Source organism: Gammaproteobacteria bacterium (assembly GCA_019911805.1).
In the GTDB taxonomy this organism is placed as follows: domain Bacteria; phylum Pseudomonadota; class Gammaproteobacteria; order Thiohalobacterales; family Thiohalobacteraceae; genus JAHJQQ01.
This window is the reverse complement of sequence record JAIOJV010000051.1, coordinates 1-43,505: the sequence shown is the minus strand read 5'-3', so window position 1 is coordinate 43,505 and position 43,505 is coordinate 1. Positions and strand designations below refer to the sequence as shown.

The following is a 43,505-nucleotide window of genomic DNA, read 5'->3' as shown; positions in this document are numbered from 1 at the left end:
ACGCCCTGCTGCTGATCGCCAACGGCTGTCCACATTGCCCCACGGTGCTGGCCGGCTTGAGCGAGCTGATCAAACAGGGCCGGCTCGGTCGTCTGGAGGTGGTCAATATCAACCAGCGCCCCGATGTCGCCCAGGCCCATGGGGTGCGCAGCGTGCCCTGGCTGCGGCTGGGACCGTTCGAACTGACCGGTCTGCGCTCGCCGGCCGAACTCGCCCGTTGGGTGGAGCGCAGCGCCTCACCGCAAGGCATGACGGACTATTTCAGCGAGTTGTTCGATGAGGGCCGGTTGGCGGACATCGCCGCGCTGGTGGAGCGCGAGCCACGGCATGCCGCCGTGCTGGTCGCGCTGCTCGGCGATCCGGAGGCCACACTGCAGGTACGCCTTGGTGCCGCGGCCACCCTCGAGCATCTGGAGGGCAGCGCGGCGTTGCGCGCCATGACGGAACCTCTCGCCACCCTGACACGGCATGCGGACGCACGTGTGCGCGCCGACGCCTGTCACGCCCTGGCACTCGGCCACGACCCGGCGGCGCGCCCGCACATCGAGGCGCTGCTGCAGGACCCGGACGCCGTTGTGCGCGAGGTCGCCGCAGACAGCCTGGCGACGCTCTAGGCACCTGTCGGACTTGAGACTGATCTACTGCGTCGGCAATTCACACCTGCACACGCCACAGACAGCCCCGGCGATCGTCGATCTGATCGTATCGTTGCGGGTGACGGGGGGATAGGCTGGGCTGCGGGCAGTGACCCGGGAGGTCACGCAAGGGACGGGTTTGATGCGGGTCGGATGTGGTTGTCAAAGCCTGAAACGGGTCATCAGCTGCCGCACCTGCGCCGCCAGATCCGCAACATCACCACTCGCCGTATCGGCCTGCTGTACGGTCGCCGCCGCCTGTTCCATGGCGTCGTGGATAAAGCTGATGTTGGTGTTGATTTCCACCGCCACCGCACTCTGTTCTTCGGCTGCCGTCGCGATCTGACTGTTCATGTCGTTGATGTTGGATATTGCGTCCGCGATGCCCGCCAGCGACTGTGCGGCCTTCCCGACCTGCTCCGAGCACTGCCCCGCCGCCACGTTGGCCTGATTCATGGAGCCGGCCACATCGCCGGCCCCCGATTGCAACCGCTCGATCATCGCACGGATGTCCTGGGTCGCGATCTGGGTACGCCTTGCCAATGCCCGTACCTCATCGGCCACCACCGCGAAGCCACGCCCCTGTTCTCCGGCACGTGCCGCTTCGATGGCCGCGTTCAGTGCCAGTAGATTGGTCTGCTCGGCGATCCCCCTGATCGTCTCGGTGACCACACCGATGCCGGCGGATTCCCCCTGCAATATCTCGATCGCGCCCGCGGTTTCGCTCATTTCGCCCACCAGCGTCTCGATGCTGTGCAATGCGTCAGCCGCGACCCGCCGCCCACTGGCGGCTTCCGTATCGACCTGCCTGGCGGCGGCCGCCGCCAGCTCGGCATTGCGCGACACCTCATGGACGGTGGCGGCCATCTCGTTCATGGCAGTCGCGACATGTTCGACTTCGACCTGCTGTCTCTCCACACCCTGCCGGGTCTCGTCGGTAATGGTGGAAAGCCGCTCGGCGGACCTCGCGGTCTGCGTCGTGGCCCGGTCGATCTCGGCGATCACTTCGCGCAGGCTGGCGCTCATCCGATTGAGGCTGGCGATGATATCGCCGACCACATCCTGGCTCTGCAGGTCGTAATGCTGCGAGATATCGCCCTGACTGATGGCATCTGCAAACCGTGAGATATGCCGTAGACGGCGGATCAGGATGGCGTTCACCAGCCAGTAGTTGGCGATGCCCAGTATCACACCGGCAACCAGACAACTGGCGACGAACCAGCCGAGCATGCCCGGCTTGAAGTCGACGAACAGCCGCGCAAAGAGCGGGAATGAACCGCCCATGGCAAGGCCGAATACGAGGCTGGCAGCCAACAGATTGCGAAGAATACTGGGCTTCATGTGAGGGATACCTGGGTGTGTACCGGCTATAGTAGCGGTACCAGTCCCAAGATCCTGAGGGCGTGCGCCGTGCGCATACCGCCCCCGCGGCAGTGAAACTGCCATGCGGCGTTTGCATCGGGGTTGGGTATCCACCCTCGCCTGCGGCCGATTGACGCGATCCACGCCTGTATCGGAGTTCCCACCACGCCGGGAAGGGTGTTCTGCGAACGGATCCACAGTAAAATGGTTCCATTGAATTCGGGGCAGGAGAGTCCGATGAAGGCCTTGCAAGACGATCCGCGCGTTCCGGCACCGCGCACCCAGGTATTTCCACTGCCCGGCAGCACGCCGGCGCCCGACTATGCCCCGGGCGAGCGTGAGGAATTGTGGGCCCGCATCCAGCGGCTGCTCAAGGAGCAGGACGCGGTGCTGGTCGCGCACTACTACACTGACGAAGATATCCAGCGGATCGCCGAGGAAACCGGTGGCTACGTCTCCGATTCCCTCGACATGGCGCGCTTTGGCAACGAACACCCCGCCTCGACCCTGATCGTCGCCGGGGTGCGCTTCATGGGCGAGACGGCCAAGATCCTCAACCCGGAAAAACGTGTACTCATGCCGACGCTGGAGGCGGAGTGCTCACTGGACCTGGGCTGCCCGGCCGAGGATTTCGTGCCCTTCTGCGACGCCCACCCCGACCGTACCGTGGTCGTGTACGCCAACACCAGTGCCACGGTGAAGGCGCGTGCGGACTGGGTGGTGACCTCGAGCATCGCCGTGGATGTCGCCAAGTATCTGGCTGCACGCGGTGAGAAGCTGATCTGGGCGCCGGACCGTCATCTCGGCCACTACGTGCAGCGGGTCTCGGGTGCCGACATGCTGCTGTGGCAGGGTGCCTGCGTGGTGCACGAGGCGTTCAAGGCCAGCGCGCTGCAGGCATTGATGCGGCAGCACCCCCAGGCGGCGGTGCTGGTACATCCGGAATCACCCGAGAACATCATCGCGCTGGCCGACGTGGTGGGCTCGACCACACAGCTCATCCGGGCCGCGCACGATCTCCCCAATGACCTGTTCATCGTGGCGACCGACAGCGGCATCCTCTACAAGATGCGCCAGGCGGCACCGGGCAAGAAATTCCTGGAGGCCCCGACCGTCGGCGCGGGTGCGACCTGCGTGTCCTGTGCGCACTGCCCATGGATGGCCATGAACGACCTGCGCAATCTCGCCGAGGTGCTGGAAACGGGCCGCAATGAGATCCGGGTCGATGAGGCGATCCGTGTGCAGGCCCTGCGCTCCACCCAACGCATGCTTGATTTCGCACGCGAGCAGACGGTGGCCCGCAAGGTCTCGGGAGACTGAGGCCTACAGCCAGCGTTGCAGGTAGTAGATGAACTGCCCTTCGGAGGACTTGGAGGGACCGATCACCGATGCCGGATAGCGGTTCTCCGCGGGGTCGGCACCGGCCTGCGCCGCCGCCTCCGAGTCCACGACCTCGACGTTCCCCGCCGGGAAGCGCGTGCGGTTCAGGCGCAGCGTGTAGATCACCGCAAACCGCACGTCCGAGACCCCGGTCTCGGGATCCGGTGGTACGAATCCGCGCATGCATCACCTCATCTGATGGTTATCGTGTCGGGCGACCTTGAGCGCGGCCGGCCGATTCCAACCCCGATCCGCCCCCGCGGTCACCTCGCGACCTGCCCGGCACACACTCCGGACAGCCCTTGTCAGCTGTGTTTCCCGCGGACCTTGTTCTTGCGCTCAAGAAATTTGACCACCACCTCACCGCCGGCATGCTGATTGGCGATGAGATCCGACACAGTATAGTTGTTCAACGTCTCCAGAAAACTCGCGCGCGCCACCATGAGCGCGGCCTGCAACGCGCACTCGGGCAGCATCGGGCAATCGCGATTGCGCGGGTTGAAACACTCGGCGAGATCCATGTTCTCTTCGGTATCGCTGACCAGCTCACCGATGTGGATCTCCTCCGCCGGCCGTGCGAGCCGCATACCACCCCCCTTGCCACGCACCGTCTCGATATAGCCGTACTGGCCGAGGCGGTGGACGATCTTCATGAGGTGGTTCTCCGAGACCCGGTACATCTCCGCGATCTCGGCAATGGTCACCAGGCGCTCGTCGTTCAGCCCCAGGTACATCAGGGTGCGCAGTGAGTAGTCGGTGAATCGTGTCAGTTGCATCGTCTTCTCCACCCGCTGACCGGTCAGCGCGGTCGCCACGTGCTTGCGACTCATGCTGCCGGTTCGAATTCCATTATACAAGCGGTGTATTCAGGGCCGTCGGCGGCCAGTCCTTCAAGAGACAGTGTAGTCGCTAGCGCGTTCAAGAACTCTTGACAGACAATCTTTAAGATGTATCTTACATGCACCTTTAAGACTGGACCGATCGGAGGCCGGAGTGAACACGACACCTGCGACAAGAATTCACCATTGCCGTTCCGCCATGCTGACGTCCCTAGCCCTGGCGTGCGCCGCGCCGACTCTGGGCTGGGCGGAGGCGCACACGTTCGAAATGAACATCGAGGACACCAAGATAACCCTCGTGGGCAAGCAGGATTTCCATACCTTCGCCTTCAACGGGCAGGTCCCCGGTCCCCTGATCCACGTGAAGGAAGGTGACGAGGTCACCGTCAACGTCAACAACCTCACCACCCTGCCACACACCATCCACTGGCATGGACTGCTGCAGCGCGGTACCTGGCAGATGGACGGTGTACCCGATGTCACCCAGCCGGCCATCAAACCCGGGGACACCTTCACCTACACGTTCACCGCCGAACCCTCGGGCACCATGTGGTATCACTGTCACGTCAACGTCAACGAGCATGTCACGATGCGCGGCATGTGGGGCCCCTTCATCATCGACCCGAAGGAACCCACACCGATCGAGAAGGAGGTCACCAAGGACTTCATCCTGATGTTGTCCGACTGGGCCTCCGCCTGGGCCTTCAAGCCCGGCTACGGTGGCGTACCGGGTGATGTCTTCGATTTCTTCACCATCAACGGCAAGGCCTATCCGGATTCACAACCACTCCGCGTCAGCCGCGGCGACGTGGTTCGCCTGCGGCTGATCGGTGCCGGTGATCTCGCCCATGCCATCCACATCCATGGACACGTCTTCGAGGTGGCCTTCAAGGATGGCCGTCCACTGCCGGCCCCTTACGAGGCCGATACGATCGTGGTCCATCCGGGTGAACGCTACGACCTCATCCTGCGGGCCGACAACCCCGGTCGCTGGATGGTCCACGACCACGTCGATACACACACCCTGAACGGCGACAAACCCATGGGCGGCATGATGACGGTGATCGAGTACACCGAGATCAGCGCCAAGGACGACTTCTACGCCTGGAAGGACAAGCAGTTCGCACCGGATTTCTACTATGAAGAATCCCTGAAGAAGCCGCATGGCATGTATGACGCAGCGGTCTTCCAGGGACAGGCCATCGAGTAACAAAGGAGTCGCACATGAAACGAATAACCTTCATTGCCGCGGCGGTAGGGCTGGTCGCGTCCGCCTCTGCCCAGGCCCAGAACGGCCAGACCATCGTCGAATCCCAATGCATCGCCTGTCATGCGGTGGTGAAGCCGGAGAAACCCGGCCTCACCCATCTGTGGGAGCGCAAGGGTCCGGATCTGCATTACGCCGGCAGCAAGTTCAACCAGGCCTGGCTGGAGTCCTGGCTGCAGGAGCCGACGCGCATCCGCTCAGCCGGCGAGTTCTACACCAAGCACATCAAGGCGACCGATGCGGAGGATGCGGTGGATGAAACGACGCTGAAGCCGCACCTGCAGCTATCGGCCGCCGACGCCAAGGCTGCGGCTGAGTATCTGATGACACTGACGGCCCCGGATGGCCTGGTGCAGCCCGACGCCTACAAGGGCGGCAAGGTCAACGCCAGGATGGGTGCCATGTTCTTCAATAAACTGCGCGGCTGTGGGGCCTGTCACAGTGCCGAGCCCGATGCCGGCGCAGCGAGCGGTGCGGAACTGTATACGGCGGCAGAGCGCCTGCAGCCGGATTACATCTACGCCTACATCAAAGACCCGCAGGCGTTCGATCCGGGGATCTGGATGCCCACGCTGGATCTGTCCGAGCCGGATCTGCAGCGGCTCACGGGCTACATCGTCCAACTCAACAGCAAGGGGGCCACGCCATGAATCCCATCCGATCGCTATCGATACGCATCTCCACAGCCGTCTCCGTGGCCTGTCTGATGCTGCTCGCGGCACCTGCCGGCGCGGCATCCGATGTGCACGCACGTGCCACACGCAATTACGACACCTATTGTGTGCAGTGCCACGGCATCGAGCGCAATGGCAACGGCATCAACAGCCAGCATATGTCCGTACAGCCGCGCGACCACAGCGACGCCAAGGGCATGACCGACATCCCCGACGAGGAGCTCCTCCATGCCATCCGGGATGGTGGCCTGGCGGTGAACAAATCGGTATTGATGCCGGCCTGGGGCAACGTCCTGTCGGCGGAAGAGATCGAGGAAATGGTGGCATATCTGCGCCATGTCTGTAACTGCGGTAGCAACCAATAACGAGGAATGAACATGTCGATACATAACCACGCTGGCCACGCGATCGCACTGGCGGCGGCACTGACTGTACTGTCCGCACCGGTCCTTGCCGAGGTCGTCAAGGTCACCATTCATGTCGAAGAGGTCGATCTGCCGATTGACAACAAGGGTACGATGTACAAGACCTGGACCTTCGACGGCACGGTGCCGGGTCCGCTCGTGCGGGTCACCGAAGGGGATACGGTGGAGTTCACCCTGGTCAACGACAAGGAAAACAAGAACTCTCACTCGATGGATTTCCATGCCGCGCGGGTGGACGTGGTGGAGGACTTCGGCTCCATCAAGCCGGGCGAGACCAAGACCTTCACCTACACGGCGGATTATCCCGGTATATTCTTCTATCACTGCGGCTCCGATCCGATGATCCAGCACATCGCCCGCGGCATGTTCGGCGCCATCATCGTGGACCCCAAGGATCCAAACGCCATGCCCAAGGCGGATCGCGAGTATGTGCTCATCCAGTCCGAGTTGTATCCGAACCCGGATGCCAAGGAAGCGATGATGCGCAACGAGTGGAGCAACGTCATGTTCAACGGCGGCATCTTCAAATATGACCCGGTACACGACCCGGCCGCCACCCGCTGGCTGCAGGCCAAGCCTGGCGAACGCGTACGCATCTATTTCGTGAACGCCGGTCCCAACGAGTTCTCGTCCTTCCATCCCATCGCCGGTATCTGGGACCGTGTCTATGCCAGCGGCAACCCTCAGAACGTCACGGTGGGCATGCAGAGCCTCGTGGTCGGTCCCGGCGATGCCGCCACCTTCGACCTGATCTCGCCGGTCGAGGGCGCCAACGCCATCGTCACCCATTCGATGAAGAGTGCGCTGACCGGCGCGATCGCCGTACTGATGTTCTCCGATGACGCCGACCCCGAAATGGGTCGTGGTGATCAGATCCTGGTGCGCTGACCGCCTACGGGGTGGCGGGTCCCCGCCACCCCGTCTCCACCATCACATTGACTACCGTTGCAACCCGGGAGATTCCGTATGCACCGCTTTCACTGGTACACCGTCCGCAGCCTCATCGCCGCGCTCGCCGTCGCCACCTGCGCCCTGATGGTCGCACCTGCAGGGGCGGCCGAGGCTACGACGCATCCGCCGGCCCAACAGATGGCGGCCGTCGGCCAGATCGTCGACGACCTCGAGGCCGACGGCGATGACCTCTGGTACTGCCCGATGCACCCCGAGGTCGAAAGTCACGAGCCGGGCCGTTGTCCGGAATGCAAGATGAGGCTGGTCCGCGACGCGACGGACCCCCACTAGGGGCCTGCATCCACCTGTACCGGCCGGTCTTCCACCGGTGCCCCCTGGCACAGCCCCTATCCCCGCGACCGTGCATGATTATGCGACGCATCCTGCCGATCTCCATCGTCCTTCTGGCCTCGCTGCTCGGTGGCTATGCCTATTACACCGACCCCGCGGCCGGCGCCCGCCCGCGCATGTCGGCCAACGGGACGCCGGCAGACACCGCGCTGCCCGCCATCGCGATCGCGCCCGAGGTGACGGAGGCCTGGGTGTGTCCCATGCACCCGCAGATCGTCCAGGACCACCCCGGCGACTGCCCCATCTGCGGCATGGACCTGGTGAAGGCCGAACACGACCATGCGCATGCCACGACAGGCGTAACCATCGACACCGCCACCCGTCAGCGCATGGGCGTGCGTCTGGCGACGGCCACGGAGCGCGAACTGAGTCGTGACATCCGCACCTATGGCGAGATCGTTCTCGATCAGTCCACCAGCCTGAACATCACGCCCAAGACCGACGGCTGGGTGAAACGCCTGCACGTGAATGCCGTCGGTCAGACCGTGCAGGCCGGTGCCCCTCTGTATGCCATCTATTCACCGGCGCTGGTGAAACGCCAGCGCGAATACATCGAGTTGCTGCAGCGGCGCGACCAGTTGCTGGCCGGCATAACCAACCTCGTCGGGCAGAGTGCCCGGGTGGCCGCCAGCCTGGCGCGTGAGCGCATCCGGCTGCGCGAGCAGTTCGCCTATACGGACATCGACCGCGACACCCTCACCGCACTCGACGAAAAGCGCCGTACCGTGGACATCGTGACGGTGCGTGCCCCGCGCACGGGTTTCGTCACGCGGCTCGACGTGCGCGAAGGCGACTATGTGACGCCTGCGAAGACCCTGCTGTCGCTGGCCGATGCCGCAGCGCTGTGGATCGACTTCGAGCTCTATCCTGATCAGCTCGCCTGGGTGCGGGAAGGCGATCCGGTGGCGGTACGGGCGCAGGACAGCGGACGGCTGCGGGTGCGCGGCACGTTGCAATTCGCCAGCCCGGTGGTCGAAGGCCTCGCCCGCACCCGCAAGGCGCGCCTGGCCGTGCGCGACCCGCAACAGCGGCTGGTCCCCGGCAGCTTCGTCGATGTCGTCGTCAGCGGTGCGGCCCGCACGGTACTGGCCATACCGCGCTCGGCGATCATCCGCACCGGCAGTGGCGCACGCGTCATGCTGAGCCGCGGTGATGGCCATTTTCTGCCCGTGCCGGTGGAGACCGGTATGGAGACCGAGGCGTTCGTCGAGATCGCCGCCGGTCTGGAGTCGGGTGCCGAGGTCGCGGTGAACGGCCAGTTCCTGCTGGATGCCGCCGCCTCCCTGAACGACAGCATCCAGCGGCTGCGAAGCGGGCCGTAGGCATGCTGCAGCGCATCATCGAGTGGTCGCTGGACAACCGTCTGCTGGTGGTGCTCGGGGCACTGGTCCTGACGGTCTGGGGCGTGCAGTCCGCCCGCCACATGCCGCTCGATGCCATCCCCGATCTGTCCGACATCCAGGTCATCGTCAAGACTGGCTATCCCGGACAGGCGCCGCGCCTGGTCGAGGATCAGATCACCTATCCGCTGGCCAGCGCCCTGCTGGCGGTGCCGGGGTCGACGGCCGTACGCGGCTTCTCGATGTTCGGCGAGTCCTATGTGTACGTCATCTTCGCCGACGGCACCGAGCCCTACTGGGCGCGCAACCGCGTGACCGAACAGCTCTCCCAGCTCGGCACACGCCTGCCCGACGGTGTCGCACCGGCGCTCGGCCCGGATGCCTCGGGCGTCGGCTGGATCTTCGAATACGCCCTGGTGGATCGTGACAACCGCTACGATGCCGGCGAGCTGCGTGCGCTGCAGGATTTCTTCCTGAAGTACGAACTGCAGAGCCTGCCGGGCGTGGCCGAGGTCGCCAGCGTCGGCGGCATGGTCCGGCAGTTCCAGATCGAGGTCGACCCTGACCGTCTGGCACGCTACCGCCTCGACCTCGACCGGGTCGGCCGGGCAGTGCGCGATAGCAACGTCGCCGGCGGCGGCTCCGTGGTGGAGATGGGTCACGCCGAATATATGATCACCACCGACGGCTACCTGCGCACGCTGGACGATTTCCGTGACATCCCCCTCGGGCTCGATACGCGTGGTCTGCCGCTGCGCCTGCGCGACGTCGCGGATGTGCAGACCGGCCCGGCGCCGCGCCGCGGCGTGGCGGATCTCGACGGTGAGGGCGAGGTCACCGGCGGCATCGTCGTCATGCGCCATGGACACAATGCCCTGGAGACCGCGGCGCGGGTAAAGACGCGTCTGGAGGAACTGAAGAACGGCCTGCCGCCGGGTGTCGAGATCGTCGTCACCTACGATCGTTCCGGGCTGATCACGCGCGCGGTGGACAATCTGCGCGCCAAGCTGGTCGAGGAATCCATCGCCGTCGCGCTGGTGTGCCTGCTGTTCCTGTTCCACCTGCGCTCGTCGCTGGTGGCAGTCATCACCCTGCCGATCGGCATCCTGACGGCCTTCATCGTCATGCAGCAGCAGGGGGTGTCGGCGAACATCATGTCGCTGGGCGGCATCGCCATCGCCATCGGTGCCATGGTCGATGCGGCCATCGTCATGATCGAGAACATGCACAAGCACCTGGAGCGCGCCGGCCCCGCCCCCGACCCTTGGGCCGTGGCCCGCGCCAGCGCGGTCGAGGTCGGGCCGGCGCTGTTCGTGTCGCTGCTGATCATCACCGTGTCCTTCCTGCCGGTATTCACCCTGACCGGTCAGGAGGGCCGGTTGTTCGCGCCGCTCGCCTACACCAAGACCTACGCCATGGCCGCCAGCGCCGGGCTCGCAGTCACACTGACACCGGTACTGATGGGCGCCTTCATCCGTGGCCGCATCCTGCGCGAGGACCGCAACCCGCTGAACCGCTTCCTGCAACGCCTCTACCGCCCAGCGCTGCTGCTGTCGCTGGACCATGCCGGGCCCACTCTGATCATCGCCGCACTGCTGTCGGCCACCGTGCTCTGGCCCATCACGCGCCTGGGCAGCGAGTTCATGCCGCCCCTCTACGAGGGTGATCTGCTGTACATGCCGACCACCCTGCCCGGCCTGTCCATCGACGAGGCGGCGAACATCCTGCAGATCACCGACCGGCTGATCGCGCAGATGCCCGAGGTCGAGCGGGTGTTCGGCAAGGCCGGGCGTGCCGACAGCGCCACCGACCCGGCGCCGCTGTCGATGCTGGAGACGACCATCCTGCTCAAACCGCGCAGTGCATGGCCGGACGGCGGCAGTGTCGAGGACCTCATCCGCCGCCTCGACCGCGCGGTGCAGCTGCCAGGACTGACCAATTCATGGGGCTATCCGATCCGCACCCGCATCGACATGCTCTCCACCGGCGTGCGCAGCGCCGTCGGTATCCGGCTCAGCGGCCCGGACCTCGACGGTATCGCCACCCTGGCGCAGGAGATGGAGGGTGTGCTCCGCGGCATACCGGGCACCCGCTCGGTATTCGCCGAACGGGTGGCCGCCGGCCGCTACGTGGACGTGGAGATCCGCCGGGCGCAGGCGGCGCGCTACGGCCTCAGTGCGCGCGATGTGCAACGCTTCGTGCAGAGCGCCATCGGCGGTGAAAACATCGGCACGGTCGTCGCCGGCCGCGAACGCTACCCCATCAACCTGCGCTATCCACGCGGTATGCGCGATTCCCTGCAGGCCATCGCGGCGAGCCGCGTCACGACACCCGGCGGCGAGCAGGTGCCGCTGGGCACGCTGGCGAAACTGAACGTCGTCGACGGCCCGGCGCAGATCAAGAGCGAGAACGGCCGTCTCATCGGCTATGTCTACGTCGACATCGAAGGGCGCGATCTCGGTGGCTACGTTGCGGAGGCCCGCGAGGCGCTGGCTGCACAGGTTACCCTGCCCGCGGGCTACGCCATGACCTGGGCCGGCCAGTACGCAAACCTGCTGCACGCCAAGACGCGGCTGTACTGGGTCGTGGCGATCACCACGCTGATCGTGTTGGTGCTGCTGTACCTGTATTTCCGCCGCATCCCCAGCGTGCTGCTGGTGGCCATGTGCATGCCGTTTTCGCTGGTCGGCGGCTTCTGGCTGACCTACATCCTGGGCTACAACCTGTCGGTCGCCGTGGCCGTGGGCTTCATCGCGCTCGCCGGCGTCGCCGCGGAGTTCGGCATGATCATGCTGCTGTATCTCGATAACGCCCTGGACGAGTTCCAGCACGATGGCCGCCTCACCGACCCGGCCGCACTGCGGGCCGCCGTGGTCCAGGGGGCGCTGCTGCGCGTACGTCCCAAGCTCATGACGGTGGCCGTCATCGTCGCCGGCCTGCTGCCGGTCATGTTCAGCGACGGCGCCGGCTCCGACGTGATGAAGCGTATCGCCGCCCCGCTGCTCGGCGGCATGTTCACCGCGCCGCTGCTGTCGCTGTTCGTGGTACCGGTGCTGTACGCGCTGTGGAAGACGCGGACGATGAGACTGCCCGCACCCGAGATCCTGGCCCGCAGCGCACGCTAGCGCAGCGCCCCGTGACATCTCCCCTGAAAAACTCATTTCGGCCACGGAAGCACACGGAACAACACGGACAAGATCATAGGCCTCATCCAACAGCCCATATCGGCCGTCAGGCACCGAGGCAGAGCCTCTGCGACGCGGCTTCATTTCAGTGCCTTCCGTGTGCTTCCGTGGCGCATGTGGTGTTTGGTTTATGGGACGGCAGTGACTGCAGCGCTTTGCGCCGTAAACGCCCGCGGCCCGCCGGGCCGTTTCGCTATGCCGGTCTGTAGACCAGCCGGTACAACGCCGGCAGCACCAGCAGGGTGAGCAGCGTCGACGAGACGATGCCGCCGATCACCACCGTCGCCAGCGGCCGCTGCACCTCGGCGCCGGTGCCGACATTGAACGCCATGGGCACGAAGCCGAGGCTGGCCACCAGCGCCGTCATCAGCACCGGCCGCAGGCGCCGCAGTGCCCCCTGGACGATGGCCGGCTCCAGCGCCATGCCCTGCGCGCGCAGGTCGCGGATGAAGGACAGCATCACCACGCCGTTGAGGACCGCCACGCCGGAGAGCGCGATGAAGCCGACGCCGGCCGAGATCGACAGCGGCAGGTCGCGCAGCGCCAGCGCCGCCACACCGCCGGTGAGCGCCAGCGGCACGCCGCTGAACACCAGGGCCGCGTCCCGGGCCGAGTTGAAGACCATGAACAGCAGTCCGAAGATGATCAGCAGCGTCACCGGCACCACGACGGACAGGCGCCTGGCCGCCGAGATGAGCTGTTCGAAGGTGCCACCATAATCCAGCCAGTAGCCCGCCGGCAGGTCCACCTGCTCGCGCACCGTAGCCTGAACATCCTGGACGAAGCGGCCGAGATCGCGTCCGCGGACATTGGCGGTGACGACCACGCGGCGCTTGCCGTTCTCGCGGCTGATCTGGTTCGGGCCCTCGGTGAAGCCGATGTCGGCGACCTCGCCCAGCGGGATGCTGACCGGGACGCTGCGTGCCACGCCCAGCGCAGCGGCATCGCCGGCGATCTCACGCCCGCTGGCGTCGCGGCGGTCCCGCGGCAGGGCGACCGGCAGCCGCGCCAGGGCATCGATGTCGGTGCGCAGCGATTCCGGCAGACGCACCACCAGAGCGAAGCGCCGGTCGCCCTCGAAGATCTGTCCCACCGTCGCGCCGCCCATGGCGATGCGCAGTGTCTCCTGCACCGTGGCCACGTCCAGGCCGTAGTACGCAAGCCGCTCGCGATCGGGCACGACGCTCAGCATGGGCAGGCCGGTCGCCTGTTCGGTGTTGACGTCGGCCGCCCCGGGGACCTGCGCCACCGCTGCCTCCACCTGTTCTGCAAGCGCCACCAGGGTATCGAAATCGTCACCGTAGACCTTCACGGCGAGGTCGGCACGCACGCCGGCAATGAGTTCGTTGAAGCGCATCTCGATGGGCTGGGTGAACTCGTAGTTGTTACCCGGGATGGCGCGCGCCGCGGCCTCGATCTCCGCCACCAGCTCCGCCTTGGGCTTGGCCGGGTCGGGCCATTGCGCGCGCGGCTTGAGCATGAGATAGGTGTCGGCGACATTGGGCGGCATGGGGTCGGTGGCCACCTCGGCCGTGCCGAGCTTGGCGAACACGTGCGAGACCTCGGGGAAGGCGTCGAGCCGCGCCTCCAGCGCCGCCTGCATCGCCACCGCCTGGCTCAGGCTGGTGCCGGGTATGCGCAGCGCATGGACGGCCATGTCGCCCTCGTCCAGGCTGGGCATGAACTCGGCGCCCATGCGCGCGGTCTGGAACGCGGCGAACAGCACCAGCGCAGCCGCGGCGATCACCACCGGCCAGCGGTAGGCCAGCACCCGCCGCAGGACCGGCGCGTAGAGCGCACGCAGCCCGCCCATGACACGGTTGTCCGTGTCCGCTACGCGCCCGCTGACGAACAGGGCCACGGCGGCCGGCACCGCCGTTACTGACAGCACCAGCGCCGCGAGCAGTGCGGTGACGACGGTAAACGCCATGGGATGAAACATCTTCCCCTCGACGCCGCTGAGCGCGAAGATCGGCACATAGACGATCATGATGATCAGCACGCCGAACACGCTGGGGCGGATCACCTCGACGGTGGCCTCGCGCACGATGCGCAGCCGCTCCTGTAGATCGGGCAGCCCACCGTGCAGGCGCTGGTGGGCACCCAACCGGTGCAGACAGTTCTCGACGATGATGACCGCGCCGTCGACGATCAGGCCAAAATCCAGCGCGCCCAGACTCATGAGATTGCCCGACACCCGCGACTCGACCATGCCGGTGACGGTCATCAGCATGGCCAGCGGGATCACCGCCGCGGTAATCAGCGCCGCGCGCCAGTTGCCCAGCAGAAGCAGCAGCACCGCGATCACCAGCAATGCGCCTTCGGCGAGATTCTTCTCGACCGTGGCGATCGTCTTGTCTACCAGCGTCGTGCGATCGTAGAGCGTGTTGATCTCCATGCCTTCGGGCAGCGATGGCCGGATGGATTCAAGACGCTCGGCCGCGGCCTTGGCGACGACGCGGCTGTTCTCGCCCACCAGCATGAACACCGTACCGAGCACGACCTCCTCACCGTCCTGGGTCGCGGCGCCGCTGCGCAGTTCGTGCCCCAGCGTGACCGCGGCGACGTCCGCGAGCGGAATCGGCACGCCATCGCGCCTGGCGACCGTGATGCCGAGGATGTCATCGATGCCGGCGAGCTGGCCGGGCGAGCGGATCAGATACTGCGCGCCGAAGCGCTCGATGTAGCCGGCGCCGGTGTTGCGGTTGTTGCGCGCCAGTGCGGCCATCACGTCCTGGAGCGTCAGGTCGAAGGCCAGCAGCCGGTCCGGATCGGGCAGCACGTGGAACTGCTTCGTGTAGCCGCCGATGGTGTTGACCTCGACGACGCCAGGGGTCTGGCGCAGTTGCGGCCGCACGATCCAGTCCTGCGCGGTGCGCAGCGCCATGGGACTGTGCCGCGCGCCCTCGGCGTTGGCGACCGTGTACATGAAGATCTCGCCCAGCCCGGTGGCGATCGGCCCCATGGCCGGCTCGATGCCCTCGGGCAGCTGCGATTTCACCTCGGAGAGCCGTTCGTTGATGAGCTGGCGCGCCCAGTAGATGTCCGTTCCTTCCTCGAACACCACCGTGACCTGCGACAAGCCATAGCGCGAGATCGAACGGGTGTATGCCAGACGCGGCAGCCCGGCCATGGTGGTCTCGACCGGGAAGGTGATGCGCTGCTCCGATTCCAGCGGTGAATAGCCCGGCGCAGCGGTGTTGATCTGTACCTGGACGTTGGTGATGTCCGGCACGGCGTCGATGGGCAGGCGGTTGAAGTTGTACACGCCGAGTGCCGCGGCACCCAGCGCGAGCGCGAGCACCAGCCAGCGGTGGGCCAGTGAGGCGGCAACGATACAGTTCAACATCGCGCGTCCCTCAGTGGTCGTGACTGGCGCCGGATTTCTCGACGTCGGCCTTGATCAGATAGCTGTTGCCGGTGACGTATTCCGTGCCGGCCTCCAGACCGCCGAGTACCTCAGCCCATTCACTATTCTGCCGGCCGAGCTCCAGCATGCGCACCTCGTAGGTCTCGCCGAAGCGGGCGAACACGACCCGGAAATCGCGGAAGTGCTGGAGGGCCGATTGGCGCACGGCGAGTGGAACCGGATGTTCCGCTACCGCGACGCGGGCACGCACGAACTGACCCGGACGCAGTGTGCCGTCGGCATTGTCCAGCACCACCCGTGCCTGCACGCTCTGGCTGGCGTGCGCGGCCAGTGGCGCGATCCAGTCAATGTGCCCGCTGCGATCCGGGCCGGCACCCAGACCCTCGATGCGTACGGGCTGGCCCACCTGCACCGTACCGAGACTGCGGGTGAAGACATCCAGCTCCACCCACACCTGCGACAGGTCGGCGATGAGGAACAGCGGCGCATCGCCGGTGGCCATGCCGCGCTGCAGGTCGCGGCGCAGGATGACTCCGCCGATGGGCGCCCGCAGCGCATAGGTCTGCAGACTCTCGTTGCTCTGGATGCGCGCGAGTATGGCACCCGCCTGCACGCGTTCACCCAGACGCGCCTCGATATCCTGCACCACGCCCGGGAAGCGCGCGTGCACCCGGGCGATGCGGTCCGGGTCGGTCTGCACCCGACCGGTGAGCGGCAGCGTCTCCGTGATGGTTGCGGGTCCGGCGGTTTCGGTCTCGATGCCGGCCGCGCGTGCCAGCTCCGCCGGGATCCGGGTACGGCCCTCGTAGCTGGAGAAATGCCATGTGTAGGTCTCGCCCGCATGCCGCGCGCTGATCGCGACATCGAAGGAATGCGGTTCGTACACCACGCCCTGGCCGCGCAAAAAATCCTGCAGTGGCCTGAAAGTAAAACGATCCACCCGGCCATCGACGCGGGTCAGGGCGACCTCCACGTCCACCGCACCCGGCGCCAGCGGTTTACCGTCCCGATAGGCGTAGACATGGAACTCGGGCGGGACGCCGGTCTCGTAGAGCACCAGCTCGATGGCGAAGCCGTCGTGCTCGAACCATTTGCCGCCGTGCGGGCCCTTGGGGATCTCCGCGTCACCGTGCTCATCGGCATGGTTGTGCTCATCGGCATGACCGTGCGCATCGGCACCGTGCAGTCCCTCGGCCGCGATCGCAGTGGTGATGAACAGCGTACCGTACGACAGACTGCCGGCCATCAACGCGATGGCAAGAAGATGATGGATCATGGTTCGACTCCAATGGGGGAGGCACTGCCCGCGGGCGCGACGCCAATCAGACGGTCGATCTCGATACGTGCGGCGTGGTACTCGACGGCGGCCGACAGGACCTCGAGGCGTGCCTCCAGCAGACTCTCCTGGGCGGCACTCAACTCCAGCAGCGAGTAACGGCCCGCCGCGTAGCCCTGGCTGTAGTCGTCCAGGACCTTGCGGGCGGCGGGCAGGATACGCTCCTGATAGGCCTCCAGGCGGTCGCGCGCATGGAGGAGCTCCTGGTGCAGGCTGGACAGCGCGGCGCGCAGCGCCAGGCGTCGGTCCTGTGCCAGCAGCGGCTCGCGGGCCGCGAGCGCCGCGGCCTCCGCCTCGTAGGCGGCGGCGCGGCCGGCACTGCCGAGCGGCAGACGCAGCGACAGCACCAGGCCGACGTCATCGCTGGCATTGAGATGCCGTACACCGGCCTGCGCCTCCACGTCCGGACGCGCACGCGTGTGCGCCAGCTGCCGGCGCGCCTCGGCGAGGCGTTCGGCAGTGGCCAGCTGCGCCACGGCCGGATTGCGCGCGAGCCTCTGCTCCAACTCGTCGAATGTCGGTTCCGCCTCGAGGTGGACGAGCTCGGCGTGCACGCGCTCGAAGGCCGGCGGGAACACTCCCCACAGCACCGCCAGGTCGCGCCGGCCGTTGAACAGCAGATGGTCGGTCTCCTCCAGGGCGAGTTCCGCGCGCGCCAGCGCGATCTGTGCCCGACCGCGTTCCGCGTCCGCGGCCTTGCCGGCACGGTGGCGCCGCTCCACCGCGTGCTGGGTGCGGCGCATCAGCTCGACGCGTTCCTCTGCGAGTTCCCGTTCCGCCTGCACGCGCGCCAGCGTCAGGAAGCGTCGCGCGGTCTCCGCCAACAGATCCAGACGGCGGGCATCCTGCGCATGACGCAGCAGCCCCGCCTCGAGGCGCGCCACCTCGCCCCGCCGCTGCGCCTTGCCGCCGGATTCCAGCACCCGGCCGAGGCTGAGCGTGGTCTCCAGACCGCGCACGCCGCTGGCCTCACCGGAGCCGGCCAGGTTCTCCAGTTCCAGTCCGACCGTATAGGGCGTGGACTGGCCCTGCTGACGGATGCGCTCGGCCGCCGCGCGCGCATCGAAATCGGCGGCCTGCAGTTGTGGGTTACTCTCCAGGACGCGCGCGACCGCCTCGCCCAGCGTGAGCGGTACGGCACTGGCGTCAGCGACGAGCAACCAGAAAAACGTGGCGACTGCTACCCGGAATCGCATGGATACGGTTCCTCGGACCGACAGGCGGTCTCGAAATGTGGGCTACGGATCGGTGCGGGAGGCGGACACGGCACAACGGCCACGCCTGCCGCACGGCTGTACGAACTGCGCTGGGATCAGGCGTGCGGCGGAGCGCGCAGAGGGGGAGAATTTTGCCAGCGGAGATGGGACGGGCGGCCCACCGGCGACCGCGCGAAGCGCGTCGTCAGCGGCTCACCGACCAGCAGAAGCAGCAGAATGAATGCCAGGATGAACGGCGGCAACTGCGGTGCGGCCGACTTGAAGACGAGGTCCGCGCCGGGGTCGATGGTGTGGCTGTCGGCGTGATGGGCGACCTTGCCGATGTCCGTGAGGACATGCCGATCCAGCGTATGGTGCGCATGATCGTGCGTGCCCAGGACACCGTCGTGATGGGCGGCATCGACCGGGTGCAGATGATAGTGAAACGGGAAGCACGCCAGCAGCACAAAGGCCGGCAGCAGCAATCCGACGATTGCCCGCCGGTAACCCGTCATGCTGTGCAGCGATAGATTCATACGCGACGATTAAGAGTGATGCCGGCGCCGAAGCTACCTGCTTACGGGCTTGGCGTCAACCGGACGGTAAGCAAGGCCTGGTCTGCGGATTCAGCGCATGTTTCATCTCATGTTTCATCTTGTGTTTCATTACTGTGTAGTAGTCGGACTCGATCTGACCGTGTTGGTAAGATTCCTAATGATCTGTTTTGGGCTAAAGTGGGAGTAAGGTATTAATGTTACAGCGATCTCTCTTTGCCTGCTTCCGAACGGTTGCAGCCTTGGAAGCTGCAAAGATTTAATAACTCACAACACCGCAGGGGGATAAGTACGTATAGAAGTCAAAGCTCAATGCGTCACAGGGTCATCAGGAAAGTCCCGGCAAAGATCAGAAAGACATTGGCAAAAGTGTACGTGCCTGCGTAGCCAATCGCCGGTACGCTGCTGTTCGCAGCGTCGGCAACGACCGCAAGTGCTGGCGTACTGGTCATCGCACCGACAAGCGACCCGAGCAGCAATGCCGGATTCATCTTCAATAACTTACGGCCAACCAAATAACCAATGCTCAGTGGAAGCGTAGTGACGAGAACCGCACTCGCGATGATCAACGGGCCCAGCTCGAGCAGTCCCTCCACGATGCCACCACCGGCATTAAGACCGATCGAGGCCATCAACAACAAGAGTCCCAGCTCCATGAGAAGAAAGCGTGCGGCACCCGGCACTCGTCCGAACGTCGGATTCATCGAACTCAGATAACCCAACACAAGTCCGACAATGAGCAGACCACCTGCGGTGCCCAGGCCCACACTGATACCACCGATCGAGAATGTAATCAGACCGACGAATGATCCAATGACGATGCCCAATGAGAAAGTCGCCAAGTCAGTCTCTTCAATTTCCTGCTCGATATGCCCAAGCAAAGAAGCCAACTCGCGCAGGTGGGATTCTTCACCGATGATCTGGATGCGGTCGCCCTTATTCAGGGTCACTTCATCGGTAATCGGCAATTGGATACCCGTGCGATTAAGACCGGTAGCGAAACAGCCGTACGTGGAAGCAAGGTTGAGTTCTTTAATCTGTTTGCCCAGCACATGCCCACTAAGTACAACGATCTCTTGAGAGATGACGTGGTAGTTAAGCAAGCTTGCATCGAGGACTTCCTCACCGCCAAGGTTTTTCCGTACCCACTGATGTGTCTGGAGGCTGGCGATTACCGACAAGACATCACCCTCCTGCAATTCGAGCTTGGGGTCGGGTTCTAATAATTTACCGCCGCGACACACCTTCAGCACCACCCCTTCGATCTCGGTCAGCTCTGCAGCACGTTGCGAGATGGTTTTGCCATAGGAATCGGGAGTGACCTTGTAGGCTCTGATGACAGGCAGATTTTCCGCTTCGCTGGGCCCGCGACGTCGACCCGGCAGCAGGCCCTTGTCCTTGGCATAAGTACGGGCCATCGCCTCGAGATTCATTTTTAAGATCCGCGGAACATAACGGATGAGAAGAATTACCAGGATGGTTCCGACGAAATAGGTGAGTGCATACCCGACACCGATATTCTCGATGATCTGTTGCCGGGTTGCCTCATCGCCACCAGCCAGGCCACTATTTACAGCGTCCTGGGCTGCAGCGAGCGTCGGGGTACTGGTCAGCGCGCCCGCCATCAACCCCGCATCGAATCCTTGCGTGAAGCCAAACAAGCGCGACAGTGCAATGACGGTGACCAGACCAGTGGTCACTACCACGACAGCAAGGATTATGTAGTTCTTGCCATCCTCCATGAAAGCCGTAAAAAAACTCGGACCTGCCTGCAGCCCAACCGAAAAGATAAAAAGTGCAAAGCCGAATGATCCGACTTCGGAGGGAATCGTCAAGCCATAGTGACCAAAACTCAGCCCAATCAGCAAGACACCGATGGTCGAACCGACGGGCACGCTGAATACTTTGATGTTGCCGATCAGATAGCCTCCGCCAATGACAAGAAAGAGCAGAATCAAGTGGTTGTCTTTCAAGACCTGGTAGAGATCAATCTCCATGTGGTTCCAATTCAAATGTAGAAGTATCGGCGGCAACGCCAAGCGATACGCTGGGTTCGCCTTCAGCCAGCGTTAGTGTCGTTCATTTCAACAAAAATGCAACAGGGGGCAAACCATAGTTTCCCAGGGCGCCAGAACGTGGTCTACACCCTGTTCGATGAGGCACGCAGATCGGCCTGCAATCAAATGAAGGTAAGCGCCTAACGAACCACAGGCTTGCTCATCCGATCCTGATCTGATCCGTGTCGAGGTTACCTGGCAGCAGCGCCCAGGAGATCAAGACAGATCAATGTTCCATGCGGCCTGTTCAGATACCCATGCCCAGCAGGGCCGTCACTATCTCTCCATGCCAACACCGCCGCGCATACCACTCACGGCAGCGCGCATCAGCCTTGCGGCAGCGCGCGTCCCCGCCAGACCAGAAAGACTGCCGGCACCACCAGCAGCGTCAGCACGGTGGCGCTGACCATCCCACCGACCATAGGCGCGGCGATGCGGCGTGTGACCTCCGAACCGGTGCCGCTGCCGAGCATGATCGGCAGCAGGCCGGCGATGGTCGCCGCGACGGTCATCATGATCGGGCGTACCCGCAGCAGGGCGCCCTCGATCACGGCCTGCCGCAGTTCATCCCGGCTCACCGCACGCTGTTCACGCTCGGCCGCCTGCACATGGCGCTGATAGGCCTGGTTGAGGTAGACCAGCATGATCACCCCGATCTCGACCGACACCCCGGCCAGGGCGATGAAACCGACACCCACGGCGACCGACAGATCGTAGTCAAGCCAGTAGAGCAGCCACAGACCGCCCACCAGCGCCAGGGGCAGTGTGCCCAGGATGATCAGGACCTCGGCCAGGCGCCGGAAATTGAGATAGAGCAACAGTACGATGATGGCCAGCGTCACCGGAATGACCAGGGCCAGGCGCTGTTTGGCGCGTTCCAGGTACTGGTACTGACCCGACCAACTGAGTGAATAACCGGCCGGCAGTGCGACCCGCTCGGCGACCGCACGGCGGGCCGCCTCGACATAGGAGCCGAGGTCGTGGCCATGGATGTCGACATAGATCCAGCCGTTGGGCCGCGCGTTCTCGCTCTTGATCATGCCGGGGCCGTCCTCGATGCGTACCGCTGCGACATCGGCCAGCGCCACCTCCTCGCCACTGGGCGTGACGATGGGCAGCAGACGCAAGGTCGTCAGCGAGTCACGCACGTCGCGCGGGTAGCGCAGATTCACCGGATAGCGTTCCAGCCCCTCGACCGTTTCGGTGACGTTCATGCCGCCGACCGCCGTGCGTACGATCTCCTGCACGTCGGCGACGTTCAATCCGACGCGCGAGGCCGCGACACGGTCGATGTCGACCATCACGTAGCGCCCGCCGACCACCCGTTCGGCGAAGGCGCTGGCGGTGCCGGGCACGTCCCGCAGTACGGTCTCGATGTCCTGACCGATACGCTGGATCACCGTCAGATCCGGTCCGGCGATCTTGATACCGACCGGCGTCTTGATGCCCGTGGCCAGCATGTCGATGCGAGTCTTGATGGGCATGACCCAGGCATTGGTCACGCCCGGCAGCTGCACGCGCCGGTCGAGTTCCGCGCGCAGCCGCTCCAGGGTCATGCCCTCGCGCCACTCGGATTCTGGCTTGAGCTGGATGATGGTCTCCACCATGGTCAGTGGCGCCGGGTCGGTGGCGGTCTCGGCACGGCCGATCTTGCCGAAGACGCGCTTGACCTCGGGCACGGTCTTGATGAGCCGGTCGGTCTGCTGCAGCAGTTCCTCGGCCTTGCCGATGGACAGTGCCGGAAAGGTGGTCGGCATGTACATGAGGTCGCCTTCGTACAGCTCGGGCATGAACTCCGCCCCCAGCTTATCCGCCAGCGGCCACCAGCCCGCCAATGGCCAGGCCATCGACGCCGCGATCAGCAGCGCCAGCGCCAGCATCAGCCGCGGCGCATGCAGCACCGCATCGATCATCGGTCGGTAGGCCGCGATCAGCAGTCGGTTTATGGGGTTGCGCGCCTCCGGGCGCACACGTCCGCGGATGAACCAACCCATCAGCACTGGCACCAGCGTGATGGACAACAGGGCCGCGCCGGCCATGGCGTAGGTCTTGGTATAGGCCAGCGGCGCGAACATGCGCCCCTCCTGCGCCTCCAGCGTAAAGATCGGCAGGAAACTCAGGGTGATGATCAGCAGCGCGAAGAACAGGGCCGGGCCGACCTCGGTGGCGGCGCGCGCCATCACCTCCCAGCGGTTCTCCGCCGTGACCTCCTCGTTCTCCATATGCTTGTGCACGTTCTCGATCATGACGATGGCCGCATCGACCATGGCGCCGATGGCGATGGCGATGCCACCGAGCGACATGATGTTGGCATTGATGCCCTGCAGACGCATGAGGATGAACGCGATGAGGATGCCGATGGGCAGCGAGATCACTATCACCAGCGAGGAGCGCAGGTGGAACAGGAACACCGCGCAGACCAGGGCGACGACGAGAAGCTCCTCGATCAGCTGGCCCTGCAAGGTCTTGATGGCGCGCTCGATCAGGCTGGAGCGGTCATAGGTCTCCACGATCTCGACGCCCGCGGGCAGGCTGCGGGCCAGCTCCGCGAGCCGGGCCTTGACGGCGTGGATGGTCGTCAGCGCATTCTCACCCCAGCGCATGACGACGATGCCGCCCACCACCTCCCCCTCGCCGTCCAGATCGACGACACCGCGACGCAGCTGCGGACCGAGACGGATCTCGGCGACATCGGCGAGCAGCACCGGGGTGCCGTTGGCGTTCGGCCCGAGTGGTACCTGGCGCAGATCCTCCACGTCCTGGATATAACCGGTCGCACGCACCATGTACTCGGCCTCGGCCATTTCGATCACCGAGCCGCCGACCTCCTGATTCGCCCGCTGGATCGCCTGTTTGACCTTGGCGAGCGGCAGCTGGTAGGCCCGCAGCCGGTCGGGATCGACCACGACCTGATACTGCCGGACCATGCCGCCGGCCGTCGCGACCTCGGCGACGCCCGGCACGGCCTGCAGTTCAAATTTGAGGAACCAGTCCTGCAGACTGCGCAGCTGGGCAAGGTCGTGCTGCCCGCTGCGATCGAGCAGCGCGTACTCGTAGACCCAGCCCACACCGGTGGCATCCGGCCCGAGTGCCGGCCGCGCGCCCTCCGGCAGCCGACTCTGCACCTGGGACAGGTACTCCAGCACGCGCGAGCGCGCCCAGTAGAGATCGGTGCCGTCGGCGAAGATCACATAGACGTAGGAGTCGCCGAAGAACGAATAACCGCGCACCGTCACCGCCCCCGGCACCGACAACATGGTGGTGGTGAGCGGATAGGTGACCTGGTCCTCCACCACGCGCGGGGCCTGGCCGGGATAACTGGTCTTGATGATGACCTGCACGTCGGACAGGTCGGGGATGGCATCCAGCGGCATGGTGCGCACGGCCCAGATGCCCCAGCCGACCAGGATCAGCGTCAGCAACAGCACCAGGACACGGTTGCGGATCGACCCGTGGATGATGGCAGCGATCATGTCAGTCCGCGCGCTCGATGGATGTGATTTCGTAGCCCGTCCCGTCGGGGGTATGCGTCAACGTGAAGCGGATGTGCTCGCCCACTCTGAGGTCACCCGTAGCGACGCCCGCCGCGAGTTCGAACGGCATGGTCATGGCCGGCCAGCCCAGCACCGCGATGGGGGCGTGCGTGAGCGTGACCTGACGGGCCTCGGGGTCGACCGCTTCCACGGTGCCGGAGCCGACGATCGGCCTGTCGGTCCCGGCATCGGAGCCGCCCGCCTCCCCTGCCGGGGGCTCCGCCCCCATACGCATCAGGCTGCCCTTCAGGCTGGCCTCCGAGTCGATGAGAAACTGACCGGACACGACGATACGATCGCCCGCTGCCAGTCCCTCGCGGATCTCCACCCGGTCGCCCGACTCGATACCCGACACCACGTGGGCGGCGCGGAAGCGGCCCTCGCCGAGCGCCAGGATGACCCGCTCGGAATCGCCGGTGCGGATCAGCGCCTCCCGCGGGATGCTGAGGACATCGGTCTTCGGTCCCGCGTAGATGCGCACGGCCGCGTACATGTCGGGTTTGAGGCGCTCGTCCGGATTATCGAAGCGCAGACGCACCCGCAGGGTGCGGGTCTTCGGGTCGATCGAGGGGTAGATGAACTCGGCCACGCCCTCCAGGGTTTCGCCGGGCAGATAGGACAGCCGCACCTCGGCCGGCATGCCGACCTGCACCCAATCGGCCTGGCGCTCGAACACGTCGACGAGCAGCCAGACGCTGGCCAGATCGGCGAGCGCCAGCACCTCGGTCGTGGGCGTGACATACATACCCTCACGCACGCTCAGGCGGGCGACGACCCCGTCCTGGGTGGCATGGATGCGCACCCGTTGCGCCACCTTGCGGGTGCGCTCGAGCGCGCCGATCTGCTCTGGCGCCACCCCCAGCGATCTGAGACGCTCGCGCGAGGCACCGACCAGAGACGCATTGCCCTGGCGCAGGGCCTGCAGAAATTCCTCCTGGGCATTGACCAGATCGCGCGAGTACACCTCGAACAACACCTCGCCCGCCGTCACCCGCTCGCCAACGGATTTCACATAGAGCCGATCGATCCAGCCATCGGTGCGCAGATGCACATGGCTGATGCGACGCTCGTCGTAGGACACGTAGCCGACGGTGTCGATGCGGCGCCGCAACGGGCCGTGCTCGACCGCGGCGGTGCGCACACCCAGGTTCTGCACCACCACCGGGTCGATGCGCACCGCGTCGTCGGCACCCGCCGCCGCGTCGGCGTATACCGGCACCAGGTCCATACCCATGGGCGACTTGCCGGGCTGGTCGCGGCGATAGCTCGGGTCCATGGGCGCGACCCAGTAGAGGATCGCCTGCCCCGCATCAGCCGGTCCGGCAGCCGTCGCGGCGTCGCCGCCCGTGCGCTGCTGAACCAGATAGCCGGCCGCGAAACCGAGCGCGATCAGCACGAGACCCGTGACCCAATACCCTGCCTTCATGCGCCTTCTCCCGCCAGGTAGAGGAGCCGTGCCTGCACCTGGGCGGCGTCGACGGCCACGCGCAGTGCATCCAGGCGCAGGTCCAGCTCGGTGATGCGCGCGCGCATGACGGTGCTGAAATCGGTCACGGCAGTCTCGTAGGCGCGCAGCGCGGCGAGCGCGTTCTGTCCGGCCTCCGTGATGAGCCGTTCCTCATAGTGCTGCCGGCGTTCGTTCAAAAGCCGCCAGCGGGCATGCTCGGCCTCCAGCATCCGCTGCAGCTCATAGAGCCGGTCCGCGCGCGTGAGGCTGGCCGCCTGCACCTCCTTCTGACTGGCGGCGAGCAGGCGGTCCTGGCGTTTGTCCGCAAACAGCGGCACGTCCAGCAGGACCATGGCGGACAGATAATCGGGCCGGTCGCTGCCATCGGGATTGGTACCGGCGCTGTCGCCGTAGGTGACATCCAGCGACCAGGCGGGCTTGTAGCGCTGGCGCGCGAGGCCCACGTCGAGCTGGCTCGCAGTTACGCGTCGATCCTCCACGGCGATCAGCGGATGCCGGGGCAATCCCTGCGCCAGGGTGGCGTAGTCCGGCGGCACCGGCAGCTGCGGCCGCCCGGCGGTGAGTGGACGTCGCGCCTCGGCCGGACCGATCAGGCGCCCCAGCCCCGCCCGCGCCTCGTCCTGCCGGGTGCGCACCTGCAACAGCCGGTCGCCGAGCAGCGCCAGCTCCAGTTGGGCGCGCAGCACGTCCTGCTGATTGCGGCGTCCGGAGGCATACTGTGCGCGCGTGACCTCGACGAGGTCCGTAAACAGCCCCCGGCTCTGCACCAGGATGCGCTCCGCCTCGATCTGATACTGCACCTCGAGCCAGGCAATGCGCGTATCGCGCAGGACGCGCAGCCGTTCCGCATCGGCCATGGCGTCGGCGGCCGCGGCCATGGCCGTGCCGCGGTCGCCGCGCAGCGCCAGCGTACGGCCGGGAGGGAAGTTCTGCACCACACCGATCTGCAGCTGCGTCATCGCCTCCTGGCTGCGGCTGAAGGTGTCGGTCGGCAGGCTCATCGCACCGAGCTTGAGCTTCGGATCGGGCAATTGCGCCGCCGCGACGGACTGCTCGCGCAGCGCCTCGGCCTGGGCGGTCCGTGCCGGCGCGCTGACATCACGGGCCAGCGCAAGGCGCTCGGCCTCGCCCAGCGGCAGGGTGGCCGCCTCGGCGCCGCGGGCCCCGGGCGCATGCAGGCACAGCATCACCACGGCGACTCGGACCAAAACATGCATGACAGTGAACCCTCGTCCAGTACACCCGATCCGGTGGCGGAGCCAGGACCGGGCCCGCACGCCGCATCCCGCTCATTGTGCCGTCACGATAACAGCCGCTCCCTGTTGGCAGGGTGACGTCGACATTACACTTTTGTAATGTCGCTGCAGGCTTGCCGGATGGGGTGCAGGGCGCCAACAATACCGCAGCTGGGCCTGCGTGTGACACCTGCGTCACGGCTGGTGTGCGGCCAACCCCCTCAGCCCACAGGAGATCCCGTGAAAATCCTTATCGTCGAAGACGAGCAGAAGACCGGCGACTACCTGAAGCAGGGCCTCAGCGAGGCCGGCTTCGTCGTGGACCTCGTGCGGGACGGTCTGGACGGTGTGCAACTGGGGCTGACGGAGCCCTACGACCTGATCATTCTCGACGTCATGCTTCCCGGCATAGACGGCTGGCAGGTGCTGCAATCCCTGCGCCGTGCGGGCCAGGAGACACCGGTCATCTTTCTGACCGCGCGCGATCAGGTCGGGGACCGGGTGAAGGGGCTCGAGCTGGGGGCGGACGACTACCTCGTCAAACCCTTTTCGTTCGCCGAACTGTTGGCCCGCGTGCGCACCCTGCTGCGCCGTGGCCGCTATACCGAGCCGAGTGTCCTCAGCGCGGCCGATCTGGAACTGGACCTGCTCACGCGGCGCGCCTCTCGCGGTGGAACACGTATCGATCTCACCGCCAAGGAATTCGCGCTGCTGGAACTGCTGCTGCGCCGCCAGGGCGAGGTGCTGCCGCGCTCCCTGATCGCCTCGCAGGTCTGGGATATGAATTTCGACAGCGACACCAACGTCATCGAGGTTGCCATTCGGCGCCTGCGCGCGAAGGTCGATGACGCCTTCACACCCAAGCTGATCCATACGATCCGTGGCATGGGGTATATCCTCGAAGTCCCGGCATCCACATGATGGCGTGGCGCCGTTCGATCACGCTGCGTCTGACCCTGCTGTTCGCCCTGGCGTCCACCACGGTGCTGGTGGCGGTCGGCGCCCTGACCGGCCTCGTCGCCGAACGGCATTTCGAAGAAATGGACCTCGGCGAACTGCGGGGTAAACTCGAACTGACCCGCCACGCCCTCGCCCAGGTCCACTCGGCCGCCGATCTCGACGCGCTCCCGCAGCAGCTCGACGCCGCGCTGATCGGGCACCCCGCCCTGTCGGTCGCGGTCCTGGATCAGGCGGGTCGGCCGCTGTACGCCACACCGGATGCCTACTTCCCGCCGAGCCTGACGGACAGGCACTATGCCGCCATGTCCCGACCGTCCAATCCCGTCACCTGGGAACACGCCGGCCACATCTATTGGGGCATCGCGGCTGTGGTGCCGACCGGTCTTGCGGGGCGGTCGCGCTTCACCGTCGCGATCGCCCTCGACATACGGCACCGGCACGAATTCATCCAGACCTTCGAGGAATCCCTCTGGGCACTGTTCATCTTCGGCATCGCCGTTTCGGCGCTGCTGGGCTGGTTTGCCGCCCATGTGGGCCTGGCACCGGTGCGGCGCATCGCCCTCGTCGCCAAGGGCATCTCCGCCCGCCAACTCGATGATCGTCTGCAACTCGACACGGTCCCCGCAGAGCTGACGGACCTGGCCGTATCGTTCAACGACATGCTGGCCCGTCTCGCGGAGGCCTTCCAGCGCCTGTCGGACTTCTCCTCCGATCTGGCGCACGAGCTGCGCGCGCCCATCGGCAACCTCATGACCCAGACCCAGGTCGCGCTGTCGAAGGCGCGTTCGGCGGACGAATACCGGGAGATCCTCAGCTCGAACCTCGAGGAATACGAGCGCCTCGCCCGGATGACCGCGGACATGCTCTTTCTGGCACAGGCGGACCGCGGGCTCATCGTGCCCCAGCACGACACGGTCGATCTGGCGACCGAACTCCGCCAGCTCAGCGAATTCTATGAGCCGTTGGCCGAGGAATCGGGGGTCACACTGACGGTGCGCGGCGCCGGCACGGTCACCGGGGACCGGCTCATGCTACGCCGGGCCCTCGGCAACCTGCTGTCGAACGCGCTGCGTTACACGGGGCGCGGCCGGACCATCCTGGCGTCCATCGCCGTGCGGGACGACGGCGGCATCGCGGTGGCGGTGGAAAACCCCGGTCCGGAGATCCCTCCGAACCACCTGCCCCATCTCTTCGACCGTTTCTATCGCGCCGACCCCTCCCGCACCCGCGGCGGCAACGGCAGCGGCAGTGCAGGCCTCGGCCTGGCCATCACCAAGTCCATCGTCGCAGCACATCAGGGCCGCATATCGGTCACCTCTGCGGACGGCGTGACCCGTTTCGAGATCGTATTGCCCGCTGATGATCGCGTGTCCGCCGGCCGGCATGAGGCGGAATGAACCCTGTACCCGGTGCCGGCCGCGGCTACCTGTGGAATCGGAGCAAGATCAGAGGGCTGGCGAGAAATGATAAAACGAGAGAGGGGTACCTTGATCCTCGGACAACGCCATTTTTATTGTAACGCGCACGCCAAGTCCTTCGTACCCGCGTGAGCACATGTGTTACGCCGCTGTATGACAAGGAACATTAGCGGCAGGTCGACAGGTACTTCGCGGTGGGCCCCTGGCAGGGGTCGGCACTGAATTTTGCCTCGCCCGGAGTCGCTGCGTCTTCCGGGGCGGTGTTGGCCTGTGCGACCGGCGGTGTTTCTGCAGGCATCGTGGAGCCGAACTTTCTCCGTACCGCCTGTTCGGCTGCGCGGACGGTTGCCGCCTCGTCGCGTACCTGCGGTGCCTCCGCTTCGGCTGCCAGGCGTCGGGCCTGTTCGGCCTCGCGCGCCTTCTGCGCTTCCGCCTCGGCCGCCAGGCGTGCCTGTTCGGCACGTTGTGCGGCCTGACGCTCGGCTTCGACACGGCGGCGCTCGGCCTCCTCGGCGGCACGCGTCTCGGCGGCGATACGGGCCTCTGCGGCCTTTCTGGCGGCTTCGCGCTCGGCCGCCAGCCGTGCCTGTTCGGCGTGCTGGGCCTGGGCGAGCTCCTGCTCGCGCTGCCGCAGGCGTTCGGCCTCGGCTGCGGCGGCGCGTTCACGTTCCTCGGCGGCCTGCTGTTCCAGGCGTTCGTTCTCGATGCGGATACGCTCGGCCTCGGCTTCGGCGGCGGCGCGGGCACGTACCGCCGAGGCAGCCGCCAGGCGTGCCGCCGTGTTCTCGATCTCGGCGAGGCGTTTGGCGTGATCGGAGTGGGTCGGTCCCGTGTCGGCTTCGGTCGTCGTCGCGGGCTGGGGTGCGGCCGGTGCCGACTGCTCCGGGCCGGACGACATGACGAAGCCGACAATCGCCGCAACCACGACGCCGCCACCCAACATCAGCAGGTTCTTGGCCATCCCGCCCGGCTTGCCGGTATCTGCGGCAGCCTGCGTCGATTTTCCCTTCAAGTCGTCGTCCACGGATGCTCTCCCACCTGGGTCACAGTGTACGAGTGTGCCTGGTTCAGCCTTTCCCGTATCGGCAGGGCGTTGGTCGTCTATAGGTTGGCCGGCGCAAATTCAGCGGGTGAGCCGGGCAGGAGGATCGTCCGAAACAGTGCGTCAGACCAGCTCAACAGCTCGATGACTTCCACAATTCTGGCGTTGGCGACGTCATCCGTACCCGACTGTTACATGTCGCAATACAACCGGCGTATCGCCTGCACGAATCTGTCGAGGGTGATATAGGCTTCGGCCTCCCCTCCGGCCACCTGGCCCGTGGACGCCGACCTCTTGGCTTCGACGATGACCAATGACGCGGTCCCCGCCGATCACACCGCCCTGGGCTTCCACGGCATGGCCTATTCGGTTTTCGAGGAGACCCAGTACCTGACTGATCAAACCGCCCGGCCAGTGACCTTCCACCCCCACCGACGCATTGTGGCGGTAACTCGACCAGCGATGCTGCCCCGCTCGATTTACCATGCCTGCGCGCACCGGGTTCAACTCGATATCGCGCTGTCAGGTCAGCAGCCAGCGGCTGGCGTCGATCAGCGACGCCCGCGCAGAGGCCTTCACGGCCGCTGGCGGGCGCTCCCGGACAGGTCACTCGATCTTGATATACGCAAAGCCATCGTTCTGCAGTTGGGCGATCTCTACCACCCCCGAGGGTACCAGCGTCACGCCTTCGTACAGCTGGTCTTCGGCGAGTCCGATCTCGCTGCGGGTGATGTTGCACAGCTCGAGTTTCACCCCCTGCACGCTGCGCAGTGCCTTCAGACGACCGGCGTTATTGGCGCGACGCTCGGCCATCGCCGCGTCTTCCTCGAACGGCGTACCGCTGAGCTTGTTGTCGGTGACGAAACGGATGCCGTGGGCGACGAACACGATGCGTACATCGTAGTCGATCAGCTCGTTCTGGTAGACGGTGACCATATTGTTGATGCTGGTCAGCATCGCGCTGAAGCGACGTGGGTCGGCGAAATCGGCATGGTAGACGACCTTGGCCACCTCCGCGGCCCGGGCCGTTGGCGGCGACAGGCCGGTGATGACGCTGCCCAACAGCAGCAGGCCCAGCAGCGAGTGCACGCCGATAGCGGAAAATCGGGGCGTATTCATGATAGCTCCTCACGGGTGGATGATGCCGGCGCCGCGGATTCGCGGGCCGCTTCGGGTGATGCTAACACCCCCTCGCGTCGGCATCTGCACAGCGGCTGGCAGATGCGCCGGTCGCCGGCGGCGAATGAAAGGCACCAATTGCCACCCGCTATCGATCGGGCATATGGCCGTGAGATGGCTGGAACCGGATTTATCTGCCCGAAATCCGGTCGTTAATGGCCGTTCCTGTGAAACACCTTCGCCAGGAGGCGTGCTACACGGCGCACACTGCAAGGTGACGGTTTTTTGCCGCTGAGACGACGCCGAATCGGGGATGCCAGCGCTGCTGGCGGGCGCAGCTGAGAAGAGGCCCGGTGTGCTGCCAGGTCAGGCGGCCCCGGCGCGGTTACGGCGGTTTTTATTTCTGGGGTTTTGTGCGCCTCGGACCAACATTCTTCCGCAACCGGTCTTCGATTGACGCAAGTAAAAGCGCTCACTACGCTAGATATACCACACGCGGCCCGGTGCCGTCGGTCGTGCCGCATCATTACACTAATCGACGACCAGTCGATCAGGAGATGAGGAGAACAGCCATGCGTAAAAAGATCACGTGGGTGCTGTCTGCAACGCTGGCCCTGGTGGGCGCGGCGGCTGCAGAATCCTACGATTCGTACGAGCCACCCGAGGATGTCCTGAACGGCATCATCAGCAAGAACCCCGATGATGCCTATCTCACCCAGAGCGAGCAGAACCTGATGATGATGCCGGACAACCCGGCCCTTTGGGTCGCGGAGGAAGGCGAGGCGCTGTTTCACGAGCGCCGTGGCCCGAAAAACGTGTCACTGGAGGGATGTGACTTCGGCAAGGGCCCCGGTGTACTGGACGGTGCCTACGCAGAGATGCCGCGCTATTTCGAAGACACCGGTAAGGTCATGGACCTGCAGAACCGCCTGATCTACTGCATGACGACCCTGCAGGGCTTCCCCGCCGATGACCCCGCGGTCACCAAGCTGCACGGCTCTTCTTCCGACATGATGAAGCTGCAGACCTATATCGGCGGCAAGTCGAGCGGTTATGCGTGGAACCCGCCGCTGGATCATCCGCTGGAAAAGGCGATGCGTGACGCCGGTGAGGTCATGTTCTACCGTCGAGCCGGGGTCATGGATTTCAGCTGCAACACCTGTCACGGCCAGACCGGCAAGCGCATCCGGGCCTCGGTGTTGCCGAACCTGAAGATACCGGAGGAATGGACCAAGGCAGTCTCCTGGCCGGCCTACCGGGTGGGCCATCAGGAGGTGCGCAGCAGCCAGCACCGTCTGCGCGGTTGCTATTGGCAGATGCGCCAGGCACAGGTCATCGCGGGTTCTGACGCATCGATTGCGGTGATTTCGTTCTGGACGGATGCAGCCCGTGGCCAGCCGGCCATCCTGCCCGATATGAAGCGCTGAGCGCCGGCCGCAAGCCGTACCCACCAGAGGAGAATCTACAATGGCAAACCTGAAGACACACGCGGCGGCGCTGGCCGTGCTCGTACCCTTCGTCTCCATCATCGGCGGCGGTGCCATAGCCGAGACCGACCCGGCCAAGGGTGCCGACTACACGGCGATGACGCCCGAACAGCTGGCCGACTACCTCATCTTCGACGCCAACGGCTTCGTGCTGGACGCCAAGACCCAGGAGGGCGGGGTCTCGCGGGATCGCATGATCCAGGACGAGATCCAGAAGATCTGTTCGGCGTCCAAGGATGCGCCTCTGGACAGCGAGACCCAGGCGAAGGTGATCGGGCTGGCCCAAGCGTCCATCGTCTATCCGGAGGATGGCATCAAGCTCGGTGACTGGAAGAAGGGCAACGAAGTGGCGCGCTCCGGTTATGGCTTCCGGATCGGCCATCGGGTCGACGACCACAGTAAGGAAGCGCCCGGCGGCAACTGCTACGCCTGCCATGAGATGGACCCACAGGAGTTCACCTTCGGTACCGTGGGTCTGAGCCTGAAGAACTATGGAAAGCTCCGCGGGACCAGCGAGCAGATCCTGAAATACACCTATGACATGATCTACAACGCCCATGCCTACTTCCCGTGTACGCGCATGCCGCGCTTCGGCAGCAACGGGGTGTTGACGCAGGAGCAGATCCGCGACGTGATGGCCTACCTGTTGGACCCGGAGTCCCCGGTCAACCAGTAGAGCGTGCTCCGACGGCCCTCCCCGGCCGTCTGCAAAGACCGCCGGGTAGCCGTCGCATCGCTCCCGGTGGCCTGTCAGCGGCTGGTGGCCGTTGCGCGCGCGAACGCACCCTGGTTGCCGGTCTTGCTATCCTTGCGCAGCCCGGTCTCCAGTGGGTGCGTCATCCGGGTCTGTCCATTTCCACCCGTTGTTTCTCGACGGGGTGACGTCGCAACCAGAACGTGGTTTGGCCTGGCACTTGATGACTGAGGCCGAGGACCTGCCCGGCCTGCCGCCGACAACCGCTGAATAAATCCCCCTTCCTCTTCCGACGGGGGAGAACGACTTTTTTTGCAGGATGCCAGAGAGCTGGTCACTTATTCTTTTTTATCATCCTGCTTTTGCCGCCGCTGCCTCGCCCCACCGGGTCGGTTTTTCTCCTCGTTGCTGAAGGTAAAACGGCCAAACAATACGCAGCCCTTCATACCAGGATCGCATGCACGACCCGGCACCTTCATGCACCGACCATTATTATCGTGTGGACAACCCCAGCCACCCATCGTATTCACCTCGCAAACAAATGCCACATCACGGCTGTCCCATAAACCCTACGCGAACAGGAACCGGGTTTGAAGTGGCATATCGCTGGTCATGGGCATGGCGGACCCGGATCATCGCGCCGGGAATGGCGCTCCTACCTCAAAACTCCTTCCGGTGCGCCTGGTAGGGTGCGTCGAGGCGCAGCCTGACGCACCGGGGTTCGTACCACCGCCGGTGCGTCGCTGACGCCGACGCACCCTACGAGGTCCCGGCGCCAGCAGGCACGGCATTCCCGCCACGACCCCGGTGGAAGGTTGCACCGAGGCTTGACAACCCGGAACTAATGATTAGGATTGCTAACTATGAAGTTCGACCACATCTCGGAACCGTTGGAACGCCGCATCGCCGACGGGTTGACCCGGCTCGCTGCGGTGGCGCGGCAGCTGGATTGGCAGGCAGCCGAGGCAGCCGGTCTGTCCCCCACCCAGGCCGACATCCTTCGGTTCGTCGCCAACCGAACCGAGGGGGTTCGTCTCACCGCAGCCGCAGCGCACGCGGGGGTACGCAAGGCCACGGCCAGCGATGCTGTGACTACCCTGGAACGCAAGTCGCTGTTGCGCAAACAAGCGGATATCTCGGATGGACGCGCGATCATGCTGAAAGCGACGACGAAAGGATTGCGGATCGCTCGAGAATGGCCGGCCAGCTTCGTACCGGTGGTCGAAGGCCTGTCGGAGAGCGAGCAGGAAGTAATGCTCGCATTGGTGATCAAGATGATCCGGCAATTGCAGCAGCGCCAATTGATCGCCCCACAGCGCACCTGTGTGAGCTGCCGACACTTCCGCGAGAACGTCGCGCCGGGCACGAGCACACCGCATTTCTGTGCGTTCGTAGGCGCGCCCATGGCCGAGCGACATCTGCGCGTCGACTGTGCAGAGCACGAATCCGCCGCCTGATGGCGGTTATGGACCCCCGTTCCCGGCAACGGGGTTTTTATTAAACCGAATAGTTAGGAGTCCTTATATGAAAGAGCGGGCAGTGCTCTACCACGCCGGCTGTCCCGTCTGTGTTGCTGCCGAGCAGCAGCTTGCTGAAGCCATCGATTCTGCGCGTTTCGATGTCGAGAGCGTGCACCTGGGCGAGCGCACATCGCGTATCGGTGAAGCCGAATCAGTCGGGGTGCCGTCAGTGCCCGCGCTGGTCATCGGTGGACAGTCGTTTCACATCAACTTCGGCGCAGCCATCGCCGATCTGAAATAAGGAGATAGACCCATGAGGCAACTTATCCTGGCCGCACTTTGCGCGGCAACATCGACAGCCGTACTGGCCGCTGATCCCCAGGTTCCTTATCCCGAGGGTTATCGTGACTGGCATCATGTGAAGAGCATGGTGATCGAGGAAGGTCACCCGTTGCACGCTGCTTTCGGCGGCATTCACCATCTCTATGCCAACGACAAGGCCCTGGAAGGTTACCGGAGTGAGCACTTCCCGGACGGGTCCGTGATCATCTTCGACCTGCTTGAAGCGGTCGCCGCCGACCATGCCATCACCGAGGGCCAGCGCAAGGTGGTGGGCGTAATGCACAAGGATTCGAAGAAGTTCGCAGCGACGGGTGGCTGGGGCTTTGAAGGTTTCGGCGGAGGTGACCGGTCCAATCGGGTCGTGGGCACGAACGCAGCCTCGGCCTGCTTCGCTTGTCATGTGCCGCAAAAGGCCCGCGACTACACCTTCAGCACACTAAGGGAGTGAGGCAGGCCATGGTTCAGCCGCAACTGGCACCGAACTGGTGCATCTCTGCATGGCCGAACACACCGGAATCCATTGATCTGGAGGCGCAGCGCGGCCGCGTAGTGGTCGCCTGCGCCTTCCAGATGCTGTGTCCCGGTTGTATCTCCCTCAAATGACGACCGCCCACGAACTGTTCGCCAGGCAAGGCGTGCTGGTCGTGGGTCTACACACGGTGCTTGAGCACCATGCAGCGATCACAACCACCTCGCTGCGCGCGTCCCTATTGGAAAACCGGATCCGTTTTCCCATGGGTGTGGATATGCTCACGGATGACGGTGGACCGGCACCTCTAATTCTGGCGCACCCGGAAGGATTGCCAGCCCTGCGGCCGTTCTGCGCGCCTCCAGCGCTGGTTGAACATGAACCGTTCCGGGTTTTGGGGAGGCTTCAACTTTTGAGAAGGTGGGGTCTCCTCAAAACCCGGGGCGTATATGGACTCCTCCCCTCAGCGCAAGTTTTTTGATGGCGGGATCAACGCGAACGTATATTCGGCTTCAAGTTGGGAACCCTGTCCTTTGCCCCCCTTGCGGAGAATAAATCTCCTAATCTCCGCACATATTGCGGATGTTTTGCTTGTCTATGCGGAGAATACTAGCCATAATGTCCGCATAATATGCGGAGTATAAGAACATGTATCTATGGGAAAAATCAGAATGGCCTGCGTTAACCTGGGACGAAAAGGCGCTGGCAAAGCTGCTCGCACAGGTCTCCCGCGAGCAGGGACGGCTGCTTGGCAAGATGGAGGCGCTCGGCTTTGACCTGCGGGGCGAAGCCCATCTGCGCACCCTCACCGAGGACGTGGTCAAATCGAGTGAAATCGAAGGTGAAAAACTGGAGCGCGACCAGGTCCGCTCTTCCATTGCGCGGCGGCTCGGTATGGATATTTCCGGCCTTGTCCCGTCAGATCGCAATGTCGAGGGCGTGGTCGAGATGATGCTTGATGCCACCGGCAACTATGCACAGCCGCTCACACAAGACCGGCTGTTCGCCTGGCACGCCTCGCTCTTTCCCACGGGCCATAGCGGCATGACCAAGATAGTGACCGGAGCATGGCGGGACGACAGCACCGGCCCCATGCAGGTGGTTTCAGGACCGGTCGGCAGGGAAAAGGTGCACTATGAAGCGCCGCCCGCTGCTCGCCTCCCCATCGAGATGAAAAAGTTTCTGGAGTGGTTTGAAGAGCCCAAAGATACCGACCCCCTGCTCACGGCAGGACTGGCGCATCTGTGGTTTGTCACAATCCACCCGTTCGACGATGGCAACGGCCGCATCGCCCGTGCATTAGCGGACATGGCGCTCGCCCGTTCGGAGAAAACCGGGCAGCGCTTCTACAGTATGTCTGCACAAATCGGGCGTGAACGGGGTGACTACTACAGTACGTTGGAAGAAACTCAGAAAGCTACACTCGATATGACGCGCTGGCAGAGCTGGTTCCTTACCTGCCTGCTGCGCGCCATCGAAGGAGCCCAGGACACCCTCGGCGCGGTCCTCAGCAAAGCGCAATTCTGGGAACGCTTCGCCAAAGAGCCCCTGAACGAACGCCAGATCAAAGTCCTTAACAGACTGCTCGACGGCTTCGAGGGTAAGCTGACTACATCCAAATGGGCGAAACTCGCAAAATGTTCGCAGGACACCGCCTACCGCGACATCCTCGACCTCCTTGATCGTGGCGCACTCAATAAAGACCCCGGCGGCGGCCGCAGCACCAGCTATTCGTTGGTGACCAAGTAACCCTCCACGAATAGCAATGCGCATCACCGGTAAGAACGCTGTCGGGATCGCGCACGCGCCTCCGGCGCTGGTCGAACTCCGATCGAATAGTCGGAGTTTCGAACCCTTACGGGCATAAACCAAAAAGGCCCACCCTTGCGGGTGAGCCTTTTCCGTTTATATGGCGCGCCCGGAAGGATTACCGGCCCTGCGGCCGTTCTGCGCGCCTACGGCGCTGGTCGAACTCCTATCGAATAGTCGGAGCTTCGAACCCTTACGGGCATAAACCAAAAAGGCCCACCCTTGCGGGTGAGCCTTTTCCGTTTATATGGCGCGCCCGGAAGGATTCGAACCTCCGACCGCCTGGTTCGTAGCCAGGTACTCTATCCAGCTGAGCTACGGGCGCGTATGGAAGGCGGAGATTATCCAGTATCAGCGGGAAAATTCAAGGTGAAAATCGAAGGTCTGGGGACTACCCCTTAGGGCGTACGCTGTGCCGATCTCCGGGGAAAAAGGGAACCTCACTGGTCCCCTCCCGTTTGTTTGACGGAGAGAGGGGGCTTATTCGGGCGCTTTGCGCCCTCACCCCTCCGGGGCCTCCGGCCGCTCCGTCGAACCACAGGGTCCTCATCAAGGCCTCTCACTTCACCAAACAAAGAAGGCCCCACATGGGGACCTTCTTTATTTGGCGGAGAGAGAGGGATTCGAACCCTCGATAGAGTTTCCCCTATACACCCTTAGCAGGGGTGCGCCTTCAGCCGCTCGGCCATCTCTCCACGCCCGACGCTCGCAGTCTGTTCGAAGGCTTTGCGGCGGGGGCGGTAGGATACCGTGAAGCGGTGTGGGAGGTAAAGTGCGGCGACCGGGGCGGTAGAATCAATCGTGGCCCTCAGCGACGGCGCCGTCGCCCTGCTCCTGCTCGCGCTGGATGCGCTCGTAGATCTCTTCTCGATGCACCGCGACATGCTTGGGAGCGTTCACACCGATGCGTACCTGGTTACCCTTCACGCCGAGAACCGTGACCGTCACTTCATCACCGATCATCAGTGTCTCACCCACTCTGCGAGTCAAAATCAACATGTGTGAATCTCCTTACTCATTCACTTCCGATATGTAATCCATCACTGGCGCAATGACCAGCAGAACACCCGACAGAGCCGGCATACGCATAGTTGTCGGCCTTGACGACCGAAACTATAGATCCCTCATTAACCAACTATTTTTATTGTAGAAACCACGGAATCGTGGTGGGTGGACCGACCGCACGGCCCGGCGGGAGGCGACGCTCAGGGCTCCTTGTCCAACTCGAAGGCGTCGTGCAGGGTGCGCACGCCGAGCTCGAGGTATTTTTCGTCGACGACCACTGAAATCTTGATCTCGGACGTCGAGATCATCCGGATATTGATACCCTCTTCCGCCAGCGCCCTAAACATAGTTGAGGCAATCCCGGCGTGCGAGCGCATGCCGACGCCGACCAGAGAGATCTTGACGATCTTGTCATCGCCCAACACCTCGCGGGCACCGAACTCCTTGGCGCCCGTCCGGATAACCGCCATCGCCCTGTCGTAGTCGTTGCGGTGCACCGTGAAGGTAAAATCTGTGGTATCACCCGCCGGGGAGACGTTCTGGACGATCATATCCACCTCGATATCGGCATCCGCCACCGGCCCCAGCACCCGATGCGCCACACCCGGCTGGTCGGGAACGCCCAACACCGTGATCTTGGCCTCGTCGCGACTGAAGGCGATACCCGAGATCAGTGGGTTTTCCATCTTTTCGTCCTCATACGTGATCAGGGTGCCCTCGCCTTCCTGGAAGGAGGACAGTACGCGCAACGGCACATTGTACTTGCCGGCGAACTCCACCGCGCGGATCTGCAGGACCTTGGAGCCGAGGCTCGCCATCTCGAGCATTTCCTCGAAGGTGACCCGCTCCAGTCGGCGTGCCTCCGGAACCACCCGTGGGTCAGTCGTATACACCCCATCGACATCGGTATAGATCTGACACTCGTCGGCCTTGAGGGCCACCGCCAGTCCGACCGCCGTGGTATCCGATCCTCCACGCCCGAGCGTGGTGATATTACCCTGTTCGTCCACACCCTGAAATCCGGCGACGACCACGACCTTGCCGTCCATCAGGTCCTTGCGGATGCGCACCCCCTCGATCTCCTGGATGCGGGCCTTGTTGAAGGCGCTGTCGGTGCGGATATGCACCTGTTGGCCGGTATAGGAGCGGGCCGGACAACCACGCTCATGCAGGGCCATGCACAGCAGGGCGATGGTCGCCTGCTCGCCCGTGGCCAGCAGCACGTCCAGTTCCCGCGGGTCGGGCTTGCTGCTCATGCTCTTGGCGAGCTTGATCAGGCGGTCGGTCTCGCCGCTCATCGCGGACAGCACCACGATCACATCATGGCCACGTCGACGATAATCGATCACCCGATCGGCCACCGCTGCAATACGTTCGGGGCTGCCAACGGAGGTGCCGCCGTATTTCTGTACGATCAAACCCATGATGTCCTGGCGACGCCTCGTGTCAAATCACGCGCTGCGCAGAACCGGGTCGGCCGGGTCGGCCGGTCCGGTTCTGCGCAGCGCGCACAAAGAGGCGCAGATTAGACTACAAAACAGCACCCGTTTAAACTGCCATCAGGCGGTTTCCGTCGCGGCGAGGCGGGATTTCACCCAGCCGGCGACATCGGCCAGGGCGGCATCCAGATGCTCGGGCCGGTTACCGCCGGCCTGAGCCATGTCCGGGCGGCCACCGCCGCGCCCCCCCACCCGTTCGGCCACACAGTTCACCAGGTCGCCGGCCTTGATCCGGCCGGTCTGGTCCTTGGTCACCCCCGCGATCAGACTGACCTTGTCACCGTCCACCGTAGCCAGCAGGATGGCTGCCGAGCCCAGTTTGTTCTTGAGCTGGTCGACGGTGTCCCGCAGGGCCTTGGAGTCGATGCCATCGAGACGGGCCGCCAGGACCTGGATGCCATCGACCTCGATCGCCTGGCTGGCCAGGTCGGTACCCTGCTGGCTGGCGAGCTTGGCCTTCAACTGGTCGAGCTCCTTCTCCAGGCGGCGGCTGCGCTCGACCAGTTGGCCGACCTTCTGCTCGACATCCTGGGCGCTGCCCTTGACCAGGCCGGCGATGCCGCCGAGGGTCTTTTCGGTCTGGGCCACGTAGTCCAGGGCACGCTGGCCGGTCACGGCCTCGATGCGCCGCACCCCGGAGGCGACCCCGCCCTCGGAGACGATCTTGAACAGCCCGATGTCGCCGGCGCGACCCACATGGGTGCCACCGCAGAGCTCGACCGAGAAGTCCCCCATCGACAATACGCGCACCTCGGTGCCGTACTTCTCGCCGAACAATGCCAGCGCCCCCGCCTGGATGGCATCATCCATGCCCATGACACGGGTCTCGACCGGATGGTTCAGGCGGATCTGCTCATTGACCAGGCCCTCGATGCGCGCCAGCTCAGCGGGCTTGACCGCCTCGAAGTGGGCGAAGTCGAAGCGCAGCCGCTCCGGGTCGACCAGCGAGCCCTTCTGCTGCACGTGGTCACCGAGCACGTGGCGCAATGCGGCGTGCAGCAGATGGGTCGCGGAGTGGTTGAGCATGGTCGCGCGGCGCAGGCCTGCGTCCACGTGGGCCTCGATGCTGTCGCCGAGCTTGAGGCTGCCGGATTCCAGCGTGCCGATGTGTATATGCACGCCCTGTTGCTTCTGGGTATCGAATACCTTGAAGCGCGCATTCGACGCTTCCAACACGCCCTGATCACCGACCTGGCCACCGGATTCGGCGTAAAACGGGGTGTGGTCGAGGATTACGAAACCATCCTCGCCCGCTTCCAATTGCTGCACAGGTTGAGGATTCAAATTATCGCGATACAGTGCAGTCACGCGGCATTGATCGATTAGATGTTCATAGCCGGTGAAATCGGTGCAGCCTTCGACCTTGAGCGCGCTTCCGTAGTCGACGCCGAACTGGCTGGCAGCGCGGGCACGCTCACGTTGTGCCTCCATCTCGCGCTCGAACCCGGCCATGTCGAGCACCAGCTCGCGCTCGCGGGCGATATCGGCGGTCAGGTCCACGGGGAAGCCGTAGGTGTCATAGAGCTTGAACACCGTCGCTCCCGGAATCTCCCGGCCCTGCAGGGCGGCGATGTCCGCCTCCAGGATCTTCATGCCCTGATCGAGGGTCTCGGCGAAGCGTTCCTCTTCCTGCCTGAGCACGCGCTCGATCTGCGGGCGCGCGGCCGCCAGCTCCGGGTAGGCCGCACCCATGTCGGCGCACAGCGGCCCGATCAGCTTATAGAAGAAGGTATCGTTGATGCCCAGCCGGTAGCCATGCCGCACGGCACGGCGCACGATGCGGCGCAGCACGTAGCCGCGCCCCTCGTTGCCCGGCAGCACGCCGTCGGTGATCAGGAAGGCGCAAGAGCGGATGTGGTCGGCGATCACCCGCAGCGAACTGTGATCGGTATCCTTACGCCCCGCAAGATCGGCGGCAGCACGGATCAGGCTCACGAACAGATCGATGTCGTAGTTGCTGTGCACACCCTGCAGGACCGCCGCCAGGCGCTCCAGGCCCATGCCGGTGTCGACCGAGGGTTTGGGCAGCGGCGACATCTTGCCGGCGGCGTCGCGGTTGTACTGCATGAAGACGAGATTCCAGATCTCGATATAGCGGTCACCGTCCGCCTCGGGTGAGCCGGGCGGACCACCGGCGACCGCCGGCCCGTGATCGTAGAAGATCTCGGTGCAGGGCCCGCAGGGGCCGGTATCACCCATGGACCAGAAGTTGTCGCTTTCGTGCTGCCGGCCGCCGGGCGTATCGCCGATGCGGGTGAAGCGCGCGGGGTCGACACCGACCTCCTTGAGCCAGATGTCAGCCGCCTCGTCATCGTCCTGGTAGACAGTGATCCACAACCTCTCCGGTGGGAGATTCACCGTTCGGGTCAGGAAGTCCCAGGCGTAGTGGATGGCCTCGCGCTTGAAATAGTCGCCGAAGCTGAAGTTGCCCAGCATCTCGAAGAAGGTGTGGTGGCGGGCGGTGTAGCCCACGTTCTCGAGGTCGTTGTGCTTGCCGCCGGCGCGTACGCAGCGCTGGGAGCTGGCGGCACGCTGGTAGTCGCGCGGGTCCCTGCCGAGGAACACGTCCTTGAACTGCACCATGCCGGCATTGGTGAAGAGCAGCGTCGGGTCGTTGCCGGGCACCAGCGGCGAGCTCGGCACGATGCGGTGGCCCTTCGCAGCGAAGTAGTCGAGGAAGGCTTTGCGGATCTGCTCGGTTTTCACGATGTTCCTGCTGTCGTTCTGGCGTGGTGCGCGCCCTTGCGGCGGGTATCCCCGAAGTCGGGCCCTAACTTTAGGCGTACCGCCCTCGGACGGACACTCTCTCTAGAAAGCCCCCGATACTCGCTTGGTTCGGGGATACCCGCCTCCGGGCGCCTCAGCCAAGGACACTACCCCCGCAGCTCGGGTTCAGTCCTCGCTGTTGCCGAAGCTGGCGCGGATCTGCCCGGTGGTAAAGCCGCGGTACTCGAGGAAGCGGGACTGGCGGGCGCGCTCGCGCACGTCCACCGGGCTCGTTCCGCCGAAGCGGCCGGCGCGCACCGCCCGCGCCAGCGCGCAC

At 64.6% G+C, this 43,505-nt stretch carries 34 protein-coding genes, 2 tRNA genes and 1 pseudogene; 18 read left to right on the top strand and 19 right to left on the bottom strand.

Annotation, left to right across the window (positions count from 1 at the left end; genetic code table 11):
* On the top strand, nt 1-614 hold a 614-nt coding region (locus tag K8I04_05360; GenBank protein MBZ0071135.1), incomplete at its 5' end, for a HEAT repeat domain-containing protein.
* A 183-nt stretch (nt 615-797) separates the two neighbouring features.
* Here K8I04_05360 and K8I04_05355 read toward each other — a convergent pair.
* Entirely contained in the window at nt 798-1,976 is a 1,179-nt protein-coding gene (locus K8I04_05355; GenBank protein ID MBZ0071134.1) for a methyl-accepting chemotaxis protein, read from the bottom strand.
* Nucleotides 1,977-2,234: 258 nt separating this feature from the next.
* On the opposite strand from K8I04_05355, the gene nadA reads away from it, so the two are divergent.
* Complete coding sequence (nadA, locus tag K8I04_05350) at nt 2,235-3,317, top strand: quinolinate synthase NadA (protein ID MBZ0071133.1); 1,083 nt, start codon at nt 2,235-2,237, stop codon at nt 3,315-3,317.
* A gap of 3 nt (nt 3,318-3,320) precedes the next feature.
* Here nadA and K8I04_05345 read toward each other — a convergent pair whose 3' ends face one another.
* Complete coding sequence (locus tag K8I04_05345) at nt 3,321-3,560, bottom strand: hypothetical protein (GenBank protein MBZ0071132.1); 240 nt, start codon at nt 3,558-3,560, stop codon at nt 3,321-3,323.
* A gap of 122 nt (nt 3,561-3,682) precedes the next feature.
* Nucleotides 3,683-4,153, bottom strand: coding sequence for an Rrf2 family transcriptional regulator (locus tag K8I04_05340; protein ID MBZ0071131.1), 471 nt, complete (start codon nt 4,151-4,153; stop codon nt 3,683-3,685).
* 262 nt (nt 4,154-4,415) lie between these two features.
* Between K8I04_05340 and K8I04_05335 the strand changes: the two genes are divergently transcribed.
* From K8I04_05335 to K8I04_05305, 7 genes and pseudogenes are all read left to right on the top strand, one after another.
* Nucleotides 4,416-5,426: a multicopper oxidase domain-containing protein gene (locus tag K8I04_05335; protein MBZ0071130.1), complete on the top strand. Its 1,011-nt coding sequence runs from the start codon at nt 4,416-4,418 to the stop codon at nt 5,424-5,426.
* A gap of 14 nt (nt 5,427-5,440) precedes the next feature.
* On the top strand, nt 5,441-6,133 hold the full coding sequence (locus tag K8I04_05330) for a cytochrome c (protein ID MBZ0071129.1): 693 nt from the start codon (nt 5,441-5,443) through the stop codon (nt 6,131-6,133).
* Complete coding sequence (locus K8I04_05325; GenBank protein ID MBZ0071128.1) at nt 6,130-6,522, top strand: cytochrome c; 393 nt, start codon at nt 6,130-6,132, stop codon at nt 6,520-6,522. Before K8I04_05330 ends, K8I04_05325 begins: the two co-directional genes overlap by 4 nt.
* Before the next feature lie 12 nt (nt 6,523-6,534).
* On the top strand, nt 6,535-7,470 hold the full coding sequence (locus tag K8I04_05320; GenBank protein ID MBZ0071127.1) for a multicopper oxidase domain-containing protein: 936 nt from the start codon (nt 6,535-6,537) through the stop codon (nt 7,468-7,470).
* A 147-nt stretch (nt 7,471-7,617) separates the two neighbouring features.
* Nucleotides 7,618-7,800: pseudogene (locus tag K8I04_05315) on the top strand (hypothetical protein).
* A gap of 98 nt (nt 7,801-7,898) precedes the next feature.
* Nucleotides 7,899-9,206 carry an efflux RND transporter periplasmic adaptor subunit gene (locus K8I04_05310; GenBank protein ID MBZ0071126.1) on the top strand — a complete coding sequence of 436 codons (1,308 nt, stop codon included), beginning with the start codon at nt 7,899-7,901 and terminating at the stop codon, nt 9,204-9,206.
* 2 nt (nt 9,207-9,208) lie between these two features.
* Nucleotides 9,209-12,349: a CusA/CzcA family heavy metal efflux RND transporter gene (locus K8I04_05305; GenBank protein ID MBZ0071125.1), complete on the top strand. Its 3,141-nt coding sequence runs from the start codon at nt 9,209-9,211 to the stop codon at nt 12,347-12,349.
* Between the two features lie 253 nt (nt 12,350-12,602).
* Here K8I04_05305 and K8I04_05300 read toward each other — a convergent pair whose 3' ends face one another.
* The 8 genes from K8I04_05300 to K8I04_05265 form a co-directional block, all read right to left on the bottom strand.
* Nucleotides 12,603-15,758: a CusA/CzcA family heavy metal efflux RND transporter gene (locus K8I04_05300; GenBank protein MBZ0071124.1), complete on the bottom strand. Its 3,156-nt coding sequence runs from the start codon at nt 15,756-15,758 to the stop codon at nt 12,603-12,605.
* Nucleotides 15,759-15,768: 10 nt separating this feature from the next.
* Nucleotides 15,769-17,055 (bottom strand): efflux RND transporter periplasmic adaptor subunit, encoded by a 1,287-nt coding sequence (locus tag K8I04_05295; GenBank protein ID MBZ0071123.1) that lies wholly within the window; start codon nt 17,053-17,055, stop codon nt 15,769-15,771.
* Entirely contained in the window at nt 17,052-18,311 is a 1,260-nt protein-coding gene (locus K8I04_05290; GenBank protein MBZ0071122.1) for a TolC family protein, read from the bottom strand. Before K8I04_05290 ends, K8I04_05295 begins: the two co-directional genes overlap by 4 nt.
* Before the next feature lie 116 nt (nt 18,312-18,427).
* Entirely contained in the window at nt 18,428-18,847 is a 420-nt protein-coding gene (locus K8I04_05285) for a hypothetical protein (GenBank protein MBZ0071121.1), read from the bottom strand.
* Nucleotides 18,848-19,182: 335 nt separating this feature from the next.
* Nucleotides 19,183-20,862, bottom strand: coding sequence for a transporter (locus K8I04_05280; protein MBZ0071120.1), 1,680 nt, complete (start codon nt 20,860-20,862; stop codon nt 19,183-19,185).
* Between the two features lie 386 nt (nt 20,863-21,248).
* On the bottom strand, nt 21,249-24,395 hold the full coding sequence (locus K8I04_05275) for an efflux RND transporter permease subunit (protein ID MBZ0071119.1): 3,147 nt from the start codon (nt 24,393-24,395) through the stop codon (nt 21,249-21,251).
* Between the two features lies 1 nt (nt 24,396).
* Nucleotides 24,397-25,881: an efflux RND transporter periplasmic adaptor subunit gene (locus K8I04_05270; protein MBZ0071118.1), complete on the bottom strand. Its 1,485-nt coding sequence runs from the start codon at nt 25,879-25,881 to the stop codon at nt 24,397-24,399.
* The gene (locus tag K8I04_05265) at nt 25,878-27,140 is read right to left on the bottom strand and encodes a TolC family protein (protein MBZ0071117.1); all 1,263 of its coding nucleotides are present in this window, start codon (nt 27,138-27,140) and stop codon (nt 25,878-25,880) included. The genes K8I04_05270 and K8I04_05265 overlap by 4 nt, the downstream gene beginning before the upstream one ends.
* Before the next feature lie 258 nt (nt 27,141-27,398).
* On the opposite strand from K8I04_05265, the gene K8I04_05260 reads away from it, so the two are divergent.
* Together K8I04_05260 and K8I04_05255 are read left to right on the top strand one after the other, a co-directional pair.
* On the top strand, nt 27,399-28,079 hold the full coding sequence (locus K8I04_05260) for a heavy metal response regulator transcription factor (protein ID MBZ0071116.1): 681 nt from the start codon (nt 27,399-27,401) through the stop codon (nt 28,077-28,079).
* Nucleotides 28,079-29,515, top strand: a complete 1,437-nt coding sequence (locus K8I04_05255) for a heavy metal sensor histidine kinase (GenBank protein MBZ0071115.1) — start codon at nt 28,079-28,081, stop codon at nt 29,513-29,515. The genes K8I04_05260 and K8I04_05255 overlap by 1 nt, the downstream gene beginning before the upstream one ends.
* A gap of 187 nt (nt 29,516-29,702) precedes the next feature.
* Here the strand turns inward: K8I04_05255 and K8I04_05250 are convergent, their stop codons facing one another.
* Nucleotides 29,703-30,560, bottom strand: coding sequence for a hypothetical protein (locus K8I04_05250; GenBank protein MBZ0071114.1), 858 nt, complete (start codon nt 30,558-30,560; stop codon nt 29,703-29,705).
* A 624-nt stretch (nt 30,561-31,184) separates the two neighbouring features.
* Nucleotides 31,185-31,697 (bottom strand): DsrE family protein, encoded by a 513-nt coding sequence (locus K8I04_05245; protein MBZ0071113.1) that lies wholly within the window; start codon nt 31,695-31,697, stop codon nt 31,185-31,187.
* A 572-nt stretch (nt 31,698-32,269) separates the two neighbouring features.
* On the opposite strand from K8I04_05245, the gene soxA reads away from it, so the two are divergent.
* From soxA to K8I04_05210, 7 genes are all read left to right on the top strand, one after another.
* A complete protein-coding gene (gene soxA, locus K8I04_05240; GenBank protein ID MBZ0071112.1) occupies nt 32,270-33,124 on the top strand; it encodes a sulfur oxidation c-type cytochrome SoxA in 855 nt (284 codons plus the stop codon).
* A 40-nt stretch (nt 33,125-33,164) separates the two neighbouring features.
* Nucleotides 33,165-33,860: a sulfur oxidation c-type cytochrome SoxX gene (gene soxX / locus K8I04_05235; GenBank protein MBZ0071111.1), complete on the top strand. Its 696-nt coding sequence runs from the start codon at nt 33,165-33,167 to the stop codon at nt 33,858-33,860.
* 881 nt (nt 33,861-34,741) lie between these two features.
* Nucleotides 34,742-35,335: a MarR family winged helix-turn-helix transcriptional regulator gene (locus K8I04_05230; GenBank protein MBZ0071110.1), complete on the top strand. Its 594-nt coding sequence runs from the start codon at nt 34,742-34,744 to the stop codon at nt 35,333-35,335.
* Nucleotides 35,336-35,402: 67 nt separating this feature from the next.
* Entirely contained in the window at nt 35,403-35,639 is a 237-nt protein-coding gene (locus K8I04_05225) for a thioredoxin family protein (protein MBZ0071109.1), read from the top strand.
* Nucleotides 35,640-35,651: 12 nt separating this feature from the next.
* Nucleotides 35,652-36,128, top strand: coding sequence for a cytochrome P460 family protein (locus tag K8I04_05220; protein MBZ0071108.1), 477 nt, complete (start codon nt 35,652-35,654; stop codon nt 36,126-36,128).
* Between the two features lie 8 nt (nt 36,129-36,136).
* Nucleotides 36,137-36,283: a hypothetical protein gene (locus tag K8I04_05215; GenBank protein MBZ0071107.1), complete on the top strand. Its 147-nt coding sequence runs from the start codon at nt 36,137-36,139 to the stop codon at nt 36,281-36,283.
* A 514-nt stretch (nt 36,284-36,797) separates the two neighbouring features.
* Nucleotides 36,798-37,898 carry a Fic family protein gene (locus K8I04_05210; protein MBZ0071106.1) on the top strand — a complete coding sequence of 367 codons (1,101 nt, stop codon included), beginning with the start codon at nt 36,798-36,800 and terminating at the stop codon, nt 37,896-37,898.
* A 308-nt stretch (nt 37,899-38,206) separates the two neighbouring features.
* Here the strand turns inward: K8I04_05210 and K8I04_05205 are convergent.
* From K8I04_05205 to K8I04_05180, 6 genes are all read right to left on the bottom strand, one after another.
* Nucleotides 38,207-38,283, bottom strand: a tRNA-Arg gene (locus K8I04_05205).
* Nucleotides 38,284-38,563: 280 nt separating this feature from the next.
* Nucleotides 38,564-38,653: transfer RNA gene (locus tag K8I04_05200), tRNA-Ser, on the bottom strand.
* A gap of 100 nt (nt 38,654-38,753) precedes the next feature.
* Nucleotides 38,754-38,957 (bottom strand): carbon storage regulator CsrA, encoded by a 204-nt coding sequence (gene csrA / locus K8I04_05195; protein MBZ0071105.1) that lies wholly within the window; start codon nt 38,955-38,957, stop codon nt 38,754-38,756.
* 206 nt (nt 38,958-39,163) lie between these two features.
* A complete protein-coding gene (locus tag K8I04_05190; GenBank protein ID MBZ0071104.1) occupies nt 39,164-40,387 on the bottom strand; it encodes an aspartate kinase in 1,224 nt (407 codons plus the stop codon).
* 135 nt (nt 40,388-40,522) lie between these two features.
* Nucleotides 40,523-43,168, bottom strand: a complete 2,646-nt coding sequence (alaS, locus tag K8I04_05185; protein ID MBZ0071103.1) for an alanine--tRNA ligase — start codon at nt 43,166-43,168, stop codon at nt 40,523-40,525.
* A 186-nt stretch (nt 43,169-43,354) separates the two neighbouring features.
* Nucleotides 43,355-43,505 (bottom strand): RecX family transcriptional regulator (locus K8I04_05180; protein MBZ0071102.1); only part of this gene is annotated, 151 nt, incomplete at its 5' end.

Coding starts and splice junctions, on each gene's coding strand:
- K8I04_05355 (MBZ0071134.1), bottom strand. CDS start 1,976: ATGAAGCCCAGTATTCTTCGCAATCTGTTGGCTGCCAGCCTCGTATTC.
- nadA (MBZ0071133.1), top strand. CDS start 2,235: ATGAAGGCCTTGCAAGACGATCCGCGCGTTCCGGCACCGCGCACCCAG.
- K8I04_05345 (MBZ0071132.1), bottom strand. CDS start 3,560: ATGCGCGGATTCGTACCACCGGATCCCGAGACCGGGGTCTCGGACGTG.
- K8I04_05340 (MBZ0071131.1), bottom strand. CDS start 4,153: ATGCAACTGACACGATTCACCGACTACTCACTGCGCACCCTGATGTAC.
- K8I04_05335 (MBZ0071130.1), top strand. CDS start 4,416: ATGCTGACGTCCCTAGCCCTGGCGTGCGCCGCGCCGACTCTGGGCTGG.
- K8I04_05330 (MBZ0071129.1), top strand. CDS start 5,441: ATGAAACGAATAACCTTCATTGCCGCGGCGGTAGGGCTGGTCGCGTCC.
- K8I04_05325 (MBZ0071128.1), top strand. CDS start 6,130: ATGAATCCCATCCGATCGCTATCGATACGCATCTCCACAGCCGTCTCC.
- K8I04_05320 (MBZ0071127.1), top strand. CDS start 6,535: ATGTCGATACATAACCACGCTGGCCACGCGATCGCACTGGCGGCGGCA.
- K8I04_05310 (MBZ0071126.1), top strand. CDS start 7,899: ATGATTATGCGACGCATCCTGCCGATCTCCATCGTCCTTCTGGCCTCG.
- K8I04_05305 (MBZ0071125.1), top strand. CDS start 9,209: ATGCTGCAGCGCATCATCGAGTGGTCGCTGGACAACCGTCTGCTGGTG.
- K8I04_05300 (MBZ0071124.1), bottom strand. CDS start 15,758: ATGTTGAACTGTATCGTTGCCGCCTCACTGGCCCACCGCTGGCTGGTG.
- K8I04_05295 (MBZ0071123.1), bottom strand. CDS start 17,055: ATGATCCATCATCTTCTTGCCATCGCGTTGATGGCCGGCAGTCTGTCG.
- K8I04_05290 (MBZ0071122.1), bottom strand. CDS start 18,311: ATGCGATTCCGGGTAGCAGTCGCCACGTTTTTCTGGTTGCTCGTCGCT.
- K8I04_05285 (MBZ0071121.1), bottom strand. CDS start 18,847: ATGAATCTATCGCTGCACAGCATGACGGGTTACCGGCGGGCAATCGTC.
- K8I04_05280 (MBZ0071120.1), bottom strand. CDS start 20,862: ATGGAGATTGATCTCTACCAGGTCTTGAAAGACAACCACTTGATTCTG.
- K8I04_05275 (MBZ0071119.1), bottom strand. CDS start 24,395: ATGATCGCTGCCATCATCCACGGGTCGATCCGCAACCGTGTCCTGGTG.
- K8I04_05270 (MBZ0071118.1), bottom strand. CDS start 25,881: ATGAAGGCAGGGTATTGGGTCACGGGTCTCGTGCTGATCGCGCTCGGT.
- K8I04_05265 (MBZ0071117.1), bottom strand. CDS start 27,140: ATGCATGTTTTGGTCCGAGTCGCCGTGGTGATGCTGTGCCTGCATGCG.
- K8I04_05255 (MBZ0071115.1), top strand. CDS start 28,079: ATGGCGTGGCGCCGTTCGATCACGCTGCGTCTGACCCTGCTGTTCGCC.
- K8I04_05245 (MBZ0071113.1), bottom strand. CDS start 31,697: ATGAATACGCCCCGATTTTCCGCTATCGGCGTGCACTCGCTGCTGGGC.
- soxA (MBZ0071112.1), top strand. CDS start 32,270: ATGCGTAAAAAGATCACGTGGGTGCTGTCTGCAACGCTGGCCCTGGTG.
- soxX (MBZ0071111.1), top strand. CDS start 33,165: ATGGCAAACCTGAAGACACACGCGGCGGCGCTGGCCGTGCTCGTACCC.
- K8I04_05230 (MBZ0071110.1), top strand. CDS start 34,742: ATGAAGTTCGACCACATCTCGGAACCGTTGGAACGCCGCATCGCCGAC.
- K8I04_05225 (MBZ0071109.1), top strand. CDS start 35,403: ATGAAAGAGCGGGCAGTGCTCTACCACGCCGGCTGTCCCGTCTGTGTT.
- K8I04_05220 (MBZ0071108.1), top strand. CDS start 35,652: ATGAGGCAACTTATCCTGGCCGCACTTTGCGCGGCAACATCGACAGCC.
- K8I04_05215 (MBZ0071107.1), top strand. CDS start 36,137: ATGGTTCAGCCGCAACTGGCACCGAACTGGTGCATCTCTGCATGGCCG.
- K8I04_05210 (MBZ0071106.1), top strand. CDS start 36,798: ATGTATCTATGGGAAAAATCAGAATGGCCTGCGTTAACCTGGGACGAA.
- csrA (MBZ0071105.1), bottom strand. CDS start 38,957: ATGTTGATTTTGACTCGCAGAGTGGGTGAGACACTGATGATCGGTGAT.
- K8I04_05190 (MBZ0071104.1), bottom strand. CDS start 40,387: ATGGGTTTGATCGTACAGAAATACGGCGGCACCTCCGTTGGCAGCCCC.